This window comes from Pseudomonas oryzihabitans (genome assembly GCF_032027545.1).
Classification (GTDB): Bacteria; Pseudomonadota; Gammaproteobacteria; order Pseudomonadales; family Pseudomonadaceae; genus Chryseomonas; species Chryseomonas oryzihabitans_F.
The window spans coordinates 341238-398021 of record NZ_JAVSJB010000003.1 but is presented as its reverse complement, the minus strand read 5'-3'; the positions used below and the strand labels follow the sequence as shown (position 1 = coordinate 398021).

The window sequence follows — 56784 nt, the reverse complement described above, 5'->3', positions numbered from 1 at the left end:
TCTGTCCACCGGTGACGTGCGCCAGTCCAACCTGGTGCGCCAGACCGATGGCAGCCTGGCCTATATCATCGACTTCGAAGGTCCGAACCTCGATGACCTGCCCGAGGATTCCCAGGTCGGCTCCCAGGTCAGCCTGGATGCCAACGGTGAACTGGTCGAGAACTCTGTGCGCTACAACCCGGTTACCAAGGGCTATCGCCTGACCTTGAGACTCAAGGTCAAGGATCAGACCAAACCGGTGGAAATGCGCGCCAACCTCGCCCAGGGTGACAAGCCGCTCAGCGAAACCTGGACCTACCAGCTACCTGCCAATGAATAACAGCACCCGCGATACCTCGGTCGCCACCTCCGGCGACTACCTCGAACACCTGCCACTGCCCCCCGGGCAGCGGCAGGCGCTGGACGCGACGGCCGACGTCGAGACGCTGCATCGACAACTGGCCGGTACCCGTGGCGAGGGCGCCCAGGGCGCTGATGCGGTGATTGCCTCCACCGAGGCGCGCCTCGCCGCCGGCTGGGGCGAGACCCTGGAAGACGGCGAGTTGCTGGGCAGCGATGCCCAGGGGCGGGTCTTCATCAAGGCCACCCCGCCCATGACCCGTTCCATGATGGTGCCCGATCCCTGGCGCACCAATCCCGTGGCGCGGAGCTGGAAGCGTCTGCTCGGCCGCAAGGACCACAGCCGCTGGCAACCCGATCCCGAGGCCGATGCCCATGCGCACTGGCGCAAGGTCGGTTCCTTCCGGCGCTTCATCTTGCTGATCCTGATGCTGGTGCAGACCGGCATCGCCACCTGGTACATGAAGGCCGTGCTGCCCTATCAGGGCTGGGCGCTGGTCGATCTCAGCGAGGTCTACAGTCAGGGTTGGGGCGAGTCCATCCGTCAGGTATTGCCCTACGTGGTGCAGACCAGCATCCTGTTGCTCTTCGCTCTGCTGTTCTGCTGGGTCTCCGCTGGCTTCTGGACCGCCCTGATGGGCTTCTGGCAACTGCTCAGCGGCCGCGACAAGTACAGCATCTCGGCCAGCTCCACCGGGACCGAGCCGATCGATCCCCAGTCGCGCACCGCCCTGGTGATGCCCATCGCCAACGAAGACGTTCCGCGCGTCTTCGCCGGTCTGAGAGCCACCTACGAGTCGGTACGGGCCAGCGGCGAGCTGGAACACTTCGATTTCTTCATCCTCAGCGACAGCAACGATCCGGACAAGTGCGTGGCCGAAGAGAAGGCCTGGCTGGAGCTGTGCCGCGAGGTCGGCGGCTTCGGGCATATTTTCTATCGCCGTCGCCGCCGTCGGGTGAAGCGCAAGAGCGGCAACATCGACGACTTCTGCCGTCGCTGGGGCAGCCAGTACAAGTACATGGTGGTACTCGACGCCGACAGCGTGATGAGCGGCGAATGCCTGGCCAGCCTGGTCCGGCTGATGGAAGCCAATCCCCGTGCCGGCATCATCCAGACCGCGCCCAAGGCGTCGGGCATGGATACCCTCTATGCACGCCTGCAGCAGTTCGCTACCCGGGTGTACGGACCGCTGTTCACCGCGGGCCTGCACTTCTGGCAGCTGGGTGAATCCCACTACTGGGGTCACAACGCCATCATCCGGGTCAAGCCGTTCATCGACCACTGCGCCCTGGCTCCCCTGCCGGGTACCGGTTCCTTCGCGGGCGCCATCCTCTCCCACGACTTCGTCGAAGCCGCGCTGATGCGCCGCTCCGGCTGGGGCGTGTGGATCGCCTACGACCTGCCGGGCAGTTACGAAGAACTGCCGCCGAACCTGCTGGACGAACTCAAGCGTGACCGTCGCTGGTGCCACGGCAACCTGATGAACTTCCGATTGTTCCTGGTCAAGGGCATGCACCCGGTGCACCGCGCGGTATTCCTCACCGGGGTGATGTCCTACCTGTCGGCGCCGCTGTGGTTCCTCTTCCTGGTACTGTCCACCGCGCTGCTGGCGATCCACAAGTTGCTGGAGCCCCAGTACTTCTTCCAGCCCCGGCAGCTGTTCCCGGTCTGGCCCCAGTGGCATCCGGAGCAGGCCATCGCGCTGTTCTCCACCACCCTGGTGCTGCTGTTCCTGCCCAAGCTGCTCAGCGTGGTGCTGATCATCGCCAAGGGCGCGAAGGAATTCGGCGGTGGGCTGCGGCTGTTCCTCTCCATGATGCTGGAGATGCTCTTCTCGGTGCTGCTGGCACCGGTGCGGATGCTGTTCCACACGGTGTTCGTGACTGCCGCCTTCCTCGGCTGGTCGGTGCAGTGGAATTCGCCCCAGCGTGACGACAACGACACGCCCTGGAGCGAGGCCTTTCGCCGTCATGGTTCGCAGATGCTGCTCGGCCTGATCTGGACCGCCGGCGTCGCCTGGCTGGACCCGCGTTTCCTCTGGTGGTTATCGCCCATCGTGGTGTCGCTGATCCTGTCGGCGCCGGTGTCGGTGATTTCCAGCCGGACCAACCTGGGCCTGGGCAGTCGCCGCCATCACCTGTTCCTGATTCCGGAAGAGTACGCGCCGCCGCGGGAATTGGTCGCGACCGACGAGTACCTGCACCTGAACAACCGCAATGCCCTGACCAAGGGTTTCCTGCGCGCCACCGTCGATCCGGTGCTCAACGCCCTGGCCATCGCCATGGCCCGCGGGCGCCACGGCAAGGTGGTGGAGCCGGCACGACGCCTGCGCGAAGAGCGGGTGGCACGGGTACTGGCCGCCGGTCCGGACAAGACCAAGGGTGACGACCAGTGGCGTCTGCTCAGCGATCCTGATGGCATGGCGCAACTGCACCTACAGGTCTGGAAAGCCGAAGAGCATCGCAACTGGCGTGAAGCCTATGCGACCCTGCGGCCGCGCTCCCACAGCGATTCGGCCGCGGATACCCTGGCCAATCCGACCAACCTGAGCCCGCGGCCCGCCTCCTGAGGCGGTATTCCGCGCCATGAAAAAGCCCGGTGTCGCGAGACACCGGGCTTTTTCATTTCATAAGTTTCGGCCTAGAACAGCCGAGCGAGCAGGGCCGGGACGGCATTCTCCACTCGCAGGATGCGCTCACCGAGCTGCACGGGCGCAAGGCCCGCTTCCTGCAGCTTTTCCACCTCATAGGGAATCCAGCCCCCTTCCGGGCCGATCGCCAGCGTCACGGGCTCGCTGAGGGCGCGTGGGCAGGTCGGATAGTTACCCGGGTGGCCAACCAGGCCACGGGTGCCGGCTGCCAGAGTGGGAAGGCGGTCTTCGACGAAGGGCTTGAAGCGCTTTTCGATGAACACCTCCGGCAGCACCGTGTCTCGCGCCTGTTCCAGGCCCAGGCGCAACTGCTCCTCAATGGCGGTCGGTTCGAGGAAGGGGGTCTGCCAGAAACTCTTTTCCACCCGGTAGCTGTTGAGCAGCACCAGCCGCTCGACGCCCATGGCAGAGACGGTCTGCAGCACGCGGCGCAGCATCTTGGGCCGCGGCAGGGCCAGCAGCAGGGTGAGCGGCAGCTTGGCCGGTGGCGCCTGGTCGAGGGTGACGCTCAGACAGGCCTGGCCGGCATCGAGTGACTCGATGTGGCCGGAACCCATCAGGCCATTCAGCAGGCCCACGCGCATCCGGTCTCCGGCGGCCGCCTGGTGCACTTCGCGCAGATGGGCGAGACGCCGCGGATCGCGCAGCACGACCCGGTCACTGGCCGTGAAATCGGCCGCGTCGAGCAGGATCAGGTTCACGGGCGCTCTGCGGGCGGCTGGGCTTCGGTGCCGGTCTCTTCATCGTCGATGGGGCGTTCGCGTTTCTGTACGAAGCGACCGAACAGCAGGCCGATCTCGAACAGCAGCCACATGGGCACGGCCAGCATGGTCTGGGAGAAGACATCCGGCGGCGTCAGGATCATGCCGACCACGAAGCAGCCGATGATGACGTAGGGTCGGATCTTCTTCAGGTAGTCCACGTCGACCACGCCGATCCAGATCAGTAGCACCGTAGCCACTGGAATCTCGAAGGCTACGCCGAAGGCGAAGAACAGCGTCAGGATGAAATCCAGATAGGCGTTCAGGTCCGGCATCATCATGGCGCCTTCCGGCGTGATGCTGCTGAAGAAGTGGAAGATGATCGGGAACACCAGGAAGTAGGCGAAGGCCATGCCGGCATAGAACAGCAGGATGCTGGAGATCAGCAGCGGGATGGCGACCTTCTTCTCGTGACGATAGAGCCCAGGCGCGATGAACCCCCAGACCTGATGCAGGATCACCGGCATGGCGATGAACAACGACACCACCAGGGTGAGCTTGAAGGGTGCGAGAAAGGGCGAGGTGACGTCCGTGGAGATCATGGTCGCGCCTTCGGGCAGCACGCGGCGGATCGGCTCGGAAGCGAAGGCATAGATCTTCTGGGCGAAGTAGAACAGCCCGAGGAAGATCAGGAAGGTCGCCAGCACGCATCTCAGGATGCGCGTACGCAATTCGGTCAGGTGCGAGACCAGAGGCATTTCCTGGTCGTCGTGTTCGGGAGGCTTGTCGCTCATGGTGCTCTTGGCGGCGTCTGGGGCGGATCCTGCGGGCGTTCGGCAACCACGTCCTGGGGCATGGGCGGCGCAGCGGCGGCAGGGGGCGTCTGGGCCTCAGGGGTGGACGCCCCGGGCTTGGGCCGATTGTCGCGCTGCTCCAGGGACAGGATATGCTCGTTGCGCAGCTGCTGGCGAATTTCGTCGGCGCCGATCTCCCGCTCGACTTCCTGGCGGATGCTATTGAAGCTCCGCCGCAGGCGGCCGATCCACAGGCCTGCGGTGCGCGCTGCACCGGGCAGGCGCTCCGGACCCAGCACCAGCAGGGCGACGAATCCCACCAGCATCATCTCGGGAAAGCTGATTCCGAACATGGCGGGGCCTTAGTCCTTGCGCACCACCGGCTCTTCGACCTTGCGATGCTCGGCCTCGAAGGTCTGGGGGCGATTCAGGGGCGCATTGGGGTTGGCTGTGGTGGTAGCCGGCGGTTGCTCGGCTTTCTCGTCTTCGTCGGTGTGCATGGCCTTGCGGAAGCCCTTGATGGCTTCGCCTACGTCCGAGCCGAGATTCTTCAGGCGTTTGGTGCCGAAGACGATCACCACGACGAGCAGGATGACGATCCAGTGTTTCCAGTCGAAGATACCCATGGTCTTTCCTCGTTGCGAAGCTTGGGGTCAGGATTGAGTGCGGGCCGCCTTTTCGGCATGCCCGGAGAGGCCGAAACGGCGGTCCAGTTCGTCCAGTACGGCCTGGGGATGCTGGCCCAGGGCCGAAAGCATGATCAGGCTGTGGAACCAGAGGTCGGCGGTCTCGTAGATGACGTCGTCGTACTGACCGCTGGTAGCCGCGTCCTTGGCGGCGAGAATGGTCTCGACGCTTTCCTCGCCGACCTTTTCCAGGATCTTGTTCAGACCCTTGTGATAGAGGCTGGCCACGTAGGAGGAATCCGGGGCGGCTTGCTTGCGTTCTTCCAGCACCTGCGCCAGGCGCGTGAGGGTGTCAGTCATGGCCGTGGCCTCCGGCATAGATGGCGCTGGGATCCTTGAGTACCGGGTCGACGGTCTGCCACTGGCCATCGCATAGGACGCGATAGAAGCAGCTCTCGCGGCCGGTATGGCAAGCGATGCCGCCCAGCTGCTCCACCTGCAGCACGACGACGTCGGCGTCGCAGTCCAGGCGCAGCTCCAGGACCCGTTGCACATGGCCGGATTCCTCGCCCTTGCGCCACAGGCGATTACGCGAGCGCGACCAGTAGACCGCACGGCCTTCGGCGGCGGTCAGGGCCAGGGACTCGCGGTTCATCCAGGCCATCATCAGGATGCGTCCCGTGGCGGGGTCCTGGGCGATGGCCGGCACCAGGCCATCGTCGTTCCAGTGGATCTCGTCTAACCAGTCGCTCATCGGTCTGTTCAGTACTACGAATTAGGGTACCAGCCTCGCACAAGACGCGGCTCGAATACAGCGGCAGGGCACCAATGGCTGAGGGCGTGTATTGCGCCCGATGAAAGTGACAGGATCGTGACAGCTTAAGGAGTTCAGCGGCGGATCACCAGAACCAGGCCACCGACCAGCATGGCCCAGGCCGGCCAGGCCTGGGCATGGGGTTCGAGACCCAGCTGAGTGGCGCCGACCAGCAGTACCGCGCCGATCACTCGGACGATCCAGTCGTCGTTGCGGCCGCCCCATGGATTGGGCGGGTCCTTGCGGTGCGGCTGGGTGATGCGCTCCAAGGTATCGCGCGCCATCTGCGCCAGGTGCGGGATCTGTTCCAGTTGCTGCTGGATATTGCGGGCGACCTGCGGCGGACTCAGCCGCTTGCGCATCCACTTTTCCAGATAGGGCTTGGCGGTGGACCAGAGGTCCAGGTCCGGATAGAGCTGGCGTCCCAAGCCCTCGATGTTCAGCAGGGTCTTCTGCAGCAGCACCAGCTGCGGCTGGATCTCCATGTTGAAGCGGCGCGCCACCTGGAACAGGCGCAACAACAACTGGCCGAAGGAGATGTCCTTGAGCGGCTTCTCGAAGATGGGTTCGCAGACGGTACGGATGGCCGCTTCCAGCTCGTTGACCTGGGTGTTGGCGGGGACCCAGCCGGAGTCGATGTGCAACTGGGCGACCTTGCGGTAGTCGCGCTGGAAGAAGGCCCAGAGGTTGCGTGCCAGGTAGTCCTGGTCCTCGGGCGTCAGGCTGCCGATGATGCCGCAGTCCACCGCGATGTAGAGCGGGTCCCAGGGCTTGGCAGTGCTGACGAAGATGTTGCCGGGATGCATGTCGGCATGGAAGAAGCTATCGCGGAACACCTGGGTGAAGAAGATCTCCACGCCGCGTTCGGCCAGCAGCTTGAAGTCGGTGCCCTGGTCGCGTAGTGCGGCCAGGTCGGTCACCGGGATGCCGTAGATGCGTTCCATGACCAGCACCCGCTCGCGGCACCAGTCCCAATAGACCTGGGGCACGTAGAGTCGCTCGGAGCCTTCGAAATTGCGCCGCAGCTGGCTGGAGTTGGCTGCCTCGCGCAGCAGGTCCAGTTCGTCGTAGATGGTCTTCTCGTAATCGCTGACCACGTCCACCGGGTGGAGGCGGCGTGCCTCGGCGGAGAGGCGCTCGGCGGTGCGCGCCAGCAGGAACAGCCAGGCGATGTCCTGGCTGATGATGCCTTTCAGGCCGGGCCGTACCACCTTGACCACCACCTCTTCGCCGGTGCGCAGCTGGGCGGCGTGGACCTGGGCCACCGAGGCCGAGGCCAGCGGCTGGTGGTCAAAGCGGGCGAAGGCCTGCTTGATGGGCACCCCGAGTTGCGACTCGATGAGTGCCACGGCCTTTTCCGGCGGGAAGGGCGGGACCTTGTCCTGCAGGAACATCAGCTCGTCGGCGATATCCTCGGGCATGAGGTCCCGGCGGGTGGAGAGGATCTGGCCGAACTTGACGAACACCGGGCCCAGGCCTTCCAGGGCCAGGCGCAGGCGCGCACCGCGCGGCAGGGTCTTGCTCGGGCGCGGCAGCCAGCGCCAGGGCATGAAGTAGCGCGTGGTCCGCAGGTACCAGGGCAGCGGCAGGGCGTAGACGATGTCGTCCAGCCGATAGCGGATGACGACGAAGAAGATCCGCAACAGGCGGTTGAGGGCAGCGAACAGCTTCATTCGTCGGGGTTGTCCCTGGCGGAGCGGGCGGCGCCCAGGCGGGCGAGGCGAGCGTCGAGGCGATCCACGTCCAGGCGCAGGGCGTCGATTTCGGCGAAGCGCGCTTCGCCTTCGAGACGACCCACCAGGTGGCGGCTTTCCTCGTTCAGCCAGTTGGACAGCGTCAGGCGCAGGCTGTCCCGGCTCTGCTCACCGAAGGCTTGGCCGCGACGGGCGAGATCACCGAGCAACGCTGCGGGTAGTGGCCCGAGCCAGCGACTCACCTCGTGCTGCCAGTCCAGCTCCAGCTTCTGCAGGATATCGGCCAGTTCGATCAGCAGGGTGCTGTCGCCTTCGAGACGCACGTCGGGCTGGTGCAGGACCTTTTGCTTGTCGCGGGCCAATGCCAGTTCGGCCAGGCGCGTCGCCGGCGCGCTCAGGGTGCAGTCGACGTCACCCTCGTGGTGGGCAGCGAAGTGCAGGCCGTCGCCGGCCGGCAGGATGTAGAGGCGCAGGGCGGGTTGCCGAGCCTGGACGGCGATGACGCGGCCAGTCAGGCCCGCCAGGCGCGGCAAGGCCACGGGGTCGAGCGCCAGCAGCGGATTCAGGCCGCGCTCCAGTGCGGCCAGCAACGCCTGGGTGACGAGGGCCATCAGGGCTTGATGCCGCGATGCAGGGCGACCACGCCGCTGGTCATGTTGTGGAAGGTGACCCGGGCGAAGCCGGTCTCTTCCATCATGGCCTTGAGGGTTTGCTGGTCGGGGTGCATGCGGATGGATTCCGCCAGGTAGCGGTAGCTCTCGGCATCGCCGGCCACCAGCTTGCCCATCAGCGGCAGCAGGCCGAAGGAGTAGGCGTCATAGGCCTTGGAGACCAGCGGATTGGTGGGCTTGGAGAATTCCAGCACCAGCAGCCGGCCACCGGGCTTGAGCACGCGCAGCATGGATGCCAGGGCCTGGTCCTTGTGGGTCACGTTGCGCAGGCCGAAGGCAATGGTGATGCAGTCGAAGTGATTGTCGGGGAAGGGCAGCTTCTCGGCGTCGGCCTGGACGAAGCGCACGTTGCTCGCCACGCCTTCGTCGAGCAGGCGGTCGCGACCGACCTTGAGCATGGAGTCGTTGATGTCGGCCAGCACCACTTCGCCGGTCGGGCCGACCAGGCGGGCGAACTGCTTGGTCAGGTCGCCGGTGCCGCCGGCGATGTCCAGCACGCGGTTGCCGCGGCGCACGCCGGAGAGCTCGATGGTGAATCTCTTCCACAGCCGGTGGATGCCCGCCGACATCAGGTCGTTCATCACATCGTACTTGGCCGCCACCGAGTGGAAGACTTCCGCGACCTTGTAAGCCTTCTGGCTCTCCGGAACGCTCTGGTAGCCGAAGTGGGTCTGGGATTCGGCCTCGGGGCCTTTGCGCGGATCGCTCATGGGGCTACACCTGGGACAGGGACAAGAGGGCATTCTAGCAGGCCGGTCGCCCGGCATGCCCGGCTAAAACGGGGGCTGACCGCTCGGTTCTCGCGATTGGCGACGTAGCGGGCCCTCGCTATAGTCAGGGCCCCTTATCCGGAGTTCCCCGATGTCCCAGATCACCATCGAACGCAGTCATTCGCTCGGCCTGGAAAGCGCGCGGCAAAAGGCTGACCAACTGGCCGAGAAACTCACGCGCGACTATGGGGTGGCCTGCGCCTGGGAGGGCGACACCCTGACGTTCGCCCGTAGTGGCGTGGACGGCCGGATCGAGGTGGCGGAAGACCGTGTGCGGGTGCTGGCGACCCTGGGGATGATGTTCTCGATGCTCAGTGGCCAGATCGAAAAGGAAATCGAGCGCAAGCTGGACAAGGCCCTGGCGAACTGAGCCGGGGCACTCGATGAAGGTCAGGCTCGCCGATCAAGCGTCTTCAGCGGGCGCTGTCGCTCAGCAGCCGCCCGCCAAGCAGTCCCAACAGGGCACCCATGCAGCGGTCGATCTTGCCTTTTGCGCGTAGGTAGAGGGTCTGTGGACGCTGTGCGGAAAAAGCCAGGGCGACGATGGCGTACCATCCGGCTTCCAGTGCCATGACCAAGGGCGGCAGTGCCAGCAAGACCCAACTGGGCGTCGAGGGTGGTACCAGCGATGCGAAGACGCTGACGTAGACGACCGCTGTCTTGGGGTTGCTCAGTTGGGTGAACAGGCCCAGCAGGAAGGCGCGCCTTGGCTGAGTGGCGGTTGGGATAGCCGTACCTGCGGCGCCCAGGGGCCTGCTCGCTCCTCGCCAGATCCGCCAACCCAGGTACAGAAGATAGAGACCACCGGCGATACGCAGCAGCCGGTAAAGCCATTCGACACTCAGGATAATGGCGGTCAAGCCCAGGAGTGCCAGGGAGGCGAAGAGTGCCGCCCCCAGCCCCATGCCCAGGGCTCCTGCCAACGCGCTACGGCGTGACGACTCCAGGGCAATCCGCGATATGAGTACGAAGCTGGGGCCCGGACTCATGGCGCCGACGAGCAGCGTGCCTAGTACCGCAGCGAGAATCAGGGCCGATGACATGGGGGCGCTCTACCAAGCGGGTTAGCGGGAGGCTAATGCAGGCAGGCATGGACGGCAAGGGGTAGCCTCAGAGCATCAGCTTGACCGCGCTGACGTGGGGATCCCGCGTCTTGCCGGCGCGGGCGAGCTTTTCCAGGTAATCGGCCCAGAGCTGGTCGCGGCGACTGCCCAATTCATAGAGATAGTCCCAGCTGAACAGGCCGCTGTCGTGGCCGTCGTCGAAGGTCAGCTTGATGGCGTAGCGCCCCGCCGGCTCCACGGCGGTGATGCCGACGTGCTGTTTGCCGAATTGCAGTACCGGATTGCCATGCCCTTGGACCTCGGCCGAGGGTGAGTGTACCCGCAGGAATTCGGCAGGCAGGTCGAAGATTTCCGCGCCGTAGCTGACGCTGAGGGTCTTGGAAGCCTTGTGGAGCTGGATGGCGGTGGGGGTGCGCATGCTGGGTTCTCTTGGCGGCGTTTTAGCCCTTGCTTCGAGCTATCGCGGCCATGGGCCGCTCCTACAGGGGGATGCTTCTTGTAGGAGCGGCCCATGGCCGCGATCAATCAGGCACAAGGCCTAACGTCACAGTATATAGCGCGACAGGTCTTCGTCCTGGGCCAGTTCGCCCAGGTGGCCGTTCACATAGGCCGCATCGATGACGATGGGCTCGCCATTCTGCTGGCCGGCGAGATCGGCGGCGCTGAAGGACACCTCTTCCAGCAGGCGTTCCAGCAGGGTGTGCAGGCGACGGGCACCGATGTTCTCGGTCTTCTCGTTGACCTGCCAGGCGATCTCGGCGATGCGGGTGATGCCTTCGGCGGCGAACTCCACGTGCAGCCCTTCGGTCTTGAGCAGTTCACGATACTGCTCGGTGAGGGACGCATGGGGCTCGGTGAGGATGCGCTCGAAGTCCTGCGGGGTCAGCGCCTTGAGTTCGACGCGGATCGGCAGGCGACCCTGCAGCTCCGGCACCAGGTCGCTGGGTTTGGACAGGTGGAAGGCACCCGAGGCGATGAACAGGATGTGGTCGGTCTTGACCATGCCCAGCTTGGTATTGACGGTGCAGCCTTCGATCAACGGCAGCAGGTCACGCTGTACGCCCTCGCGGGAGACATCGGCGCCGCTGGTATTGCCGCGCTTGGCGACCTTGTCGATCTCGTCGATGAAGACGATGCCGTGCTGCTCGACGGCCTCCAGGGCACGGCCCTTGAGTTCTTCCTCGTTGACCAGGCGCGCGGCTTCTTCATCGCGCACCAGCTTGAGGGCTTCCTTGACCTTGAGCTTGCGCTGCTTGGTCTTGCCCTTCTGCATGCCGGCGAAGAGATTCTGCAGCTGGCTGGTCATCTCCTCCATGCCAGGCGGGGTCATGATCTCGACGCCGGCCGGGGTGTCGGCCACCTCGATGTCGATTTCCTTGTCGTCCAACTGGCCTTCGCGCAGGCGCTTGCGGAACAGCTGACGGGTGTTGCTATCGGTGGCGGCCGGCTGCGGCTCGTTGCTGAAGCCTACCGAGGGGCGTGCCGGTGGCAGCAGGGCGTCGAGGATGCGCTCTTCGGCAGCGTCTTCGGCGCGGTGGCGGTTACGCACCATTTCCTGTTCGCGCAGCATCTTCACGGCGGCATCGGCCAGGTCACGGATGATGGACTCGACGTCGCGGCCGACATAGCCGACCTCGGTGAACTTGGTGGCTTCCACCTTGAGGAAGGGCGCGTTGGCCAGTTTGGCCAGGCGCCGGGCTATCTCGGTCTTGCCCACACCCGTGGGGCCTATCATCAGGATGTTCTTCGGCGTGACCTCGGGGCGCAGCTCGGCGGGCAGCTGCATGCGCCGCCAGCGGTTGCGCAGGGCGATGGCCACGGCGCGCTTGGCGTCGTCCTGGCCGATGATGTGGCGATTGAGTTCGTGGACGATCTCGCGGGGGGTCATGGACATGGGCAGTCTCTAAACCGGATCACGCCTGGGGCGCGTCCAGCTCCTCGATGGTCAGGTTGCGGTTGGTGAACACGCAGATGTCACCGGCGATGTTGAGCGCGGTCTCGGCGATCTCGCGGGCACTGAGGTCGGTGTGCATCAGCAGCGCGCGAGCGGCGGCCTGGGCATAGGCGCCACCGGAACCCATGGCGATGAGGCCTTCTTCGGGTTCCACCACGTCGCCGTTGCCGGTGATGATCAGGGAGGCGTCCTTGTTGGCCACCGCCAGCATGGCTTCCAGGCGGCGCAGGGCGCGGTCGGTACGCCAATCCTTGGCCAGTTCGACGGCGGCACGGACCAGGTGGCCCTGGTGCTTCTCGAGTTGCGCCTCGAAGCGCTCGAAGAGGGTGAAGGCATCGGCGGTACCGCCAGCGAAACCGGCCAGCACCTCGCCTCGGTACAGCCGCCGGACTTTCTTGGCATTGCCTTTCATGACGGTGTTGCCCAGGGAAACCTGGCCGTCGCCGCCGATCACGACCTTGCCGTTGCGGCGTACAGAAACGATGGTGGTCAAGGGAATCTCTCCGCGTTGCTTGGGGCAGTCAGCCCCGGTTACGCGGAGATATGGGGATGGCCGCGGCGCCCTTCAAGCATCGCGGGAGGGATTCGCCTAATCAGTGACCGCGGCGCTGCTGCAGCAATAGATTCTTGAACCCACTGCCGGCGAGTTGCTTCTGCGCCTGGGTCAGCTGGTCGCGATCACTGTAGGGCCCGACCAGCACCCGGTACCAGGTGTCGTCCTTGACCTTGCCCGACTCCACCCGCACGTCCTGGCCGAGCATGATGATCTGGGCGCGCACCCGGTCGGCATCGGCCTGGGTGCGGAAGGAGCCGGCCTGGAGGAAGAACAGGGTCACCGGCGGCTGGGGCTTGGTGGTGGCTTCCTTGGGCGGCGTGGTGGCGGTCTGGCCAGGCGTGGTGCCCGGGGCGGTCGACGTGGTGCCGGCAGCGGGCTGGCCGGCTTGGCCAGGCGTCGCGGTCGCGTCCGGTTTGGCCGGTGTGGTCGGCTTGGCCGCCGGGTTGCGCGGCACGGCATCCGGCGGCACGATCACTTCGGATTCGGGCAACAGGGTGTAGAAGTCGTACTTGGGCTTGATCGGTGTCGGAGGAGTGGCCTCGTTCTTGGCCGCCGCGGCCGGCGCCTTGCCATTGCCCGCCGCGGCCGCCGGTCGACCCTCGTCCGGCTTGGTACGCTGCACCGCCTTGTTGCCCGGTTCGAGCTTCATCAGGAAGACCACGAAGGCGCCAATGGCCAGTCCCGACGCGAGCCAGACCCAGCCGGGCAAGGGCTGCTTCTTGGGAGCCGAGGTGTTGCGACTGGCGCCGCGCTTGGGTGGGGCTTTCTTGGTGGCCATCAGGCGGGGATCCGTCTCTTACATGCGTTCCAGGGTATGCAGGCCGAGCAGTTCCAGGCCCTGCTTGAGGGTACGCCCGGTAAGCGCGGCCAGGCGCAGGCGGCTCTGACGCAGCTCGGGATCCTCGGCAGTCAGGATCGGGCAATTCTCGTAGAAGCTGGAGAACAGGCCGGCCAGGTCGTAGAGATAGCTGCACAGCAGGTGTGGCGTGCCCTTGTCGGCGACGCTGCCGAGGATCTCGCCTAATTGCGCCAGGCGGCCGCCCAGGTCCTGCTCCTGGGGGGCGTCCAGTTGGATGCTGCCGGTGGGCTCGGTCTGCCCGGCCTTGCGCAGGACACTGGCGACCCGGGTGTAGGCATACAGCAGATAGGGCGCGGTATTGCCCTCGAAGCTGAGCATCTGCTCGAAGTTGAAGCTGTAGTCGCTGGTACGGTGCTTGGACAGGTCGGCGTACTTCACCGAGGCGATGCCCACCACGCGGCCGATATGGCGCAGTTCGTCTTCGCTGAAGGGCGTCTCGCCGCGCTCGGCGCGTCCGGCATTGCGCTCCTTGACCAGTTGGTAGGCGCGTTCCTCGGCTTCGTCGAGCAGGTCGACCAGCTTCACGGTACCGCCGTCGCGGGTCTTGAAGGGGCGGCCGTCGGCGCCGTTCATGGTGCCGAAGCCCATGTGCTCCAGTTGCATGGCTGGATCGACGAAGCCTGCGCGGCGCGCGACCTCGAAGGCCATCTGGAAGTGCAGGGCCTGGCGTTGGTCGACGAAGTAAAGAGCGCGGTCGGCGTGCAGCTGACGGCTGCGATAGCGCATGGCGGCCAGGTCGGTGGTGGAATAGAGATAGCCGCCACCGGCCTTCTGCACGATCACCGGCAGGGGATTGCCCTCGGCATTCTTGAATTCGTCGAGGAAGACGCAGCGGGCGCCGTCACTCTCGGTGAGCAGGCCGGCGGCGTCGAGATCGGCCACCACCTGGGCCAGGTCGTCGTTGTAGGCGCTCTCGCCCTTGACGTCGGCCGGGGTCAGCTTGACGTTGAGGCGGTCGTAGACCTCCTGGCAGTGGGACAGGGAGACGGCATTGAAGCGCTCCCAGAGACGCAGGCAATGGGCATCGCCCGCCTGCAGCGCCACCACCAGTTCGCGGGCGCGGGCAGCGAATTCCGGCGAGGCATCGAAGCGGCCCTTGGCGGCGCGGTAGAACATCTCCAGGTCGGCCAGCTCGCCCTCGGCGGCCTGGGGCTGCTCTTCCATGTAGGCCAGCAGCATGCCGAACTGGGTGCCCCAGTCACCGACGTGGTTCTGGCGGATCACCTCGTCGCCGAGGAATTCCAGCACCCGCGCCACGGCGTCACCGATGATGGTGGAGCGCAGATGGCCGACGTGCATCTCCTTGGCCAGGTTCGGCGAAGACAGGTCCACCACCACGCGTTGACGCGGATCGTGCTTGGGTACGCCCAGGTGTGGATCGGCGAAGGCGGCATCCAGCCGCGCGGCCAGTTGCGCGTGATTCTGGAAGAAGTTGAGGAAGCCGGGGCCGGCGATCTCCACCTTGCTCACCGACGGATCGGCGGGCAGGGCAGCCAGCAGCTTCTCGGCCAGGTCGCGCGGTTTGGCGCGAGCTGGCTTGGCCAGCAACAGGGCGACGTTGCTGGCGAAGTCGCCGTGGCTCTTGTCCTTGGTGTTTTCCACCTGGATGGCCGGGGCGACGTCGGCCGGCAGGGTGCCGTCGGCGATCAGGCGGTCGAGGGCGTGCTGGATGAGCTGGCGGATGCTGTCTTTCATGATCTTGGGCCTTCGGCGTGCGCCGGGCGCGCACTGCGATGAAAACCCGGCATTATCCGTGGCTGGCCCGGCCTTGCCAATGGTAAGCCTGTGCCACTAGAAGAGATCGATGGGATCGACGTCCAGCGACCAGCGCACCTGGCGGGCCTCCGGCAGGCTCTCGAGCTGGGCGACCCAGATCGCCAGCAGCCGGTGCAAGGGCGCGCGGCTGCTGCTTTGCAGCAGCAACTGGGCGCGATGACGGCCGGCACGGCGCTCCATTGGCGCCGGTACCGGACCGAGCAACTCCACTTGGGGCAGGGCCAGATTGACCGCCAGTCCTTCGGCGACGTGATAGGCCGCTTCAAGGAAGTTCTCCACCTGATCCTGGCGGTGCGCATCGGCGCGCAGCAGCGCCAGATAGGCGAAGGGTGGCAGTCCGGCGGATCGCCTTTCCTGCAGCGCCTGGCGAGCAAAGGCCGGATAACCTTCCTCGGCCAGCTGGACCATCAGTGGATGATCGGCCAGGTGGGTCTGGATCAGTACCTGACCAGGCTCTTCGGCACGGCCGGCGCGACCGGCGACCTGGACGATTTGTTGCGCCATGCGCTCGCTGGCACGGAAGTCGGCGGAAAACAGCCCGCTGTCGGCGTCCAGCACGGCGACCAGGGTCACCTTGGGGAAGTGGTGTCCCTTGGCGAGCATCTGGGTGCCGACCAGGATGCAGGGCGTGCCGCTGTGAATGGTGCGCAACAGCTTGCCCAGGGCATCCTTGCGTGCCGTGGTGTCGCGGTCGATGCGCAGCACCGGCACGTCCGGGAACAGCAACTGCAGCCGTTCCTCGGCGCGTTCGGTACCGGCGCCTACCGGGCGCAGATCCAGCTTGCCACAGGACGGACAGTGACGCGGTGGTACCTGGCGATGATCGCAATGGTGGCAGCGCAGCTCGCCAGAGCCACGGTGATAGGTCATGCGTGCATCGCAGCGGGGGCACTGGGCCAGCCAGCCGCAGTCGTGGCAGAGCAGGGTGGGGGCGAAGCCGCGGCGGTTGAGGAACACCAGTACCTGCTGGCCGCGTTCGAGGGTGGCCCCCATGGCCTTGAGCAATGGTTGCGACAGGCCGCTGTCCAGCGGTCGACTGCGCACGTCCAGGCGCTCGAAGCGCGGCGGCTGGGCTCCACCGGCGCGCAGCGACAGGCGCAGATGGGCGTAGCGCCCCTGGTCGGCGTTGTGCAGGCTTTCCAATGACGGCGTGGCCGAACCCAGCACCACCGGCAGATTCTCGAAGCGAGCGCGGACCACCGCCAGGTCGCGGGCGTGATACCTCAGCCCCTCCTGCTGTTTATAGGAGGCGTCGTGTTCTTCGTCGACGATGAGCAGTCCGAGATGCTTGAGCGGAGTGAACAGCGCCGAGCGGGTGCCCACCACGATGTCCACCTCGCCATCGCGGGCGGCCAGCCAGATATCCATGCGCTCGCGATCGGTCAGCGCCGAATGCAGCAGGGCGATGCGGGCATTGAAGCGCTGCTCGAAGCGCCCCAGGGTCTGGGGCCCCAGGTTGATCTCCGGGATCAGCAGCAGCGCCTGGCGTCCCGCTTCCAAGGTGGCCCGGATCAGTTGCAGATAGACCTCGGTCTTGCCGCTGCCGGTTACTCCCTCCAATAGATAGCAGTGGAAACCACTGCCGGCGCGAACCGCCTCATAGGCCAGCCGCTGTTCGCTGTTGAGCGGCAATTCGGCCTGGGCGAGCCAGGAGCCCTGGTGCCGGGTCGGCTGGTGATAGCGGGTCTCCACCTTGACCAGGCCCTTGGCCTGCAGGAGATCGAGACTGTCCTTGACCAGGCCGAGCTGGCCGAGCAATTCGTGCAGCACGCCATGGGGGTGCTGGCGTAGGGTCTTGAGCGCCTCGCGCTGCCGCGGTGCCCGGGCCAGGCGCGGATCTTCCGGACGGGCGTCGGGCTGGGCGATCCAGAAGCGTTGCAGCCGACGCTCCGCTGGCTCTCCCTGACGCAAAAGGGCAGGAAGTGCCCAGCTCAAGGTATCGCCGAGGCTGTGCTGGTAGTACTGGGCGGACCACTGGCAGAGTTCGAACAGGGCGCTCGGCAATGGTGGGCGTTCGTCGAGCAGTTGCAGGGCCTGGCGCAGCTTGTCCGCGGGGACCTCGCTTTCCTGGGCGATCTCGATCAGTACCCCGACCACCTCGCGGCGACCGAAGGGGACTCGCAGGCGCACCCCCGGGCGCAATTGCTCCGCTGCCGCGCCCTTGGGCGGCAGGTAGTCGAACAGGCGACGCAGCGGGGAAGGCAGGGCCAGGCGCAGGATCGGAGGCACGGCGGGGCTCGCAGGCGTAAAGCCCGATGGTAGCAGACGGGCGGTGTGAGGGCTGCTTGCACGGCCTACCCGCTCTGGTATGATTCGCAGCCCAAATCTGTGCGGTATCCGGCAATGGCGTCGGGTGGCGGCACAGCTAGACCCCGAGGATAGTTCCATGAAAGCTGATATCCATCCGCAGTACGATGCCATCGAAGCCACCTGCAGCTGTGGCAACGTCATCAAGACCCGCTCCACGCTGAGCAAGAACATTCACCTGGACGTCTGCTCCGAATGCCACCCGTTCTACACCGGCAAGCAGAAAGTCCTGGACGCTGGCGGCCGTATCGACCGTTTCAAGCAGCGCTTCGGCGTGTTCGGCAGCAGCAAGTAATGGGCTGTCGTCGACCATCTCCGTATGGCTCGACACTGAACAAGGCGTCCCTCTGGGGCGCCTTTTTCGTTTGGGCCCTGGTTGCGGCGCCGCAGGCCCTGGCCGTGGCGTGCCCCCTGCTGCCGAATGGGCAGGAGGTGACGGTCCAGCAGGTGGTGGACGGCGACACCCTGCGCCTGGTCGACGGTCGCTCCGTACGCCTGATCGGCGTCAATGCTCCCGAGCTGGGCAAGTCGGGCGGTACGGCCCAGCCTTACGCCGAAGCCGCCCGGCGACGTCTGCAGGCGCTGGTCGAGGCCAGCGACGAGCGCCTCACGCTGGTCCAGGGTGTCGAGGAAGCCGACCGCTTCGGCCGTACCCTGGCGCACCTCTATGACCGCCAGGGCCGCAATCTCGAGGCGCAGCTGATCGCCGAAGGCCTCGGCTACGCGGTGGCCATCGCGCCCAATACCCGGCTGGCCGCCTGCCAGGCGGCGGCGGAAAGCACAGCGCGCCAGGCACGCCTCGGCGTATGGAAGCAGGATCCGACCATAGCCGCCACCCGTATCGCCGAAGGCGGTTTCGCCGTGGTGCAGGGCCGCCTGCAGGACGTCGAACGCAATCGCGGTGGCCTCTGGCTGCAGTTCGAAGGCGACCTGGTGGTCAATGTCCCCAATCGTTTCGTCGACGCCTTCGACGGTGTACCGCTGCGGCAGTGGATCGGCCGCAACCTCGAAGCGCGTGGCTGGATTTCCGATCGCAGTCGGCGCAAGGAGCCGGGGCGAGCGCGTTGGCAGATGACCTTGAGCGACCCGCACATGCTGGGTCTGCGGGTTGAATCGTTTTAGCCGAAAGTCGTATTGCGATTGATTTCAGGCATGTGGCCGATTGCTTGTGGCACCTTGAGTCTTTGCGTATTCTCGCCCGACCCAAGACCCACACCACGCGGATATACCAATAATGTCTGATCTCAAAACCGCCGCCCTCGAATACCATGCCCAGCCGCGCCCCGGCAAACTCAGCGTCGAGTTGACCAAGCCCACCGCGACTGCCCGTGACCTTTCCCTGGCCTACAGCCCCGGCGTCGCTGAACCGGTCCGCGAGATCGGCCGCGATCCCGAGCTGGCCTACCGCTACACCGGCAAGGGCAACCTGGTCGCCGTGATCTCCGACGGCACCGCCATCCTCGGCCTGGGCAACCTCGGCCCGCTGGCCTCCAAGCCGGTGATGGAAGGCAAGGGCGTGCTGTTCAAACGCTTCGCCGGTGTGGACGTCTTCGACATCGAGGTCGACGCCGAGAGCCCCCAGGCCTTCATCGATACCGTCAAGCGCATCTCAATCACCTTCGGCGGCATCAACCTGGAAGACATCAAGGCACCCGAGTGCTTCGAGATCGAGCGCGCCCTGATCGAGCAGTGCGACATCCCGGTCTTCCACGATGACCAACACGGCACCGCCATCGTCACCGCCGCCGGCATGCTCAACGCCCTGGAAATCGCCGGCAAGCGCCTGGAAGACGCCAAGATCGTCTGCCTGGGTGCCGGTGCCGCCGCCATCTCCTGCATGCGCCTGTTGGCCAGCATGGGTGCCAAGGTCGAGAACATCTACATGGTCGACCGTCAGGGCGTGGTCCACAGCGGCCGCAACGACCTGAACCAGTACAAGGCGACCTTCGCCACCGAGACCGATAAGCGCACCCTGGACGACGCCCTCGAGGGGGCCGATGTCTTCGTCGGTCTGTCCGGCCCGAACCTGCTGTCGGCCGAAGGCCTCAAGCGCATGGCGGCCAACCCCATCGTCTTCGCCTGCTCCAACCCGGATCCGGAAATCACCCCCGAGCTGGCCCACGCCACCCGCGATGACGTGATCATGGCCACCGGTCGTTCGGACTACCCGAACCAGGTCAACAACGTCCTGGGCTTCCCCTTCATCTTCCGTGGTGCCCTGGACGTCCGTGCCCGGGTCATCAACGAAGAGATGAAGATCGCCGCCGCCCTGGCGCTGCGTGACCTGGCCAAGCTGCCGGTGCCCAAGGAAGTCTGCGCGGCCTACCAGGTCGACAGCCTGAGCTTCGGTCGCGAGTACATCATTCCCAAGCCGATGGACGCGCGCCTGATCACCCTGGTATCCGATGCCGTGGCCAAGGCCGCCATCGAGACCGGCGTGGCCACGCTGCCCTATCCGTCGAACTATCCGCTGAAGTCGGTGGACGACGTCTTCGCCAAGTAAGTCTCGGTGCAATAAAAAACCCGCCTCGGCGGGGTTTTTTATTGGCCTGGGATCAGAAGATGTCCATGGGCACGGTTTCGCTGGAGGGCAGCGGCGTGCCGGGCGCGACCCCAGGGGGCAGTTCGTCCAGGCTGGGCGGGGTGTCCTCGCTCTTGAACAGCTCGAAGTAGGCGTTTGGCGTGCCAGGCGGTGCCGCGCGGCCAGTGGTCGGGTCGACCCGGATCGAGACGATGCCATCCGGTTCCTTGAGCTGGTGTTCGGGCTTGTCCTTGAGCGCGGCTCCCATGTAGCTCATCCAGATCGGCAGGGCGACGGTACCCCCGAATTCCTGGCGGCCCAAGGTGTCGGGCTGGTCGAAGCCCGCCCATACCGTGGTCACGTAGTCACCGTTGTAGCCGGAGAACCAGGTGTCCTTGGATTCGTTGGTGGTCCCGGTCTTGCCGGCCAGGTCGTTGCGTCCCAGCTCCAGCGCCTTGCGGCCGGTGCCGCGCTTGATCACGTCCTGCAGCATGCTGTTCATGATGTAGGCATTGCGCGGATCGATCACCTGGGGGGCGAACACTTGGGCCGGGTTGGCGGGGTCTGCCGTGGCGGTATCCGTCGCTGGCGTGACCTGGACGCCCGCTGCCGCCTGCGCCTGGGGCTGCTGGGGGACGCGCGGCGGCGCGGCACGATAGACCACCTTGCCGTCGCGGTCGGTCACATGGTCGACCACATAGGGCGTCACCTTGTAGCCCTCGTTGGCGAACACCGACCAGCCGGTGGCGACCTCCAACGGGGTCAGGCCCGGGGTGCCCAGGGCGAGGGACAGGTTGCGTGGCAACTGGTCGCGCTCGAAGCCGAAGCGGCTGACGTAGTCCAGTGCGTAATCGATGCCGATGGCCTGCAGTACCCGGATGGATACCAGGTTGCGCGAGCGATACAGCGCCTCGCGCAGCCGGATCGGACCCAAGAAGGTATTGTTGTCGTTCTTGGGGCGCCAGACTTCGTCGGGGTTCTCGTCCATGAAGACGATGGGGGCATCGTTGACCAGGCTGGCCGCGGTGAAGCCCTTTTCCAGCGCCGCGCTGTAGATGAACGGCTTGAAGCTGGAGCCAGGCTGGCGCCGCGCCTGGGTCGCCCGGTTGTAGTTGCTCTGCTCGAAGGAGAAGCCACCGATCAGCGCACGAATGGCGCCATCCTGCGGGTCGAGGGACACCAGGGCGCTCTGCGCCTTGGGAATCTGCGAGAACTTCAGACTGCCGTCATCCTGGCGCTGCACGCGAACCAGGTCGCCGACCTTGACCACATCGGCGGGCCCATTCGGGCGTGGGCCCAGGCTGTTGGCGCTGAGATAGGGGCGGGCCCACTTCATGGACTCCCAGGATACGGCCTCTTCCTTGCCCTCGCGGGTCATGACCAGGATGCCACTCTTCTCGACCTGGGTAACCACGGCCGGGTCCTGGCCGCCGACGATGCGCTGCTTCTGGATCAGGGCGGCCCACTCGGCGCGACTCTGGTTCGGCCACTGGGCCTCGGGGCCGCGATAGCCATGGCGGCGGTCGTAGTCGGTCAGGCCGTCGCGCACGGCCTCGAAGGCGGAGGTCTGCAGCCGGCTGTCGATGGTGGTATAGACCTGATAGCCGTCGGTGTAGGCGTCGCCGCCGTAGCGCCCGACCATTTCCGCCCGCGCCATCTCGGCGATGTAGGGGGCGTTGAGTTCCGGTACGGCGACGTGGTGATAGGCCTCGAGCGGCTCGGCGATGCCGGCCTGGTAGGCCGCCTGGTCGATGTAGCCGAGCTTGAACATGCGTTCGAGAATCCAGTTGCGTCTTTCCAGGCTACGCTCAGGGTTGGCGACCGGGTTGTAGCGCGACGGCGCCTTGGGCAGGCCGGCGATCATCGCCATCTGGGCGACGGTCAGGTCCTTGATGGACTTGCCGTAGTAGACCTGGGCGGCGGCCTCGATGCCGTAGGCACGGTTACCCAGGTAGATCTTGTTGACGTAGAGCTCGAGGATCTCGTCCTTGGTCAGTTGGCGCTCGATTTGCAGGGCCAACAAAATCTCGGTGAATTTGCGCGAGAAGCTACGCTCGCTGGTAAGGAAGTAGTTCTTGGCGACCTGCATGGTAATGGTGCTGCCGCCGGTCTGGATGTGTCCCGTCTTGACCAGCTGGCTCACCGCGCGCATCAGGCTTTTCACATCGACGCCATAATGATTGGCGAAGTTGTCGTCTTCGGCGGAGAGCAGGGCATGGATGAAATCGGGCGGAATTTCGCTGAAGCGCAGCGGCGAGCGGCGCATCTCACCGAATTCGGCGATGAGTTTGCCATCGGCGCTGTACACCCGCAGCGGGATCTGCAGCTGGACGTTACGCAGGGCGTCGATGGAGGGCAGGCTGGGGCTGAGGTAGAGGAAGGCGCCGCTCAGGCCCAGCAACAGGCTGCAGACCAGGGCGACCAGCGACCACCAGAAAAACTTCAGAACACGCATCAAGAGACTTTTCGAATGGAAAGAGGGAAAGGGCGACAGGCGACGGTCAGCCTACACGGCGTCGCCATTATAGGCGCGTTTGGCGGTTGGCCGCTATTTGCTCGGGTGTCAAGTCTGTTATCTAATGCGCGTCCGCGGAACACCACCGTCGCTCATAGGGAACTGATGTGCTAGGGCTATTCAGAAAGAAGGCGAATACGCTGCTGGGTATCGACGTCAGTTCGACATCCGTGAAACTCATCGAGTTGAGCCGTTCGGGCGGGCGCTATCGCGTCGAGGCCTATGCGGTGGAACCCTTGCCAGCCAATGCCGTGGTCGAGAAGAACATCGCCGAGCTGGAAGGCGTCGGCCTGGCCATCGGGCGGTTGCTGGTGAAGGCACGCACCTCCGCCCGCAGCGCGGCGGTGGCCGTCTCGGGATCGGCGGTGATCGCCAAGACCATCGAGATGGATGCCGGCCTGTCCGACGACGAGCTGGAAAACCAGATCAAGCTCGAAGCCGACCAGTACATCCCCTACCCGCTGGACGAGGTCGCCATCGACTTCGAGGTGCAGGGGCCGTCGCCGCGTAACGCCGAGCGCGTCGAGGTGCTGCTCGCTGCCTGCCGGAAGGAAAACGTCGAGGTCCGGGAGGCGGCGCTGGCGCTGGCTGGCGTCTCGGCCAAGGTGGTCGACGTCGAGGCCTATGCCATGGAGCGGGCCTACCAGTTGCTCGCCAACCAGCTGGGTGGCCACGTCGATGACCTGACCGTGGCGGTCGTCGACATCGGCGCCACCATGACCACCCTGAGCGTGCTGCACAACGGCAAGACCATCTATACCCGCGAGCAGCTGTTCGGCGGTCGTCAGCTGACCGAGGAAATCCAGCGGCGCTATGGCCTGTCGGTGGAAGAGGCCGGCCTGGCCAAGAAACAGGGCGGGCTGCCGGACGATTACCAGAGCGAGGTCCTGACCCCCTTCCGCGAGGCGGTGGTGCAGCAGGTGGCGCGCTCGCTGCAGTTCTTCTTCGCCGCCGGGCAATACAATGATGTGGACTACATCTTGCTTGCGGGAGGAACAGCGTCAATTTCCGGACTCGACCGCTTGATCCAGCAGAAAATCGGCACCCCGACCGTCCTCGCCAACCCCTTTGCCGACATGACCGTCAGCAACAAGGTCAACGCGGCGGCCCTGACAGGGGATGCCCCGGCGCTGATGATCGCCTGTGGCCTGGCCATGAGGAGTTTCGACTAGATGGCCCGCATCAACCTCTTGCCCTGGCGGGAACAGCTGCGCGAAGAAAGGCGCAAGCAGTTCCTGGTGATCCTGGGCGGCATCTTCGTGCTCTCGTGCGGCGCCGTGTTCCTCGCCGATCAGTACCTGTCCGGGGAAATCGCCCGGCAGGAGGCGCGCAATGCCTTCATCCAGCAGAACATCGCCCAGCTGGACGTCCGCATCAAGGAGATCAGCGAGCTCAAGACCCGGCGCCAGCAGTTGCTGGCGCGGATGAAGATCATCCAGGACCTGCAGGGCAACCGCCCGGTCATCGGCCATGTGTTCGATCAACTGGTGCGGACGCTGCCGGACGGCGTGTTCTTCCGCGAGCTGAAGATGCAGGGCGACACCCTGTCGATCAGTGGCGAGGCGGAATCCAATAACCGGGTCTCCAACCTGATGCGTAATCTGGATGCCTCGGACTGGTTCGCCTCGCCTACGCTGATCGAGGTGAAGGCGACCACCGCGGGTGCGGTGGACCAGGCCAACACCTTCCAGCTCACCGTCAAGCAGACCCAGCCCGGTGGTCCTGCGCCCACGCCGGCACCGCTCGCCAAGGGAGGCAAACCATGAGTCTCGCCGATTCCCTGGCCAGTCTGCGCAAGATCGACATCAATGACCTGGACTTCGAGAACCTCGGTTCCTGGCCCAAGCCGATCAAGGTCATCGCCTGCCTGCTGATCGTGCTGGTGGTGCTGCTGCTCGGCTACCAGTTCCACCTCAGCGACATGGAAGCGCAGCTGGACAGCCAGAGGTCCCAGGAAGAAGCCCTCAAGCAGCAATACGCCAGCAAGGCCTTCCAGGCCGCCAATCTCGACGCCTACAAGCAACAGATGGTGGAGATGGAGGAGTCCTTCGGCGCCCTGCTGCGTCAATTGCCGGGCGACACCGAGGTGCCAGCGCTGCTGGAAGACATCACCCGTACCGGCCTTGGCAGTGGTCTCGAGTTCGAGCAGATCAAGCTGCTGCCGGAGGTGACACAGCAGTTCTATGTCGAATTGCCGATCCAGATCACCGTCGTCGGTAGCTATCATGACCTGGCGACCTTCGTCAGCAGCGTGTCCAGCCTGCCGCGCATCGTCACCCTGCATGACTTCGATCTCAAACCGGTGGATGACAAGAATGCCAATGGCGGTTCCGTTTCCGGCGGCGGTGGCAAGTTGCGCATGAACGTCCTGGCCAAGACCTATCGCTATAACGACAAGGGGCTCGGCAAATGAGAACGCCCCTGTTGCTCTGCCTGCTGACCACCGTACTGGTCGGTTGCGGTTCCAGCGATACCAGCGACCTGCAGGCGTTCATGGACGAGACCCGTGCCAAGCCGCGGGGCTCCATCGAGCCGCTGCCGCAGTTTCGCGCCTACGAGCCCTTCACCTATGCCGCAGCCGCACTGCGTAGCCCCTTCCAGGCACCGGTGCGCATCGATCCCACGGTGCGTCAGCGCGGTACCGGCAACATCAAGCCCGACGTGAATCGGCCCAAGCAGTTTCTCGAAGGCTTCAATATCGAAACCTTCAGCATGGTGGGCATCCTGGCCAACGCCAGTGGCCGCTATGCGCTGGTCAACGGTGCTGGCGGCGTGCATCGCGTCAAGGTAGGGGATTACCTGGGGCGTAACGACGGACGCATCACCAAGATTACCGACGGTGAGATCGACGTGATCGAAATCGTCCCGGATGGCGAGGGTGGCTGGCTGGAACGGCCGCGCACCATCACCTTGAAGGAAAAGACTTAAATGGGCAGGGCGAGCACTGTGAACACTACTATCGCGGGACGACTGGGACTGGGCCTGGCCCTGCTGCTGAGCAGCCTGGCCGGCCAGGTCCTGGCGGCGGATCTGCAGGCCTTGAACGTCGCCTCCCTGCCCGGGGATCGCGTCGAGCTCAAGCTGACCTTCGACCAGCCGGTCGCCGTGCCCAAGGGCTATACCATCGAGCAGCCGGCACGTATCGCCCTGGACCTGCCCGGGGTAGCCAACAAGCTGGGCACCAAGAGCCGCGACCTGGGCAACGGCAATGCCCGCAGCGTGACGGTGGTCGAGGCGGGCAACCGCACCCGGCTGATCATCAACCTCACCAATCTGGCCAGCTACGATACCCGTGTCGACGGGCGCAATCTCTTCGTCACCATCGGTGGCACGGCGGGCGGTCAGATGGCCGCCGCCCAGAGTGGCCTGACGCCCAATCTGCCGCGCGCTGCCGCGCCTGCCACCGTGACGGCCCCGACGACGGGCGGCGTGGCCCGGACGGTCTCGCCAGCCACGCCAGCCACTTCCAGCGTGGCGGCCATGACCGCTGCCCGGCCGCAACTGCGTGGCAAGGCGATCCGCCATATCGATTTCCAGCGGGGTCCCCAGGGTGAGGGCAACGTGGTCATCGACCTGAGCGAGACCGGCATCAATCCGGACATCCAGGAGCAAGGCGGCAAGATCCGCCTGGCCTTCGCCGGTACCCAGCTGCCCGAGGAATTGCGCGTGCGGCTGGACGTCAAGGATTTCGCCACCCCGGTGCAGTTCGTCAATGCCTCGGCTGACAGCAGCGGCGCTTCCATCGTCATCGAGCCGACCGGCACCTACGACTACCTGGCCTACCAGACCAACAATCGCCTGACCCTGAGCGTCAAGCCGCTCACCACCGAGGAGAAGGAAAAGCGCGCCGCCGATCGCTTCACCTACACCGGCGAGAAGCTGTCGCTCAACTTCCAGGATATCGACGTGCGCTCGGTGCTGCAGTTGATCGCTGACTTCACCAACCTCAACCTGGTGGCGAGCGACACCGTGCAGGGCAATATCACCCTGCGCCTGCAGAACGTGCCTTGGGACCAGGCCCTGGACCTGATCCTCAAGACCAAGGGTCTGGACAAGCGCCAGATCGGCAACGTACTGCTGGTGGCCCCGGCCGACGAGATCGCGGCCCGCGAGCGCCAGGAGCTGGAGTCCCAGAAGCAGATCCAGCAACTGGCCCCCTTGCGCCGTGATCTCATCCAGGTCAACTACGCCAAGGCTGCCGACATCGCCAAGCTGTTCCAGTCGGTCACCAGTGCCGACAAGACCGCGGACGAGCGTGGCTCCATCTCGGTGGACGAGCGTACCAACAGCATCATCGCCTACCAGACCCAGAACCGCCTGGACGAGCTGCGGCGGATCGTCTCCCAGCTGGACATCCCGGTGCGCCAGGTGATGATCGAGGCGCGGCTGGTGGAAGCCAATGTGGACTACAGCAAGCAGCTGGGGGTACGTTGGGGCGGCGCTGCAACGTCAGGTAACTTCGCTGTCTACGGCAAGGATGGTGCCACCACGGTCGACCAGACGACAGGCCAAGTCTACTTGCCGGGTACGACCACCATCGGTAATTACACCGCGACCAGCGGGGTGGCGCCGACGCCCTTCGTCGACATGGGCGTCAGCGGCAGTACCTCGGGTATCGGTATCGGCTTCATGGTCGGCGGCAAGATGCTCGACCTGCAACTGTCCGCCCTGCAGGCGAGCGGTAATGGCGAGATCATCTCCCAGCCCAAGGTGGTCACCTCCGACAAGGAGACGGCCAAGATCCTGCGCGGTACCGAGATTCCCTACCAGGAGGCCAGTTCCAGCGGTGCCACCAGCACCAGCTTCAAGCAGGCCGCCCTGTCGCTGGAGGTGACGCCGCAGATCACGCCGGACAATCGCATTATCATGGAGGTCAAGGTCAACAAGGACGCGCCGGACTACCAGAATGCCCTGAATGGCGTGCCACCGATCAGCAAGAACGAAGTCAATGCCAAGGTGCTGGTCGCGGATGGCGAGACCATCGTCCTGGGGGGGGTCTTCTCCAATACCCAGACCCGGTCCACCATCAAGGTGCCCATGCTGGGCGACATTCCCTATGTGGGCCGCCTGTTCCGCCGGGATGCGGTCACCGATAGCAAAGTGGAGCTGCTGATCTTCCTCACGCCGCGTATCATGAACAACCAGGCGATAGCGGTTGGTCGATGACATAAGTGCGTAATCTGTTTCTGGTAGGACCGATGGGCTCGGGCAAGAGCACCATCGGTCGGCTCCTGGCGAAGGAATTGCGGTTGCCGTTCAAGGATTCCGACAAGGTAATCGAAGAACGCACCGGTGCCGACATTCCCTGGATCTTCGACGTGGAAGGCGAGCAGGGCTTTCGCGAGCGCGAAAGAGCCGCAATCGCCGACCTGTGTGCCGAAAACGGCCTGGTCATGGCGACCGGAGGCGGAGCGGTGCTGCGTGAGGACAATCGCCAGGCGCTCAAGCGCGGTGGCCGGGTGATCTATCTGCATGCCTCCATTGAGCAGCAGATCGAGCGCACCGCGCGGGATCGCAACCGACCGTTATTGCAGACGGCCGATCCGGCGGCGGTACTGCGCAATCTCATGGCCATGCGCGATCCGCTCTATCGCGAGATCGCCGACATCGTCATCGAAACCGACGAGCGGCCGCCACGGCTGGTGGTCCTGCAGATACTCGACCGTCTGAAAGCCCTGGCGCCACATTAAAGCCTGCGGCGTTCTGCGCTATGCTAGGCGCCCTTCGAATCAAGGTGACGGCATGCGGACTCTTCACGTCGAGCTCGGTGAGCGCAGCTACCCGATCTACATCGGCCAGGGCCTTCTGGATCGGCCGGAATGCTTCCTGTCCCATCTCGCCGGGCGCAAGGTGGCCATCGTCACCAACGACACCATCGCACCGCTCTATCTGGAGCGTCTGATACAGACACTGGGCGACCGGCCGATCAGTTCGATCGTGCTGCCCGATGGCGAGGCGCACAAGAATTGGGAAACCCTGCAGCTGATCTTCGACGGCCTGCTGCAGGACCGTCACGACCGCAAGACCACCCTCATCGCCCTGGGTGGCGGGGTGATCGGCGACATGGGTGGGTTCGCCGCCGCCTGCTACCAGCGCGGCGTGGACTTCATCCAGGTGCCGACCACCCTGCTGTCCCAGGTGGACTCCTCGGTAGGCGGCAAGACCGGCATCAACCACCCGCTGGGTAAGAACATGATCGGTGCCTTCTACCAGCCCAAGGCGGTGGTCATCGATACCGACAGCCTGTCCACCCTGCCGGCGCGCGAGTTGTCGGCGGGTCTGGCCGAAGTCATCAAGTACGGCCTGATCTGCGACGAGCCCTTCCTTGGCTGGCTCGAAGAGCACGTCGAGGCGCTGCTGTCCCTCGACCAAGCGGCGCTCACCGAGGCCATCGAGCGCTCCTGTGCGGCCAAGGCCGCGGTGGTGGGCAGCGATGAGCGGGAGTCGGGCTTGCGGGCGATCCTCAACTTCGGCCACACCTTCGGTCATGCCATCGAGACCCAGCAGGGCTATGGCGTCTGGCTGCATGGCGAAGCCGTCTCGGCCGGAATGGTGATGGCGTTGCAGATGTCCCTGCTGCTGGGCTGGTTGAGCACCGAGCAGCGCGACCGCGCCATTCGCCTGCTGGTGCGGGCAGGGCTTCCCGTGGTGCCGCCGGCGGACATGCAGCCGGCCGATTTCGAACGCCTCATGGCGGTGGACAAGAAGGTCCTGGATGGACAACTTCGGCTGGTGCTGCTCAGTGACCTGGGCCAGGCCGTGGTGACCGCCGACTTCGCCCGCGACATTCTCGAGCAGACGCTGCGTACCGATTACCAAGCGCTGACCGCCCAGTAAGGAGAACAAGAGAGTCCCATGTCCAATCTGCACGCCGACGAAGCCTTCCTCGGTCACTATCAGTTCACTCACGATCCCTTTGCCGCTCGGGTGCCGGGCTTCAAGTTCTTCCCGGCGCAACGCAAGCCAGTGCTGGGGCAACTGCACCACCTGGCGCGTTACAGCCAGCTGCTGCTGGTGGTCAGCGGTCCGCAGGGCAGTGGCAAGACGCTGTTGCGCCAGGCGCTGGTGGCCAGCACCAAGAAGGAGGCCGTGCATTGCGTGGTGATCTCCGCGCAGAACGGTGGCGATGCCCGTACCGTGCTGGGCCAGGTCGCCAAGGGCGTCGGGGCGAGCAGCCAGACCCCCGCGGCCATCCTCGAACAGGCAGCGGAAGTACGCCTGGCGGGACAGGAGGTCTACATCCTGGTGGATGACGCCGAGGCGCTGGCCACCCCAGCGCTGGAGGTCCTGCTGGAGCTGGCCGGCGGTGCCGAGCGGGAGCGCCTGCACGTCTTCCTGTTCGGCGAGGCGGAAGTGGTGATGCGCCTGGAAGACATCGCCCAAGGTGAAGAGCGCTATCACGCCATCGAGTTGCTGCCCTACAGCGAGAGCGAGGCCGAAGAATATCTGGCCCAACGCCTGGAAGGTGCCGGCCAGGGGCTGGAGATCTTCACCGACGAGCAACTTGCAACTATCCACGAACGTTCCGGCGGTTGGCCGGGACGGCTCAACGAAGAGGCGCGGGATGTGCTGGTGGCTGGCATGAGCGCCCGCCGCAAAAAGGCCGCGGCGCCGGCCAAGGGTTCGCGCAACCTGCTGGCGGCCCTGCCGCGCAAGCATCTGGTCATCCTGGGTGTCGTGGTGCTGGCGGTGGGTGCTGCGGCGCTGTCCCTCAAGGGCGGCAAGAATGAGGCGCCGACCACCGTCGCGAGCGGCCAGGCGCTGCCGCTGGGTGGTCAGGGCTCGGCCTCGGTCAGCAAGGACGCCCAGGGCGCCCCTATCCAGTTCGATGGTTCTTCCAAGCCGTTGCCCCTGCCGCTGGTGGGTGACTCGCAGCCGGTGATCCGCGAGCCTCTGGCGGAAGCGGCCGGTGGTCGCCAGGCCGGTACTGCCGCGGGCAATGACCTGGGCGCGGGCGGGGTGCCGCCGACCGTGACCACCGATGCGCCGCCGATCAGCGACGAGGACGAGCTGCCCAGCCGCACGCCCGTACGGACGCCGGCGCCCAGCGCCCCGGTGGTCGCTGCACCTGCGCCCAAGCACACGGCGCCCGCCCCGACGGCTCCGGCATCCGCCAAGCCGGCTCCTGCCGCGACACCGACCCGTGCCGCCGGTGGTGCCGCCGCCGGTTGGTATGGCAGTCAGTCCGGCAGCAAGTACGCCTTGCAGGTCGTGGGGACCAGCACCGAGAAGGCTGCCCAGGCGTTCATCGCGAGCCAGGCCGACAGTGGTAACTTCCGCTATTTCAAGAAGAGCTACCAGGGCAAGGCGCTCTATGTGGTGACCTACGGCAGCTTCGCCAATCGCGCGGCGGCCGAGGCAGCGGTCAAGCAACTGCCGGCCAAGGTCCAGGCCAGCAAGCCCTGGCCGCGTACCTTCGCCAGCATTCAGCAGGACATCGCGACCAGTCGTTGAATCTTGCTTGACACGAAACGTAAGCCCCGGTGCTATCACGAGAGTGACGCCGGGGCTTTCTTTTTTGCGTCATTGAATTTTCATCAGGTGTCATCGGTGTTTGTCGAAGCCATTTTTTTCGCTACACTGGACGGCCTTTGACTGTCCGAAAAAAGTTCAAATAAACGGACCGTTTTGTGATGCCTTTGCAATAACCTGATTGCCGGTGAGAGCGCTATGAAAGCAGGCCTGTTCAATCCCGATAGCTTCAAGGACAACTGCGGCTTCGGCCTGATCGCCCATATGCAGGGCGAGCCCAGCCATGACCTGCTGGAAACGGCCATCGAAGCCCTGACCTGCATGACCCACCGGGGCGGTATCAACGCCGATGGCAAGACCGGCGACGGTTGCGGTCTGCTCATGCAGAAGCCGGACGCCTTCCTGCGCGCCGTCGCTCAGGAGCAGTTCGGCGCCGAGTTGCCCGAGCAGTACGCCGCCGGCGTGGTGTTCTTCAACCAGGACGAGGCTCGCGCCGAGCAGGCCCGCGCTAACATGAACCTGGAGATCGAGGCCGCCGGCCTGACCCTGGTCGGCTGGCGCCAGGTCCCCATCGATACTTCCGTGCTGGGTGAATTGGCCCTGGCCCGCCTGCCACGCATCGAGCAGGTGTTCGTCGCCGGCCCCGGCCTCGATGACCAGCAGTTCGGGGTCAAGCTGTTCTCCGCCCGCCGCCGCTCCTCGGTGCGCAATGCCGAGGACGCCGAGCACTACATCTGCAGCCTGTCGTCCAAGGTCATCGTCTATAAAGGCCTGATGATGCCGGCGGATCTCGCCGCCTTCTATCCGGATCTGGGCGATCCGCGCCTGGCCACCGCCATCTGCGTCTTCCACCAGCGCTTCTCCACCAACACCCTGCCGAAGTGGCCGCTGGCGCAGCCCTTCCGCTATCTCGCCCACAATGGCGAGATCAACACCATTACCGGCAACCGCAACTGGGCCCAGGCGCGGCGCACCAAGTTCGTCAACGAACTGATCCCGGACCTCGATCAGCTCGGGCCGCTGGTCAACCGCGTGGGTTCCGACTCCTCGAGCATGGACAACATGCTGGAGCTGCTGGTGACCGGTGGCATGGACCTGTTCCGCGCCGTGCGCATGATCATTCCGCCGGCCTGGCAGAACGTCGAGACCATGGACGCCGATCTGCGCGCCTTCTACGAATTCAACTCCATGCACATGGAGCCCTGGGACGGTCCGGCCGGTGTGGTGCTGACCGAAGGCCGCTACGCCGTCTGCCTGCTCGACCGCAACGGCCTGCGCCCGGCGCGCTGGGTGACCACCAAGAATGGCTACATCACCCTGGCCTCGGAAGTCGGCGTCTGGAACTACCAGCCGGATGACGTCATCGCCAAGGGCCGGGTCGGTCCCGGACAGATCCTCGCCGTGGACACCGAGACCGGCGAGGTGCTGCAGACCGACGACATCGACAACCGCCTCAAGGCGCGCCATCCCTACAAGCAGTGGCTGCGCAAGAACGCCATGCGTATCCAGGCGACCCTGGACGACAACGATCACGGTTCGGCCTTCTACGACCAGGATCAGCTGCGCCAGTACATGAAGATGTTCCAGGTCACCTTCGAAGAGCGTGACCAGGTGCTGCGTCCGCTGGGTGAGCAGGGCCAGGAAGCCGTGGGCTCCATGGGCGACGACACCCCCATGGCGGTGCTGTCGCGGCGCATCCGTTCGCCCTACGACTATTTCCGCCAGCAATTCGCCCAGGTCACCAACCCGCCGATCGACCCGCTGCGCGAGTCCATCGTCATGTCCCTGGAGACCTGCCTGGGTGCCGAGCGCAACGTCTTCGAGGAAACCGCCGAGCACGCCGATCGCGCCATCCTGAGCAGCCCGGTGATCTCGCCGGCCAAGTGGCGGACCATCCTCAACATGCCCAAGCCCGGCTTCGAGCATGTGAAGATCGACCTCAACTACCCCGAGTCCATGGGCCTCGAGGCGGCGCTGCGCAACATCGTCGAGCAGGCCGAGGAGGCCGTGCGTGCCGGCAAGGTACTGCTGGTGCTGACCGACCGTCACATCGAGCCGGGCAAGCTCCCGGTGCATGCGGTGCTGGCCACTGGCGCCGTGCACCATCACCTGGTCAACCTGGGCCTGCGCACCAGTAGCAACATCCTGGTGGAGACCGCCACCGCCCGCGATCCGCACCACTTCGCCGTACTGCTGGGCTTCGGTGCCACCGCGGTCTACCCGTTCCTGGCCTACGAGGTGCTGGGCGACCTGATCCGCACCGGCGAGGTGCTGGGCGATCTCTACGAGGTGTTCAAGTACTACCGCAAGGGCATCACCAAGGGCCTGCTCAAGGTGATCTCCAAGATGGGCATCTCCACCGTCGCCTCCTACCGCGGCGCCCAGCTGTTCGAGGCCGTGGGCCTGGCGGACGAAGTCACCGACCTGTGCTTCCCCGGTGTCACCAGCCGCATCAAGGGCGCGCGCTTCGTCGACCTGGAAGCCGAGCAGAAGCTGCTGGCCGGCGAAGCCTGGAACAACCGCAAGCCGATCCAGCCGGGTGGCCTGCTCAAGTTCGTCTACGGCGGCGAGTACCACGCCTACAACCCGGACGTGGTCAACCTGCTGCAGGCCGCCGTGCAACAGGGCGACTACGCCAAGTTCCGCGAATACACCGCGCTGGTGGACCAGCGTCCGGTGGCGATGATCCGCGACCTGCTCAAGGTCAAGACCAGCGACCAGCCCCTGGCGCTGGAAGAGATCGAGCCGCTGACCAACATCTTCACCCGCTTCGACGCCGCCGGCATCTCCCTGGGCGCCCTGTCGCCGGAGGCCCACGAGGCCCTGGCCGAGGCCATGAACCGTCTGGGCGGGCGCTCCAACTCCGGTGAGGGTGGCGAGGACCCGGCGCGCTACGGCACGGTGAAGAGCTCCAAGATCAAGCAGGTGGCCACCGGCCGCTTCGGCGTCACCCCCGAGTACCTGGTCAACGCCGAGGTCTTGCAGATCAAGGTGGCCCAGGGCGCCAAGCCCGGCGAGGGCGGCCAGCTGCCCGGCGGCAAGGTCAACGGCCTGATCGCCAAGCTGCGCTATGCGGTGCCCGGCGTGACCCTGATCTCGCCGCCGCCGCACCATGACATCTACTCCATCGAGGACCTGTCCCAGCTGATCTTCGACCTCAAGCAGGTCAATCCCAAGGCGCTGGTATCGGTCAAGCTGGTCTCCGAGCCTGGCGTGGGTACCGTGGCCGCTGGCGTAGCCAAGGCCTATGCCGACCTCATCACCATCTCCGGCTACGACGGTGGTACCGGCGCTTCGCCGGTGACCTCCATCAAGTACGCCGGCTCGCCCTGGGAACTGGGCCTGGCCGAGGCGCACCAGACCCTGCGCGGCAACGACCTGCGCGGCAAGGTGCGGGTGCAGACCGACGGGGGCTTGAAGACCGGCCTGGACGTGATAAAGGCGGCCATCCTCGGCGCCGAGAGCTTCGGCTTCGGCACCGCGCCGATGATCGCCCTGGGCTGCAAGTACCTGCGCATCTGCCACCTGAACAACTGCGCCACCGGCGTGGCCACCCAGAACGACCGGCTGCGCAAGGAGCATTTCATCGGCACGGTGGAGATGGTGATGAATTTCTTCACCTTCATCGCCGAGGAAACCCGCGAGTGGCTGGCCAGGCTGGGCGTGCGCAGCCTGGGCGAACTGATCGGTCGTACCGACCTGCTGGAAATCCTGCCGGGCGAGACCGCCAAGCAGCAGCACCTGGACCTCACGCCGCTGCTGGGTAGCGAGCTCATTCCGGCCGAGAAGCCGCAGTTCTGCCAGGTGGAGAAGAACCCACCGTTCGACCAGGGCCTACTGGCCGAGGAGATGGTGCGCCTGGCGCTGCCGGGGATCGAAAAGCTCGAAGGCGGCGAATTCAGCCTGAGCATCGGCAACTGCGATCGTTCCATCGGCGCCCGTGTCTCCGGCGAGATCGCCCGGCGTCACGGCAACCAGGGCATGGTCAAGGCTCCGGTCACCTTCCGCTTCAAGGGCACCGCCGGCCAAAGCTTCGGCGTCTGGAACGCCGGCGGCCTGCATCTGTATCTGGAAGGCGATGCCAACGACTACGTGGGCAAGGGCATGACCGGCGGCAAGCTGGTCATCACCCCGCCCCAGGGCGCGGGCTACAAGAGCCAGGAATCGGCCATCATCGGCAACACCTGCCTCTATGGCGCCACCGGTGGCAAGCTGTTCGCGGCCGGTACCGCCGGTGAGCGCTTCGGAGTGCGTAACTCCGGGGCCCATACCGTGGTGGAGGGCACCGGTGACCATTGCTGCGAGTACATGACCGGCGGTTTCGTCTGCGTGCTGGGCAAGACCGGCTACAACTTCGGCTCGGGCATGACCGGCGGCTTCGCCTATGTACTGGACCTGGACAACGGCTTCTATGACCGGGTCAACCACGAACTGGTGGAAATCCAGCGCATCAACAGCGAGGCCATGGAGGCCTATCGCAGCCACCTGGAAGGGGTGCTGGCCGAATACGTGCGCGAGACCGGCAGTGCCTGGGGCAGCCATCTCCATGAGAATCTGGACGACTACCTGCGCAAGTTCTGGCTGGTGAAGCCCAAGGCCGCGAGCCTGGCGTCGCTGCTGGTCAGCACCCGCGCCCGTCCGGAATAACGACTTCGATGCCGGCTCCTCAAGGCGCCGGTTTCACCGTGCTAGCTCGTGGCGCCCAGCTGAAGGGGCGTCGCTTCAAGAGGTTTGGAAATGGCTGAACGTCTGAACAACGACTTCCAGTTCATCGAGGTCGGTCGCAAGGATCCGAAGAAGAAGCTGCTGCGCCAGCGCAAGAAGGAATTCGTCGAGATCCACGATCCCTTCAAGCCACAGCAGGCCGCCGAGCAGGCGCACCGCTGCCTGGGCTGCGGCAACCCCTATTGCGAATGGAAGTGCCCGGTGCACAACTTCATTCCCAACTGGCTCAAGTTGGTGTCCGAAGGCAACATCCTGGCGGCGGCGGAATTGTCGCACCAGACCAATACCCTGCCCGAGGTCTGTGGTCGCGTCTGCCCGCAGGATCGTCTCTGCGAGGGTGCCTGCACCCTCAACGACGGCTTCGGCGCGGTGACCATCGGTTCGGTGGAGAAATACATCACCGATACCGCCTTCGCCATGGGCTGGCGCCCGGACATGTCCAAGGTCAAGCCCACCGGCAAGCGCGTTGCCGTCATTGGCGCCGGTCCGGCCGGCCTGGGTTGTGCCGATATCCTGGTACGCAATGGCGTGACCCCGGTGGTGTTCGACAAGCACCCCGAGATCGGCGGCCTGCTGACCTTCGGCATTCCCGAGTTCAAGCTGGAGAAGACCGTGCTCAGCCGTCGCCGTGAGGTGTTCGGCGGCATGGGCGTGGAATTCCGCCTGAACACCGAGGTGGGCAAGGACGTGACCATGGAACAGCTGCTCGAGGAATTCGATGCGATCTTCCTCGGCATGGGCACCTACACCTACATGAAGGGTGGCTTCCCCGGAGAAGACCTGCCCGGCGTGCACGACGCCCTGGATTTCCTGGTGGCCAACGTCAACCGCAACCTGGGCTTCGAAAAGGATGCGGCCGACTTCGTCGACATGAAGGGCAAGCGCGTGGTGGTCCTGGGGGGCGGCGACACCGCCATGGACTGCAACCGTACCTCCATCCGCCAGGGCGCCAAGAGCGTGACCTGCGCCTACCGACGCGACGCCGCCAACATGCCGGGCTCGCGCAAGGAAGTGAAGAACGCCAAGGAAGAGGGCGTGAAGTTCCTCTTCAACCGCCAGCCTATCGCCATCATCGGTGAAGACAAGGTGGAAGGCGTCAAGGTAGTGGAGACCCGCCTGGGTGAGCCTGATGCCCGTGGTCGCCGTAGTCCTGAGCCAATTCCTGGTTCCGAGGAAGTCCTGCCGGCCGATGCAGTAGTCATCGCCTTTGGTTTCCGTCCAAGTCCCGCACCCTGGTTCGAGCAGTTCGGTATCGACCTCGACAGTCAGGGGCGCGTGGTGGCACCCGGCCTGGGCGAGTTCAAGCACCAGACCAGCAACCCGAAGATCTTCGCCGGTGGCGACATGGTGCGCGGTTCCGACCTGGTGGTGACCGCCATCTTCGAAGGACGCAACGCCGCCGAGGGCATCCTCGACTACCTGGGCGTCTAACGCTCGATGGCTGGACAGAAGCCGACCGGTGCCGAGCCGGTCGGCTTTTTTCTTGGGCGTCATCCAGGGACCGGGCTGCGTTCTGGTGCAGCGAGAGGTAGGAAGGGTGCTGCGTGGGCCGTGCCAGAGCGTTCGCCGCGCCCTGGCACAGGGTCTGCAAAGATCCCGGTTCTCTCCTCCGAGGTACTGCCATGAACAAGCCCGAAATGACCGCCGCCATTCTCGCTGCCAAGCAGCGCCTGGGCCTGAGTTGGGCCGCGATCGCCGCCAGCCTGGAAATGTCGCCGGTCTGGACCACCTCCGCCTGCCTGGGCATGAACAGCATGGCGCCCGAGGTAGCGGAGCGCCTGTGCCAGGTACTGGAATTGCCAGCCGAGGTGTCCCAGGCCCTGCAAGCCTTCCCGCACAAGCACTGGGACAAGGCCGTGCCGACCGATCCGCTGATCTATCGCTTCTACGAGATGATCAATGTCTACGGCGATACCATAAAAACCCTGATCCATGAAGAATTCGGCGACGGCATCATGAGCGCCATCGACTTCAGCATGGACATCTCGCGGGTGGCCGATCCCAAGGGCGACCGGGTGCAGATCGTGCTCAACGGTAAGTTCCTGCCCTACAAGAGCTGGTAAGCCGATCACCGCGATAGACAAAAGGCACGCCCCGGCGCCGTGCCTTTTGCCAGCCGCTTTGCGACAATGCCGGCACTTTTGCTGCCGGATGTCCTCATGACCGCCCTGAAGAACGACCGTTTCCTGCGTGCCCTGCTCAAGCAGCCGGTGGATGTCACCCCGGTGTGGATGATGCGCCAGGCCGGGCGTTACCTGCCTGAGTACCGCGCCAGCCGGGCCCGTGCCGGTGACTTCATGAGCCTGTGCAAGAACCCGCAGTTCGCCTGCGAGGTGACCCTGCAGCCGCTGGAACGCTACCCGCTGGACGCGGCCATCCTCTTCTCCGACATCCTCACCATCCCCGACGCCATGGGCCAGGGCCTGTACTTCGAAACCGGCGAAGGCCCGCGCTTTCGCAAGGTGATCGATACCCCGGCCGACATCGAGGCGCTGCCGATCCCCAATGCCGAAGCCGACCTGGGCTACGTGATGGACGCCGTTCGCACCATCCGTGCCGCTCTGGACGGCCGGGTACCGCTGATCGGCTTCTCCGGCAGCCCCTGGACCCTGGCGACTTACATGATCGAAGGCGGCTCCAGCAAGGACTTCCGCAAGGCCAAGGCCATGCTCTACGACACCCCCGCGGCCCTGCACCTGTTGCTGGACAAGCTGGCCCAGGCGGTCACCGCCTACCTGAATGGCCAGATCCGCGCTGGCGCCCAGGCAGTGCAGATCTTCGATACCTGGGGTGGCAACCTGTCCGCCGCGGCCTACCAGGAATTTTCCCTGGCCTATATGCGCAAGATCGTCGCCGGGCTGATCCGCGAGCACGAAGGACGCCGGGTGCCGGTGATCCTCTTCACCAAGAATGGGGGGCTTTGGCTGGAAAGCCTGGCCGACAGCGGCGCTGAGGCCCTGGGCCTGGACTGGACCTGCGATATCGGCGAAGCCCGCCGCCGCGTGGGTGGCAAGGTCGCCCTGCAGGGCAACATGGACCCCAGCGTGCTCTACGCCAAGCCGGCGGCCATTCGGGCCGAGGTGGGACGCATCCTGGAGAGCTATGGCCAGGGCAGCGGCCACGTCTTCAACCTCGGCCACGGTATCACCCCCGAGGTGGACCCGGCCCATGCCGGTGCCTTCATCGAAGCCGTACACGAGTTGTCTGGGCGCTACCACCAGGGCTGACTGTGCCGGGATCGGCCCAGCCGATCCCAAGTCGAGCGAGCGGGCTGCTGCCGGTTGCGGCATAGTCGGGGTTTTCCCGATGGAGCGCCGCCATGGCCCAGATGACCCCGGAAGACTTGCAGCAACTGGCCGAGGACGTACTCCAGGCCCATGGCTTCAGCCCGGCGCAGGGCGCTGCCATTGCTACCATGATGGTGGCCGGCCAGCGCGACGACTGCGCCTCCCACGGCATCTATCGGCTGCTGGGCATCGTCAAGACGCTCAAGGCCGGCAAGGTGGTGCCCGATGCCGAGCCAAGGGTAGAGGACCTGGCCCCGGCCATCGTCCGCGTCGATGCCGGTGGCGGCTTCTCCCCGTTGGCCTTCGCGGCGGGTCTGCCCCTGCTGGAGGCCAAGGCGCGGGCCTGCGGCCTAGCGGCCCTGGCGATCAACCGCTGCGTGCACTTTTCGGCGCTCTGGGTGGAAATGGAGGCCCTCACGGCCCGTGGCCTGGTCGCCCTGGCCTGCAATCCGACCCAGGCCTACGTCGCTCCGGCCGGAGGTCGTCGCCCCCTGTTCGGCACCAATCCCATCGCCTTCGGCTGGCCGCGACCGGAAGGTGTGCCCTTCGTCTTCGACTTCGCCACCAGCGCCGTGGCCCGTGGCGAGATCGAGCTGCATCGCCGTGCCGGCAAGGCCCTGCCGGAGGGCTGGGGCGTTGACGCCGAGGGCGCGCCAAGCAGCGATGCCCATACCGTGCTGGAGGAGGGCGCCATGCTCACCTTCGGCGGTCATAAGGGCTCGGCCTTGTCGGCCATGATCGAGTTGCTGGCCGGGCCGTTGATCGGTGATCTCACCAGCCCGGAGTCCTCCGACTTCGATGCGGGAGCCGGCGGGCTGCCCTATCACGGCGAACTCATCCTGGCCTTCGACCCCCAGCGCTTTCTCGGCGCTGCACTAGCCGACTATCAACAGCGCGCCGAGGCGCTATTCGCCGGTATCGAGGCCCAGGGTGCCCGGCTGCCGTCGCAGCGTCGCTACCAAGCGCGGGAACGCAATACCGCCCGCGGCTGGCTGGAGGTGCCGGACGAGTTGCTCGCCGAGGTCCGGACGCTGCTGCCGGACTGATCCGCCGCGCGATATGCATCACCTGTAGAGGACTGCGACAACGCGCCTCCTGAACCCCGTCGCAGGCTCAAGGTCCACGGCTGGCTACTATCGTGCCAGCCTGGATCTTCATGTACGCCGACGACACCGCCCGTCCCCATCACCGAGGCCTGCTCCTGTTGAGCATCACCCTCATGGTGCTGGTGTACTTCCTCGACAACCTCTCCATCGCCCTGGCCAATCGCTATGTCTACGGCGGCCTGGGTATCGACCAGCGCAGCTATAGCCTGGCCACCGCCTGCTACAGCGCGGCGGTCATCCTCACCAGCGCGCCGCACCAGTGGTTCGCCCAGCGCCTGGGCTATCGCAACCTGATCTTCGCGGCCGTCGGCATCCACCTGGTCGGCCAGGTGTTCTGCCTGATCGCCACCGACCTGCCGACCTTCATCGCCGGTCGTGTCCTGATGGGGGCTGGCGCCGCCACTTTCTTCGCCGGGGCGCGGGTGCTGGTGCAGATGTACTTCTCCGGGCCGCAGCTGCCGACCGGCATCCGCGCCTTCGCCTCGGGCGTACCCCTGGGCGGCGCCCTGGCCTCCTTCACCACCGCCGAATTGCTGGAAGGCCATCAGTGGCGCGCAATCTTCATGGTGCCGGCACTGGCCTGCCTGCTGGTGGCGGTGTGCGTCTGGCTGTCGCTGCCCCGCCGCTCCCATCCGCTGGAGAACTCCGGCGCGCCCTCGTTGCTGTCCATGGTGCTGCTGGCCGGTGGCAGCCTGTTGCTCACCATCACCACCCAGCGGCTGGCCTTCGACTTCTTCAGCGATGGGCCGCGGCTGGCCCTGGAGCTGCTGGCTGGGGTAGCCATCCTCGGGCTCTACATCTATTACGAGCGGGGCCTGGCGCGGCCGACCCTGGACTTCAGGCACGCCATCACGCCGGGCTTCCTCGCCGGCATGCTGTTCATGATGCTCAACTACTTCCTGCTTGGCGCCTACAACTTCATCATCCCCCAGTACGTGGTCAATGCCCTGCAGGTGCCGGTCTATACCGCGGGCGGGGTCATGGCGCTCGGCTGGCTGTGCGGCCTGGCGCCGCTGCTGATGATCACCTCGGTGCGGCTGCGCGAGCGCTTTCCCTGGGGTGGTTTTCGCAAGTACCTCGTGGCCGGCTATCTGCTGCTGGCCGGCTACGGCTTCTGGATGGTGCGCCAGCATGCCGATGTGCCCCTTTATCAGCAATTGGTACCGGGCCTGATGATGCACGGCACCTACCTGATCGGCACCTTCGCGGTGATCATCATGTACACCTTCATGCGCGTCGAACCGGCCTATTTCAGTCAGGCCTACCAGATCAAGAACATGACCCAGCAACTGGTCATGCCCCTGGGCATCGTGCTGTCCAATGTCTTCCTGCAGTGGCGCGATGCCTTCCATGCCACGGTGCTCGGCGCCGCGGTCACGCCCTATGCCCAGACCTACCAGGCCTATGGCGAGCGCTATCGGCAGGCCATCGGTGCGGACAACGTCCTGGCCCAGATCTCCAGCCTGGTCACCCGCCAGAGCCAGGTGCTGGGTTATCTCGACTACTTTTGGCTGGTCGGTTGGATCGGCTTGGCGCTGGCCGTCTACATGGCCCTGCAACGACATTTCCGCTAGCGGCCGCTGATCGTCAGGCCTTAAGCCGACGTTCAGCGAGCGGCCACCATACTGCTGACCCCTGCCGGTAGTGCCAGTCGCCGGCAGACGGCGCCGGTCGGCCGCGCCCCAGTCGGTCCGGAGCTTGCATTGCTGGGCTGTCGGGCTTTGTGGAACAATGCGGGCAACGACATTTTTCAAGGGTGGCAGCCGTGATCGATGCTGATGGTTTTCGCCCCAATGTCGGCATCATTCTCGCCAATGATGCCGGCCAAGTACTGTGGGCCCGCCGGATCAACCAGGATGCCTGGCAGTTCCCCCAGGGTGGGATCGATGACCGGGAGACGCCCGAAGAGGCGCTGTACCGGGAGCTGAACGAAGAGGTAGGGCTGAGCCCTGACGACGTCCGTATCCTGGCCTGTACCCGGGGCTGGCTGCGCTATCGTCTGCCGCAGCGCATGGTGCGCACGCACAGCCGGCCGCTGTGCATCGGTCAGAAGCAGAAGTGGTTCCTGCTGCGGCTGACGGCGGAAGAGCAGCGCGTGCGGATGGACGTGACGGGCAAGCCGGAATTCGATGGCTGGCGCTGGGTGAGCTACTGGTACCCCTTGGGCCAGGTGGTGACCTTCAAGCGAGAGGTCTATCGGCGGGCGCTCAAGGAGTTGGCACCCCGCTTGCTGGCCTGATTACCGGCTTGGCCGGTGCGAAAGAGGTGAGGAGAAGCTGTGGTCATGCAGGATGAACGACACGTGATGCACGCCGGCGGGCTCGCCGGGCGTCGACTGCGGAGGCGCTAGATGCTTGCAGTTCTGCGCAAGATCGTCCAGGAGGTAAATGCCGCCAAGGATCTGGGGTCGGCACTGTCCATCATCGTGCAGCGCGTCCGCGCAGCCATGCAGTCCCAGGTCTGCTCCGTCTATCTGCTGGACCCGGACACCAACCGTTTCGTGCTCATGGCCACCGAAGGCCTGAACAAGAAGTCCATCGGCCGGGTCAGCATGGCCCCCAACGAAGGCCTGGTCGGCCTGGTTGGCACCCGCGAAGAGCCGCTCAATCTCGAAGACGCCGCCAGCCATCCCCGTTTCCGCTATTTCGCCGAGACCGGTGAGGAACGCTATGCGTCTTTCCTCGGTGCCCCGATCATCCACCATCGACGCGTCATGGGCGTGCTGGTGGTGCAGCAGAAGGAACGCCGTCAGTTCGACGAGGGCGAGGAAGCCTTCCTGGTCACCATGAGCGCCCAGCTCGCCGGGGTGATCGCCCACGCCGAGGCCACCGGGACCATCCGTGGCCTGGATCGGCAGGGCAAGGGCATCCAGGAAGCCCGTTTCGTCGGCATTCCCGGTTCGCCCGGCGTTGGCGTCGGCAAGGCCGTGGTGGTCTTGCCACCTGCCGATCTGGAAGTGGTGCCCGACAAGACCGTCACCGACATCGAGGCGGAGCTGCAGCTGTTCCGCTCCGCCCTCGAGGGCGTGCGGGCGGATATGAAGGCGCTGTCGAAGCGGCTGTCCACCCAGTTGCGCAAGGAAGAGCGGGCGCTGTTCGACGTCTACCTGATGATGCTCGACGACGCCGCCCTCGGTAACGAGGTGACCACCATCATCAAGGGCGGCCAGTGGGCCCAGGGCGCCCTGCGCCAGGTGGTGATGGAGCACGTCCAGCGCTTCGAGCTGATGGACGACGCCTACCTGCGCGAACGGGCCGCCGACGTGCGCGACCTGGGGCGCCGGCTGCTTGCCTATCTGCAACAGGCCCACCAGGCCTGCCTGATCTATCCGGAAAACACCATCCTGGTCAGCGAGGAGCTCTCGCCGACCATGCTCGGCGAGGTGCCCGAAGGGCGTCTGGTCGGTCTCATCTCGGTATTGGGGTCGGGCAACTCCCACGTCGCCATCCTCGCTCGCGCCATGGGTATCCCCACGGTGATGGGCGCGGTGGACCTGCCGTACTCCAAGGTCGATGGCATCGACCTCATCGTCGACGGCTACCACGGCGAGATCTTCACCAACCCCTCGCCGACGCTGATCAAGCAGTACGGCGATGTGGTGGAAGAGGAGCGCCAGTTGACCCAGGGCCTCGACGCCCTGCGCAGCCTGCCCTGCGAGACCCTCGACGGTCACCGCATGCCGCTGTGGGTCAACACCGGCCTGATGGCCGACGTGGCTCGCGCCCAGCAGCGGGGCGCCGAAGGGGTGGGGCTGTATCGCACCGAAGTCCCCTTCATGGTCAACGAGCGCTTCCCCAGCGAGAAGGAGCAGCTCTCGATCTATCGCGAGCAGCTGGCGGCCTTCCATCCGGCGCCGGTGACCATGCGCACCCTGGACATCGGCGGTGACAAGGCGCTGTCCTATTTCCCGATCAAGGAAGACAACCCCTTCCTGGGCTGGCGCGGTATCCGCGTCACCCTGGATCATCCGGAGATCTTCCTGGTGCAGACCCGCGCCATGCTCAAGGCCAGCGAGGGGCTGAACAACCTGCGCATCATGCTGCCGATGATCTCCGGCGTGCACGAGGTGGAGGAATCCCAGCACCTGTTGCACCGCGCCTGGTGCGAGGTGCGTGACGAAGGCGTCGACATTCCCATGCCGCCCGTGGGTGTCATGGTCGAGGTGCCTTCGGCGGTCTACCAGGCTCGTGATCTGGCGCGCCAGGTGGACTTCATCTCGGTGGGCTCCAACGACCTGACCCAGTACCTGCTGGCGGTGGATCGCAACAACCCGCGGGTGGCCGACCTCTACGACTACTTCCACCCAGCGGTGCTGCAGGCGCTGCAACAGGTGGTGGATGGGGCCCATGCCGAAGGGGTACCGGTGAGCATCTGCGGCGAGATGGCCGGTGATCCGGCGGCGGCGGTGCTGCTCATGGGCATGGGCTTCGACACCCTGTCGATGAACGCCACCAACCTGCCCAAGGTGAAGTGGCTGCTGCGCCAGGTCACCCTGGAAAAGGCCCAGGAGCTGGTGCAGCAGATGCGCCAGATCGACAACCCCCAGGTGATCCACAGTGCCCTGCACCTGGCCCTGCGTAACCTCGGCCTGGGTCGGGTGATCAATCCGGCCGCCAGCGTCCAGAGCTGAGCGTGCCGGGCGGGGCCTTCGCTTCCCGCCCGGCAGGTAGCGGCGTACCATGCCGCTTCTTGCGCCCGAGGTGATGATGGATCTCTTGCTCTTCCTAGTTCTCGGCGCTTGCGCCGGGGTACTGGCCGGACTGTTCGGGGTCGGCGGCGGCCTGATCATCGTGCCGGTGCTGGTCTACAGCTTCACCGCCAAGGGGCTCGATCCGGACATCCTTACCCACCTGGCGGTGGGCACCTCGCTGGCTACCATCGTCTTCACCTCGCTCAACTCGGTCTGGGCCCACCATCGCCTGGGCGCAGTCCGCTGGCGGCTGTTCGCCTGGATGACGCTGGGCATCGTCGGCGGCAGTGCGCTGGGCGCCGTCACGGCGGCTGCCATCCATGGTCAGCTGCTACAGAAGATCATCGGCACCTTCGCCATCCTGATCGCCATCCTGATCGCCATCCAGCTGGCCCTGGACCTGCGGCCCAAGGCCCAGGCCGGTGAGCCGGGCAAGCCGGCGCTGACGGTAGCGGGCGTGGTGATCGGCTGGGCCTCGGCCATCTTCGGCATCGGCGGCGGCTCGCTCACCGTGCCCTTCCTGGTCTGGCGCAGCCTGACGATGCAGCAGGCGGTGGCCACCTCGGCGGCCTGTGGCCTGCCCATTGCCCTGTCCGGAGCGCTTTCCTTCATCCTCGTCGGTTGGCAGGAGCCGGGCCTGCCCGCCTGGAGCCTGGGCTACGTCTATCTGCCGGCGTTGCTGGGTATCGCCCTGACCAGCATGTTCTTCGCCCGCTTCGGTGCCCGGCTGGCCCATCGCCTGTCACCGCGGCTGCTCAAGCGGCTGTTCGCCCTGCTGCTGTTCGGCGTCGGGCTCAACTTCTTACTCTGATCCCCCATCAAGGAGGCACCATGCTGCCGTATCCGCAAATAGACCCGGTGGCCCTGTCACTGGGCCCGCTGAAGATCCACTGGTACGGCCTCATGTACCTCGTGGGGATCGGCGGCGCCTGGTGGTTGGCCAAGCGCCGGCTGAATCGCTTCGATCCGCGCTGGACCAGCGAGACCCTGTCCGACCTGGTGTTCTGGGTGGCGCTGGGGGTCATCGCCGGCGGGCGCTTGGGCTATGTGCTGTTCTACAACCTGGCGGAATACATCGCCAATCCGACGCTGATCTTCGAGGTCTGGAAGGGCGGCATGTCCTTCCACGGTGGTCTGCTCGGAGTGATCCTGGCGGTCTGGTGGTTCGGCAAGCGCCACAACAAGGGCTTCTTCGAGCTGATGGACTTCATCGCCCCGCTGGTGCCCATCGGCCTCGGCGCCGGCCGCATCGGCAACTTCATCAACGCCGAACTCTGGGGCAAGCCCACCGACGTGCCCTGGGCGATGATCTTCCCGCCCTACAGCGATCCGGCCCAGCTGCCGCGCCACCCGTCGCAGCTCTACCAGTTCGCCCTGGAAGGCGTAGCGCTGTTCGTCATCCTCTGGCTCTACTCGCGCAAGCCGCGGCCGACCATGGCCGTCTCCGGCCTGTTCGTGCTCTGCTATGGCATCTTCCGCTTCATCGTCGAATTCGTCCGGGTGCCGGATGCGCAACTCGGCTATCTGGCTTGGGGCTGGCTGACCATGGGCCAGGTGCTCTGCGTGCCCATGGTGCTGGGCGGTGTGGCCTTGATGGTCTATGCCTATCGCCGGGCGCCGCAGCCGGTCGTCCGCGCCGAATGACGTCTGGGGCCCGCCCGCATGACAAGTGCGGGCGGCCTGTTATAGTTCAGGAACCACCAATCTTCTTCGCGCAAGGGATCAGCCGTATGAATCCGTTCCGTAGCCTGGCTGCCGTGCTGGCCTTGGCCCTGACCTTCCAGGCCTTGCCGGTGCAGGCGCAACAGGCTCAGGGTGAAATCACCGAGTACCAGACCGCGGACCAGGCCTTCGGTGAAGCCCAGGCGCCCGAGGCCTTCTCGATGATCGGCGATCTGCTGATCGCGCGGCCACTGCTGATCGCCGCCACCGTGATCGGGGCCGGTGCGTTCGTGATCAGCCTGCCGTTCACCGCCGCAGGCGGCAATGTCGGCAAGGCCGGCAAGGCGCTGGTGGTCGAACCAGGCAAGGCAGCCTTCGTCCGCTGCCTGGGTTGCACCCAGAGCGGCTACGGCCGTACGGAATAGCGGTGCTAGCGGTCGGACTCAGGCCTGGCCGCTGATCTTCAGGTACTTCTCGTGCAATTGCTCCTTTGTCTCGACGTGGTTCTCGTCGAGGGGGATGCAGTCCACCGGGCAGACCTGCTGGCACTGGGGTTCGTCGTAGTGGCCCACGCACTCGGTGCACAGGTTCGGATCGATCACGTAGATCTCCGCACCCTGGGAGATGGCGCCGTTCGGGCACTCGGGCTCGCACACGTCGCAGTTGATGCAATCGTCGGTAATGATGAGGGACATCGTCGGCTCCTCGCCACACGGCTGCGCGGCGATCCAAAAGTCAGGCGCGCATTTTGCCCCATCCGCGCGCCGGCTGCACCCGACAGTCCTTGGGGTTAATCAGCCTGCCGACGGAAAACGCTCCAGCAGCGCCTGGTGCACGGTGGGGTGGACGAACTTGGTCACGTCGCCGCCGAGGGCCGCGATCTCCCGCACCAGGGTGGAGGAGAGGTAGGAGTAGTGCTCCGAGGGGGTGAGGAACATGCTCTCCGCCTGGGGCGCCAGAACGCGATTCATGTTGGCCAGCTGGAATTCGAATTCGAAATCCGACACCGCGCGCAGGCCGCGCAGGATGATGGTCGCCTTCTGCTGCTCCACCAGCTTGGCCAGCAGGCAGCTGAAGCCGATCACCTCGACGTTGGGCAGGTGCGCCGTCACCGCCTTGGCCAGCTCCACGCGCCGCTCCAGGGGAAACAGCGGATTCTTCTTGGGGCTGGCGGCTACCGCCACCACGACTTCATCGAACAGCCGCGAGGCGCGCTCCACCAGATCGCCATGGCCCTTGGTGATGGGGTCGAAGGTGCCGGGGTATAGCACTCGGTTCATGACGCTGTCCTTGGGGGCGAAGCTGTTGGGGCTTGGATGGTAGCTCAGGGGCGGGGTGGGGCCAAGGCGAGGAGGGGCGGGATGGCGGCGCCGTGGGCGTTTATCGGCCGGATGGCGATGCCAGCTGGCTGACCAGCCAGTCGGGGATGCGCCTTTCCAGATAGTAGTCGGGCTGGCGAAAGGAACCGCCGACGAAGCCCACATGGCCACCATGGGGCAGGCGCTCGAAGAGGGTGCCCGGTGCCAGTTCGGCCCGCGCCGGGAGGGCGTCGGTGCCGATGAAGGGGTCGTCCTCGGCCTGGATCAACAGGGTGGGGATGCGAATGCCGCCCAGGTAGTAGCGACTGGAGGCCTGGCGATAGTAGTCCCGGGCGTCGTGGAAGCCGTGCAGCGGCGCGGTGTATCTGTCGTCGAAATCCCAGAAGGTCTTCAGCCCCTCGGGCGGACCCAGGCGGGCGAGGGTCTCGTGCTGCTCGGGATGGCGTTCGCGATCGAACAGTGCCTGTTTTTCGCGTACGTAGCGGGCCAGTTCGCGGATGAAGTGTCGCTGGTAGATGCGCGAGAAGCCGATGCCGATGCGGTCGGCGCAGAGATCCAGACGAAAGGGCACCGAGACCGCGGCAGCGGCGCGCAGGCCGCTGTCTTCGCCGCGCTCGCCCAGGTACTTGAGCAGCACGTTGCCGCCCAGAGAGAAGCCGACGGCGAACAGCGGGGCGTCCGGGCGACTGGCCCTTAGATGGCGGACCACCGCGGCCAGGTCGTCGCTGACGCCGGAGTGATAGCCGCGCGGCAGGCGATTGGGTTCGCCGGAGCAGCCGCGCCAGTTGAGGCCGACACTGGCCCAGCCGCGGGCGGCGAGGGCGAATTGCAGGCCGAGCACATAGTGGGAGCCTGAGCTGCCGGTGAGGCCATGGGCGATCAGTACCAGCGGCGCGCGCGGATCTTCGGCGTGGTACCAGTCCAGGTCGAGGAAATCGCCATCCTCCAGCCACAGCCGTTCCCGCGGCCGGGTGATGGGCGGCAGGCGGCGCCACAGCGAGCCCCAGAGGGTCTGCAGGTGCGGGCCGGGCAACCAGCGCGCCGGGCGAAAGGGAGCACTGTTCACGCTTGGCGATGCCAGAGGGCGTAGTGGACGTTGCCGGTCTTCTTCTCGCGGTGCAGCTGCCAGGTCGCGGGCAGGGTCAGGCGCGAGGGCTGGGTCTCGCTCTCGGTGTAGATCCAGGTGTCCGCGGCCAGCCAGCCCTGGGTTTCCAGGGCCGCGCAGGCCGGCTCCAGCAGGTCCTTGCCAAAGGGCGGATCGAGAAACACCAGGTCGAAGGGCGTCTCCGCCGGCCTGGACAGGGCTTGCAGGGCGTCGGTCTGGAGCACCTCGGCATGGGTGCAGCCAAGGGTCTGCAGGTGGCCGCGCAGGGCATTGGCCGCCTGGGCGTTGAGGTCGAAGGCCAGCGCCTGGCTGGCGCCGCGGGACAGGGCTTCCAGCAGCAAGGCGCCGCTGCCGGCGAAGGGGTCGAGCACCCGGGCGCCCGGGGTCACGGCGGCCAGCCAGTTGAACAGCGTCTCGCGGACCCGGTCCGGCGTGGGCCTCAGGCCCAGGGCGTCGGGAAAGACGAAGCGCCGGCTGCGCCAGTCGCCACCGATGATGCGCAGTTGGTTGGCGGTCTTCTGGGCCATGTCAGTGCTCCGGGACGCCGCTGGGCGGCAGTGAGGTGAGGGGACGTGGTGGCGGCAGGGGCTGCTGGGCGACGTTGGGGCCGGCGGTGACCACGACGAACTTCGCCGGGTCCAGGTGCCGCTGCAGGGCATCACGCACCTGCTCGACGGTGAGGGCGCGGACCTGCTGGAGGAAGTCGTCGAGGTAGCTGCTGGGCAGGTCGTAGAAGCCGATGTTGCCCAGTTGGGCGACGATGGCGCCGTTGCTGGCGTTGGCCAGCGGGAAACTGCCTTCGATCTGGCGCTTGGCGCGATCCAGCTCGGCCTGGGTGGGACCCTGGGCCCGGTAATCACGCAGCAGGTCGAGGACCAGGGCGAGGGTGGCAGCGCCCAGTTCGGCGCGGGTCTGCAGGCCGAGGGTGAAGGGGCCTGGCTGGCGCATGGGGGTGAAGCCCGAGCTGACCCCATAGGTGAGACCGCGACGTTCGCGCAGCTCGGTCATCAGGCGGCTGCCGAAGCCACCGCCACCGAGGATTTGGTTGCCGACGAACAGGGCGGCGTAGTCGGGATCGCTCCGGGTGATGCCGAGTTGACCGAGCAGCAGGCGCGTCTGCTGGGCGGGAATCTCTAGGTGCACGACCGCCGGCGCGGCGGGACGCGGAGCGGGTAGTGGCGGCAGGGCAGGGCCTGGGGGCAGGGCGCGGGACAGCTGGGCGGCGATGCGCTCGGCGCGGGCTCGATCCAGGTCGCCGGTGATGGCGATCACCGCATTGCCGGCGGCATAGGCACGGGTATGGAAAGCCCGCAGGGCGGTCGCGTCGAGGTGCGCCAGGCCCGCTGCGGTGCCACGGGGCGAATGGGCATAGGGGTGGGTGCCGTAGAGCCGTTCCTGCAGGGCTTCGCCGGCCAGGCTGGCCGGTTCACGGCGGCTGGCGGCGATCAGGGTCAGCAACTGGTCGCGGATGCGCTGGATGGCCTCGGCGGGGAAGGTCGGGTGGCCGACCACCTCGGCGAGCAGCGCCAGGGCCGGTTCGCTATGGGCGGGATCGGCGAGGGTGCGCAGCCCGGCCACCGCCTGGTCACGATAGGCGCCGTTGCTGAAGTCGGCGCCCAGGCGCTCGAAGCCATCGGCGATGGCACCGGCATCGCGTCCCGGCGTGCCTTCGTTGAGCAGGCCGTTGGTCAGCATGGCCAGGCCCGGGGTGGCGCCGTCCTGGCTGCTGCCGGCAGCGAAGATCAGGCGCACGTCGAACATCGGCAATTCCGGCGCCGGCACGAACAGTACCTGGGCGCCCTCGGCGGTGCGCCAGCGCTGGATGTCCAGCTGGCGGCCGAGAGGCGGGGCGTCCTTGAGCGTCTTCAGGCTGTCCACGGTGGGATAGGCGCGGGCCAGGTCGCCGACCGGTGATGGGGTCTGGCAACCGGCGAGCAAGCACAGCGAGAGGCAGAGCAGGCGTTTCATCGTTGGGTCTCCGCGGCGGCGGGGCGCAACTGGGCAAGGGTCAGCCGCTCGCGGGTGAAATAGGTGCGGGCCACGCGACGGAGGTCGTCGGGAGTGACCTTGCTCAGTTCGTCTAGCAGGAGCTCACCCTGGCGCCAACCGAGGCCGACGCTTTCCAGCTGGCCGATGCTGCTGGCCTGGGCGGTGATGGAGTCGCGGCCGTAGACCAGGCCAGCCACCAGCAGGGCGCGGACCCGGGCCAGCTCTTCCGTGCTGGGCGGCTCGCGCTTGAGCAGGTCCAACTGCTCCCAGAAGGCCGCTTCCAGCTGTTCGAGGGTCTTGCCACGCGGGGTGTTGGGGGTGCCGCTGAGCAGGAAGAGGCTATCGCCACGGGTGTAGGAGCCATAGGCCGCGCGCACGCTGCTGGCCACTTCCTGGCCGCGCTCGAGACGACTGGGCAGGCGCGCGCCCGAGCCGCCGCTGAGCAGGGCGGCCAGCAACTGCAGGGCATAGGAGTCACGTGGCTGGGCCGCAGTGGCCAGGCTCGGCACGTTGAACCCCATCAACAGGCTGGGTACCTCGCGGGCCTGCAAGGCCAGGCGACGCTCACCCGGCGCTGGCAATTCCAGCGGTCGCCGAGGCGCGGGCAGGTCGCTGCGGGGAATGCCGCCGAACCAGCGCTGTACCTCGGCGCGGATCGCCTGGGGCTCGACATCGCCGACCACCACCAGGGTGGCGTTGTTGGGGGCGTACCAGGTCTGGTACCAGCGGCGGAGATCGTCCACGCTCAGGCGTTGCAGATCCTGGGGCCAGCCGATGGTGGGATTGCGATAGCCACTGGCCGGATAGGCCGCCGCCTTGAATCTTTCGAAGGACAGCGCCTCAGGGCGGTCATCGGTGCGCAGCCGGCGTTCTTCCTTGATGACTTCCAGTTCGCGAGTGACCTCGTCCGGCGCCAGGCGCAGGTGCTGCATGCGATCGGCTTCCAGCTCCAGGGCGATCGGCAAGCGGTCGCGCGCCAGCAACTGGTAGTAGACGGTGTAGTCGTCGGTGGTGAAGGCGTTTTCCTCGGCGCCCAGGTCGCGCAGGAGGTGCGAGGCCTCGCCGGCACCAAGCTTGCGGCTGCCCTTGAACATCAGGTGTTCCAGCGCGTGGGACAGCCCGGTCGCGCCGGGCGCCTCCAGGCTCGAGCCCACGCGGTACCAGAGTTGCACCACGGCCACCGGCGCCCGGTGATCTTCGCGGACCACCAGTTTCAGGCCGTTGTCGAGGGTGAATTCCTGGGTGTTCTGCCGGCCGGCGTCGGCCGGGGCGACAGTGGGAAGCAGGCAGAGCAGGCCGATCAGGGTGGCGCGCAGGGAGCGGTAGGCGGGCATCGCGAGAGCAGGCCTTGGGACGCGGTGGGAAACGAAGCGCGGGCGTCCTGGGGACGGCCGCGCGTTTTTCGCCGACGGGGAGGTCTTCCGCCCGGCAGGCTGCTAGGATACGCATCCCTTTTCCCGACGGCCATGGCTGACGGTCGAGCGCCGCCTGGCGGAGCTCCCGCAGCCTGGTCGTCCGTTCGACACAGAGCCGCGCATGTTTGGATCCGACGACAAGAAGTCTCCCCCCGCGGAGAAGAAAGGCCTGTTCGGCTGGTTCCGCAAGAAGACCGCCGAACCCGAAGAGACGCCTGCGGCAGCGCCGGCGGGCACCGCTGAGGAGCGCGCGCCCGAGCCGCCGACCAGCGCGCCGATAGCGCACCTGGGGCCGGTGCCCGAACCGCCCGAGGCCACCCCCTCGTTGGCGCCTGTCCCTGTGGTCGAGGAGCAAGCCCCGCCGCCGGTCGCCCTCTCGGCGCTGGTCGAGCCGCTGGTCACCGATCCCATCGTGCCGCCGGTCGAGGTCGAGCCCGTGGTGGAGCCTGCTCCCGAGCCCGAGCCCGAGCCCGAGCCCGAGCCTGTCGCCGCGCCGGTCTTACCTGTTGTGCCCATCGCCTCGGCCCGTCCAGAGCCGGCCGTTAAGCCTGAACCTGAGCCCGGGCCCGCTCAGCCAGCCGTCGCCGCTACCCTGGCCGAACCCGCCAAGCTGGGCTTCTTTGCTCGCCTGCGCCAGGGTCTGTCCAAGACCAGCGCCAGCCTCGGTGAAGGCATGGCCAGCCTGTTCCTCGGCCAGAAGGCCATCGACGATGACCTGCTCGAAGAGCTGGAAACCCGCCTGCTGACCGCCGACGTCGGCGTCGAGGCCACCGGCGTCATCATGCGCAACCTGACCCAGAAGGTGGCGCGCAAGCAGCTGGCCGACAGCGAGGCGCTCTATCAGGCGCTGCAGCAGGAGCTCACCGAGATGCTGCTGCCGGTGGAGCAGCCGCTGCTGATCGATACCAGTCACAAGCCCTATGTCATCCTGGTGGTCGGCGTGAACGGTGCCGGCAAGACCACCACCATCGGCAAGCTGGCCAAGCGCCTGCAGAACGAGGGCAAGAAGGTCATGCTGGCCGCCGGCGACACCTTCCGCGCCGCCGCCGTGGAGCAGTTGCAAGTATGGGGCGAGCGCAACCGCATCCCGGTGATCGCCCAGCACACCGGGGCCGATTCCGCCTCGGTGATCTTCGACGCCGTCCAGGCGGCCAAGGCCCGCGGCATCGATGTCCTGATCGCCGATACCGCCGGCCGGCTGCACACCAAGGACAACCTCATGGAAGAACTGCGCAAGGTCCGTCGGGTGATCGGCAAGCTGGACGAGGCGGCACCCCACGAGACCCTGCTGGTGCTGGATGCCGGTACCGGCCAGAACGCCCTCAACCAGGCCAAGCAATTCCACAATGCGGTGCCCCTGACCGGTCTGGCCCTGACCAAGCTCGATGGCACCGCCAAGGGCGGGGTGATCTTCGCCCTGGCCAAGCAGAGCGCCCTGCCGATCCGCTACGTCGGCGTCGGCGAAAGCATCGACGACCTGCGGCCCTTCGAGGCGCGGCCCTTCGTCCAGGCCCTGTTCGCGGAGCGTGGCGTCTCATGATCCAGTTCGACCGCGTCTCCAAGCGCTATCCCAACGGTCACGTCGGCCTGCAGGAACTGAGCTTCCGTGCCGAACGCGGCGAGATCCTCTTCGTCACCGGTCACTCCGGCGCCGGCAAGAGCACCCTGATGCGGCTGATCCTGGCGATGGAAAGGCCCACCGGTGGCAAGCTGACCCTGGCCGGCCAGGACATCTCGCGCATCACCAATGCGCAGATCCCCTTCCTACGCCGGCAGATCGGTGTGGTCTTCCAGAATCACCAACTGCTCTACGACCGCACCGTGTTCGACAACGTCGCCCTGCCGCTGCAGATCCTCGGCCTGTCCAAGCCCGAAATCGCCAAGCGCGTGGCCGCGGCGCTGGAACGGGTCAGCCTCAAGGACAAGCTCGACGACTATCCGGCCGAGCTGTCCACCGGCCAGCAGCAGCGGGTCGGCATCGCCCGCGCCGTGGTCCATCGCCCGGCCCTGCTGCTCGCCGACGAGCCTACCGGTAACCTCGATCCGCGCCTGGCCTCGGAAATCATGGGCGTCTTCGAGGACATCAACAGCCTCGGCACCACGGTGCTGATCGCCAGCCACGACCACGCCCTCATCGCCCGGCTGCGCCACCGCATGCTCACCCTGCAGCGCGGCCGCCTGATCGGCGATGAAGAGGAGAGCCAGCCATGAGCACCACCGAACTGCCCCGTGGCCAGGAGCAGGGCGGCAAGCCCCAGCGTCCGCAACGCCAGGCACCCAAACCGCCCAAGAGCGACTGGCGCGGCCCGCTGCATGCCTATCTCGAAGCCCACCGCACCGGCCTGAGGGACAGCCTCAGACGCATGGTGCAGCAACCCATAGGCACCTTCCTCACCTGCCTGGTGATGGGCATCGCCCTGGCACTGCCCATGGGCGTGTCCCTGCTGCTGAAGAACGTCGAGCGCCTCGGCGGTTCCTGGCAGCGGGCCGCCCAGATATCGGTGTTCCTCGACCTGCGCACCGGCCAGGATCAGGCCGAGGTGCTGATGAGCCAGATCAAGGTCTTGCCCGACGTTGCCGAGGCGCGCTGGATCAGTCCGGACGATGCCCTGAAGGAATTGCAGCAGGACGCCGGCCTGGGTGAGGCGCTGCGCGAATTGCCGCAGAATCCTCTGCCCGGTGTCATCGCCGTGACCCCCAAGGAAATCGACAAGAGCCGCCTCGACATGCTGCGCAGTCAGCTGGCCGAGCTGAGCGGCGTACAGCAGGTACAGCTGGACATGCAGTGGGTCGAGCGCCTCACCGCCATCCTCAAGCTGGGCGAGCGCTTCGTCTTCGGCCTGACCGTGGTGCTGGTGATCGCCCTGCTACTGGTGATAGGCAACACCATTCGCCTGGCCATCGAGAATCGTCGCACCGAGATCGAGGTGGTCAAGCTGGTGGGCGGCACTGACGGCTACGTCCGCCGGCCCTTCCTTTACATGGGCGCCTTGTTCGGCCTGGGCGCCGGCATCGCCGCCTGGGCGCTGCTGGTCTTCGGCCTGAACTGGCTCAACGCCGCGGTGATGGAGCTGGCCGGGCTCTATGGCAGCGACTTCGCCCTGGGCAGCGTTGCCGTGGAAGATGGCCTGCAACTGCTGATCGGTGCCGTGCTGCTGGGCTACATCGGCGCCTGGCTGGCCGTCGCTCGCCACCTGCGCGAGCTTGCCCCGCGCTGACGAACGGCCGGTTCCGTAACCTGCGGAAACGGTCCAAATCTCTGCAGAACCGAGCTTTTCACGGCCATTTTCAGCTGAGGTTAAGGGAACCCGGGTTAGTCTGGCGCTGTCCAAAAAATCAGTGTTAGACTGCCCAGTGCTTAGTGAATCGGAGGATTCGCATGACCACTTCGTTGCAACCTGTTCCTACATTGGTTCCCGGCGCCAGCCTGGAAGCCTATGTGCATTCGGTGAACAGCATTCCGCTGCTCACCCCGGAGCGGGAGCGTGAACTGGCCGAGCGCCTCTTCTATAAGGAAGACGTCGAGGCCGCTCGGCAGTTGGTGCTCGCGCACCTGCGTTTCGTAGTGCATATCGCCAAGAGCTATTCCGGCTATGGATTGGCCCAGGCCGACCTGATCCAGGAAGGCAACGTCGGCTTGATGAAGGCCGTGAAGCGCTTCAATCCCGAGATGGGCGTACGCCTGGTGTCCTTTGCCGTGCACTGGATCAAGGCCGAGATCCACGAGTTCATCCTGCGCAACTGGCGCATCGTCAAGGTGGCCACCACCAAGGCCCAGCGCAAGCTGTTCTTCAACCTGCGCAGCCAGAAGAAGCGGCTGGCCTGGTTGAACAACGACGAGGTCCATCGCGTAGCGGAAACCCTTGGCGTCGAGCCGCGGGAGGTTCGCGAGATGGAGAGCCGCCTGACCGGTCAGGACATGGCCTTCGATCCGGCCAGCGATGCCGACGACGATGCCGCCTACCAGTCGCCCGCGCAGTACCTGGAAGACAGCCGCTATGATCCGGCGCGCCAGCTTGAGGAAGCCGACTGGAGCGACAGCTCCACGGCCAATCTGCACGAGGCTCTGGAACGCCTGGACGACCGCAGCCGCGACATCCTCTACCAGCGCTGGCTGGCCGAGGAGAAGGCGACGCTGCATGAGCTGGCGGCCAAGTACAACGTCTCGGCGGAGCGTATCCGTCAGCTGGAAAAGAACGCGATGAACAAGCTCAAGGGCAATATCGCCGCCTGATCCGGTGGCTGACCAAAGACCGCACCTCAGGGTGCGGTTTTTTTATGTCCGCAAATCCGTACCCTGTTATGGACGGTATCCGGCATATCGTGGCCATGGGCGGCTCTTACGGGCTCCGCCGCAACCGTAGGAGCGGCCCATGGCCGCGATGGAACATCAAGGCACGGC

Annotated in this window: 52 protein-coding genes (1 of these 52 cut by a window edge); 29 read left to right on the top strand and 23 right to left on the bottom strand. The window is 65.8% G+C overall.

The features are described 5' to 3' along the window. Both RND78_RS06765 and mdoH read left to right on the top strand, forming a co-directional pair. On the top strand, positions 1-319 hold the end of the coding sequence (locus RND78_RS06765) for a glucan biosynthesis protein G (RefSeq protein ID WP_312727062.1). The gene continues 1247 nt to the left of window position 1, outside the view; only the last 319 of its 1566 coding nucleotides appear in the window; its start codon lies beyond the left edge, outside the window; its stop codon occupies positions 317-319. Next, entirely contained in the window at positions 312-2909 is a 2598-nt protein-coding gene (gene mdoH / locus RND78_RS06760; RefSeq protein WP_312727061.1) for a glucans biosynthesis glucosyltransferase MdoH, read from the top strand. The genes RND78_RS06765 and mdoH overlap by 8 nt, the downstream gene beginning before the upstream one ends. A 71-nt stretch (positions 2910-2980) precedes the next feature. Here the strand turns inward: mdoH and RND78_RS06755 are convergent, their stop codons facing one another. The 9 genes from RND78_RS06755 to ubiE form a co-directional block, all read right to left on the bottom strand. Continuing rightward, positions 2981-3691, bottom strand: a complete 711-nt coding sequence (locus RND78_RS06755) for a 16S rRNA (uracil(1498)-N(3))-methyltransferase (protein ID WP_312727059.1) — start codon at positions 3689-3691, stop codon at positions 2981-2983. Further along, entirely contained in the window at positions 3688-4485 is a 798-nt protein-coding gene (gene tatC / locus RND78_RS06750; protein ID WP_312727056.1) for a twin-arginine translocase subunit TatC, read from the bottom strand. Before tatC ends, RND78_RS06755 begins: the two co-directional genes overlap by 4 nt. Further along, positions 4482-4838, bottom strand: coding sequence for a Sec-independent protein translocase protein TatB (gene tatB / locus RND78_RS06745; RefSeq protein WP_312727053.1), 357 nt, complete (start codon positions 4836-4838; stop codon positions 4482-4484). Before tatB ends, tatC begins: the two co-directional genes overlap by 4 nt. Positions 4839-4847: 9 nt before the next feature. Beyond that, entirely contained in the window at positions 4848-5111 is a 264-nt protein-coding gene (locus RND78_RS06740; RefSeq protein ID WP_312727051.1) for a twin-arginine translocase TatA/TatE family subunit, read from the bottom strand. Positions 5112-5138: 27 nt separating this feature from the next. Further along, positions 5139-5471, bottom strand: a complete 333-nt coding sequence (locus tag RND78_RS06735; RefSeq protein ID WP_295467425.1) for a phosphoribosyl-ATP diphosphatase — start codon at positions 5469-5471, stop codon at positions 5139-5141. Continuing rightward, positions 5464-5865 carry a phosphoribosyl-AMP cyclohydrolase gene (gene hisI / locus RND78_RS06730; protein ID WP_312727045.1) on the bottom strand — a complete coding sequence of 134 codons (402 nt, stop codon included), beginning with the start codon at positions 5863-5865 and terminating at the stop codon, positions 5464-5466. Before hisI ends, RND78_RS06735 begins: the two co-directional genes overlap by 8 nt. 134 nt (positions 5866-5999) lie before the next feature. After that, positions 6000-7598, bottom strand: coding sequence for a ubiquinone biosynthesis regulatory protein kinase UbiB (gene ubiB, locus RND78_RS06725; RefSeq protein WP_312727043.1), 1599 nt, complete (start codon positions 7596-7598; stop codon positions 6000-6002). Further along, positions 7595-8230, bottom strand: a complete 636-nt coding sequence (locus RND78_RS06720) for an SCP2 sterol-binding domain-containing protein (protein ID WP_312727040.1) — start codon at positions 8228-8230, stop codon at positions 7595-7597. Before RND78_RS06720 ends, ubiB begins: the two co-directional genes overlap by 4 nt. After that, complete coding sequence (gene ubiE / locus RND78_RS06715) at positions 8230-9000, bottom strand: bifunctional demethylmenaquinone methyltransferase/2-methoxy-6-polyprenyl-1,4-benzoquinol methylase UbiE (RefSeq protein WP_312727039.1); 771 nt, start codon at positions 8998-9000, stop codon at positions 8230-8232. The genes RND78_RS06720 and ubiE overlap by 1 nt, the downstream gene beginning before the upstream one ends. A gap of 151 nt (positions 9001-9151) precedes the next feature. Between ubiE and RND78_RS06710 the strand changes: the two genes are divergently transcribed. Next, on the top strand, positions 9152-9430 hold the full coding sequence (locus RND78_RS06710; RefSeq protein ID WP_312727037.1) for a polyhydroxyalkanoic acid system family protein: 279 nt from the start codon (positions 9152-9154) through the stop codon (positions 9428-9430). Between the two features lie 43 nt (positions 9431-9473). On the opposite strand, the gene RND78_RS06705 is transcribed toward RND78_RS06710, so the two are convergent. The 7 genes from RND78_RS06705 to RND78_RS06675 all read right to left on the bottom strand — a co-directional run bounded on the left by RND78_RS06705 (position 9474) and on the right by RND78_RS06675 (position 17498). Continuing rightward, complete coding sequence (locus tag RND78_RS06705) at positions 9474-10103, bottom strand: LysE family translocator (protein ID WP_312727034.1); 630 nt, start codon at positions 10101-10103, stop codon at positions 9474-9476. A 67-nt stretch (positions 10104-10170) separates the two neighbouring features. After that, positions 10171-10542, bottom strand: a complete 372-nt coding sequence (locus RND78_RS06700) for a DUF971 domain-containing protein (RefSeq protein WP_312727032.1) — start codon at positions 10540-10542, stop codon at positions 10171-10173. 126 nt (positions 10543-10668) lie between these two features. Beyond that, a complete protein-coding gene (gene hslU, locus RND78_RS06695; RefSeq protein ID WP_312727029.1) occupies positions 10669-12018 on the bottom strand; it encodes an ATP-dependent protease ATPase subunit HslU in 1350 nt (449 codons plus the stop codon). Between the two features lie 19 nt (positions 12019-12037). Next, positions 12038-12571, bottom strand: a complete 534-nt coding sequence (gene hslV / locus RND78_RS06690) for an ATP-dependent protease subunit HslV (RefSeq protein ID WP_058764934.1) — start codon at positions 12569-12571, stop codon at positions 12038-12040. A gap of 100 nt (positions 12572-12671) precedes the next feature. After that, positions 12672-13412, bottom strand: a complete 741-nt coding sequence (locus RND78_RS06685) for an SPOR domain-containing protein (protein WP_312727027.1) — start codon at positions 13410-13412, stop codon at positions 12672-12674. 18 nt (positions 13413-13430) lie between these two features. Beyond that, the gene (gene argS / locus RND78_RS06680) at positions 13431-15188 is read right to left on the bottom strand and encodes an arginine--tRNA ligase (protein WP_312727025.1); all 1758 of its coding nucleotides are present in this window, start codon (positions 15186-15188) and stop codon (positions 13431-13433) included. 96 nt (positions 15189-15284) lie between these two features. Continuing rightward, positions 15285-17498 (bottom strand): primosomal protein N', encoded by a 2214-nt coding sequence (locus RND78_RS06675; RefSeq protein ID WP_312727024.1) that lies wholly within the window; start codon positions 17496-17498, stop codon positions 15285-15287. 157 nt (positions 17499-17655) lie between these two features. Between RND78_RS06675 and rpmE the strand changes: the two genes are divergently transcribed. The 3 genes from rpmE to RND78_RS06660 all read left to right on the top strand — a co-directional run bounded on the left by rpmE (position 17656) and on the right by RND78_RS06660 (position 20079). After that, positions 17656-17871, top strand: a complete 216-nt coding sequence (rpmE, locus tag RND78_RS06670) for a 50S ribosomal protein L31 (RefSeq protein WP_007161618.1) — start codon at positions 17656-17658, stop codon at positions 17869-17871. After that, on the top strand, positions 17871-18698 hold the full coding sequence (locus RND78_RS06665) for a thermonuclease family protein (RefSeq protein ID WP_312727022.1): 828 nt from the start codon (positions 17871-17873) through the stop codon (positions 18696-18698). Before rpmE ends, RND78_RS06665 begins: the two co-directional genes overlap by 1 nt. Before the next feature lie 112 nt (positions 18699-18810). Next, complete coding sequence (locus RND78_RS06660; RefSeq protein WP_312727019.1) at positions 18811-20079, top strand: malic enzyme-like NAD(P)-binding protein; 1269 nt, start codon at positions 18811-18813, stop codon at positions 20077-20079. Between the two features lie 52 nt (positions 20080-20131). On the opposite strand, the gene RND78_RS06655 is transcribed toward RND78_RS06660, so the two are convergent. Then, positions 20132-22552: a penicillin-binding protein 1A gene (locus tag RND78_RS06655; protein WP_312727014.1), complete on the bottom strand. Its 2421-nt coding sequence runs from the start codon at positions 22550-22552 to the stop codon at positions 20132-20134. Positions 22553-22719: 167 nt separating this feature from the next. On the opposite strand from RND78_RS06655, the gene RND78_RS06650 reads away from it, so the two are divergent. The 19 genes from RND78_RS06650 (at position 22720) to RND78_RS06560 (ending at position 46979) form a co-directional block, all read left to right on the top strand. Next, entirely contained in the window at positions 22720-23784 is a 1065-nt protein-coding gene (locus tag RND78_RS06650) for a pilus assembly protein PilM (RefSeq protein ID WP_312727011.1), read from the top strand. Beyond that, the gene (locus RND78_RS06645) at positions 23785-24378 is read left to right on the top strand and encodes a PilN domain-containing protein (RefSeq protein ID WP_059230885.1); all 594 of its coding nucleotides are present in this window, start codon (positions 23785-23787) and stop codon (positions 24376-24378) included. Continuing rightward, a complete protein-coding gene (pilO, locus tag RND78_RS06640; RefSeq protein ID WP_312727007.1) occupies positions 24375-25025 on the top strand; it encodes a type 4a pilus biogenesis protein PilO in 651 nt (216 codons plus the stop codon). Before RND78_RS06645 ends, pilO begins: the two co-directional genes overlap by 4 nt. Further along, positions 25022-25540, top strand: a complete 519-nt coding sequence (locus RND78_RS06635; RefSeq protein ID WP_153014273.1) for a pilus assembly protein PilP — start codon at positions 25022-25024, stop codon at positions 25538-25540. Before pilO ends, RND78_RS06635 begins: the two co-directional genes overlap by 4 nt. Continuing rightward, complete coding sequence (gene pilQ / locus RND78_RS06630) at positions 25541-27778, top strand: type IV pilus secretin PilQ (protein WP_312727003.1); 2238 nt, start codon at positions 25541-25543, stop codon at positions 27776-27778. 5 nt (positions 27779-27783) lie between these two features. Continuing rightward, complete coding sequence (gene aroK / locus RND78_RS06625; RefSeq protein ID WP_295467463.1) at positions 27784-28302, top strand: shikimate kinase AroK; 519 nt, start codon at positions 27784-27786, stop codon at positions 28300-28302. 52 nt (positions 28303-28354) lie between these two features. Beyond that, positions 28355-29449, top strand: coding sequence for a 3-dehydroquinate synthase (gene aroB / locus RND78_RS06620; protein WP_312726998.1), 1095 nt, complete (start codon positions 28355-28357; stop codon positions 29447-29449). A gap of 18 nt (positions 29450-29467) precedes the next feature. Continuing rightward, positions 29468-31066: an AAA family ATPase gene (locus tag RND78_RS06615; protein ID WP_312726996.1), complete on the top strand. Its 1599-nt coding sequence runs from the start codon at positions 29468-29470 to the stop codon at positions 31064-31066. Between the two features lie 216 nt (positions 31067-31282). Further along, entirely contained in the window at positions 31283-35731 is a 4449-nt protein-coding gene (gene gltB, locus RND78_RS06610; protein ID WP_312726994.1) for a glutamate synthase large subunit, read from the top strand. Between the two features lie 90 nt (positions 35732-35821). Further along, positions 35822-37240 (top strand): FAD-dependent oxidoreductase, encoded by a 1419-nt coding sequence (locus RND78_RS06605; RefSeq protein ID WP_312726993.1) that lies wholly within the window; start codon positions 35822-35824, stop codon positions 37238-37240. A 191-nt stretch (positions 37241-37431) separates the two neighbouring features. Further along, the gene (gene cynS, locus RND78_RS06600) at positions 37432-37872 is read left to right on the top strand and encodes a cyanase (protein ID WP_058773824.1); all 441 of its coding nucleotides are present in this window, start codon (positions 37432-37434) and stop codon (positions 37870-37872) included. Positions 37873-37968: 96 nt separating this feature from the next. After that, a complete protein-coding gene (gene hemE, locus RND78_RS06595) occupies positions 37969-39036 on the top strand; it encodes a uroporphyrinogen decarboxylase (RefSeq protein WP_312726987.1) in 1068 nt (355 codons plus the stop codon). Between the two features lie 92 nt (positions 39037-39128). After that, entirely contained in the window at positions 39129-40142 is a 1014-nt protein-coding gene (locus RND78_RS06590; RefSeq protein ID WP_312726985.1) for an Ldh family oxidoreductase, read from the top strand. Between the two features lie 110 nt (positions 40143-40252). Next, the gene (locus RND78_RS06585) at positions 40253-41776 is read left to right on the top strand and encodes an MFS transporter (protein ID WP_312726984.1); all 1524 of its coding nucleotides are present in this window, start codon (positions 40253-40255) and stop codon (positions 41774-41776) included. 191 nt (positions 41777-41967) lie between these two features. After that, entirely contained in the window at positions 41968-42441 is a 474-nt protein-coding gene (locus RND78_RS06580; protein WP_007161635.1) for an RNA pyrophosphohydrolase, read from the top strand. Positions 42442-42552: 111 nt separating this feature from the next. Then, positions 42553-44832: a phosphoenolpyruvate--protein phosphotransferase gene (ptsP, locus tag RND78_RS06575; RefSeq protein ID WP_312726981.1), complete on the top strand. Its 2280-nt coding sequence runs from the start codon at positions 42553-42555 to the stop codon at positions 44830-44832. Positions 44833-44908: 76 nt separating this feature from the next. After that, a complete protein-coding gene (locus RND78_RS06570) occupies positions 44909-45703 on the top strand; it encodes a sulfite exporter TauE/SafE family protein (RefSeq protein WP_312727285.1) in 795 nt (264 codons plus the stop codon). Positions 45704-45723: 20 nt separating this feature from the next. Then, positions 45724-46536: a prolipoprotein diacylglyceryl transferase gene (gene lgt / locus RND78_RS06565; protein ID WP_280308684.1), complete on the top strand. Its 813-nt coding sequence runs from the start codon at positions 45724-45726 to the stop codon at positions 46534-46536. A gap of 86 nt (positions 46537-46622) precedes the next feature. After that, entirely contained in the window at positions 46623-46979 is a 357-nt protein-coding gene (locus RND78_RS06560) for a multidrug transporter (protein ID WP_312726976.1), read from the top strand. A gap of 18 nt (positions 46980-46997) precedes the next feature. Here the strand turns inward: RND78_RS06560 and RND78_RS06555 are convergent, their stop codons facing one another. The 6 genes from RND78_RS06555 to RND78_RS06530 form a co-directional block, all read right to left on the bottom strand. Next, positions 46998-47249 (bottom strand): YfhL family 4Fe-4S dicluster ferredoxin, encoded by a 252-nt coding sequence (locus RND78_RS06555; RefSeq protein WP_058762937.1) that lies wholly within the window; start codon positions 47247-47249, stop codon positions 46998-47000. A 99-nt stretch (positions 47250-47348) separates the two neighbouring features. Then, a complete protein-coding gene (gene coaD / locus RND78_RS06550; protein ID WP_312726971.1) occupies positions 47349-47834 on the bottom strand; it encodes a pantetheine-phosphate adenylyltransferase in 486 nt (161 codons plus the stop codon). Between the two features lie 100 nt (positions 47835-47934). Beyond that, positions 47935-48939, bottom strand: a complete 1005-nt coding sequence (locus tag RND78_RS06545; RefSeq protein ID WP_312726969.1) for a hydrolase — start codon at positions 48937-48939, stop codon at positions 47935-47937. After that, positions 48936-49505, bottom strand: a complete 570-nt coding sequence (gene rsmD, locus RND78_RS06540; protein ID WP_312726966.1) for a 16S rRNA (guanine(966)-N(2))-methyltransferase RsmD — start codon at positions 49503-49505, stop codon at positions 48936-48938. Before rsmD ends, RND78_RS06545 begins: the two co-directional genes overlap by 4 nt. Before the next feature lies 1 nt (position 49506). Next, positions 49507-50946, bottom strand: a complete 1440-nt coding sequence (locus RND78_RS06535; protein ID WP_312726965.1) for a pitrilysin family protein — start codon at positions 50944-50946, stop codon at positions 49507-49509. Continuing rightward, the gene (locus tag RND78_RS06530; RefSeq protein ID WP_312726963.1) at positions 50943-52301 is read right to left on the bottom strand and encodes a pitrilysin family protein; all 1359 of its coding nucleotides are present in this window, start codon (positions 52299-52301) and stop codon (positions 50943-50945) included. The genes RND78_RS06535 and RND78_RS06530 overlap by 4 nt, the downstream gene beginning before the upstream one ends. 202 nt (positions 52302-52503) lie before the next feature. Here RND78_RS06530 and ftsY point away from each other — a divergent pair, with 202 nt between their 5' ends. The 4 genes from ftsY to rpoH all read left to right on the top strand — a co-directional run bounded on the left by ftsY (position 52504) and on the right by rpoH (position 56616). Then, positions 52504-53922, top strand: coding sequence for a signal recognition particle-docking protein FtsY (gene ftsY, locus RND78_RS06525; RefSeq protein ID WP_312726961.1), 1419 nt, complete (start codon positions 52504-52506; stop codon positions 53920-53922). Then, entirely contained in the window at positions 53919-54593 is a 675-nt protein-coding gene (ftsE, locus tag RND78_RS06520) for a cell division ATP-binding protein FtsE (RefSeq protein ID WP_058762944.1), read from the top strand. The genes ftsY and ftsE overlap by 4 nt, the downstream gene beginning before the upstream one ends. Continuing rightward, a complete protein-coding gene (ftsX, locus tag RND78_RS06515; RefSeq protein ID WP_312726955.1) occupies positions 54590-55600 on the top strand; it encodes a permease-like cell division protein FtsX in 1011 nt (336 codons plus the stop codon). The genes ftsE and ftsX overlap by 4 nt, the downstream gene beginning before the upstream one ends. Before the next feature lie 161 nt (positions 55601-55761). Continuing rightward, on the top strand, positions 55762-56616 hold the full coding sequence (gene rpoH / locus RND78_RS06510) for an RNA polymerase sigma factor RpoH (protein WP_295467502.1): 855 nt from the start codon (positions 55762-55764) through the stop codon (positions 56614-56616). Positions 56617-56784: the final 168 nt, after the last annotated feature.

Excerpts from the sequence above, each read along its gene's own strand:
- ubiE (WP_312727039.1), bottom strand. The coding sequence starts at position 9,000 with ATGAGCGATCCGCGCAAAGGCCCCGAGGCCGAATCCCAGACCCACTTC.
- RND78_RS06705 (WP_312727034.1), bottom strand. The coding sequence starts at position 10,103 with ATGTCATCGGCCCTGATTCTCGCTGCGGTACTAGGCACGCTGCTCGTC.
- hisI (WP_312727045.1), bottom strand. The coding sequence starts at position 5,865 with ATGAGCGACTGGTTAGACGAGATCCACTGGAACGACGATGGCCTGGTG.
- mdoH (WP_312727061.1), top strand. The coding sequence starts at position 312 with ATGAATAACAGCACCCGCGATACCTCGGTCGCCACCTCCGGCGACTAC.
- RND78_RS06720 (WP_312727040.1), bottom strand. The coding sequence starts at position 8,230 with ATGGCCCTCGTCACCCAGGCGTTGCTGGCCGCACTGGAGCGCGGCCTG.
- RND78_RS06665 (WP_312727022.1), top strand. The coding sequence starts at position 17,871 with ATGGGCTGTCGTCGACCATCTCCGTATGGCTCGACACTGAACAAGGCG.
- pilO (WP_312727007.1), top strand. The coding sequence starts at position 24,375 with ATGAGTCTCGCCGATTCCCTGGCCAGTCTGCGCAAGATCGACATCAAT.
- RND78_RS06585 (WP_312726984.1), top strand. The coding sequence starts at position 40,253 with ATGTACGCCGACGACACCGCCCGTCCCCATCACCGAGGCCTGCTCCTG.
- tatC (WP_312727056.1), bottom strand. The coding sequence starts at position 4,485 with ATGAGCGACAAGCCTCCCGAACACGACGACCAGGAAATGCCTCTGGTC.
- tatB (WP_312727053.1), bottom strand. The coding sequence starts at position 4,838 with ATGTTCGGAATCAGCTTTCCCGAGATGATGCTGGTGGGATTCGTCGCC.
- gltB (WP_312726994.1), top strand. The coding sequence starts at position 31,283 with ATGAAAGCAGGCCTGTTCAATCCCGATAGCTTCAAGGACAACTGCGGC.
- RND78_RS06660 (WP_312727019.1), top strand. The coding sequence starts at position 18,811 with ATGTCTGATCTCAAAACCGCCGCCCTCGAATACCATGCCCAGCCGCGC.
- RND78_RS06645 (WP_059230885.1), top strand. The coding sequence starts at position 23,785 with ATGGCCCGCATCAACCTCTTGCCCTGGCGGGAACAGCTGCGCGAAGAA.
- rpmE (WP_007161618.1), top strand. The coding sequence starts at position 17,656 with ATGAAAGCTGATATCCATCCGCAGTACGATGCCATCGAAGCCACCTGC.
- rsmD (WP_312726966.1), bottom strand. The coding sequence starts at position 49,505 with ATGGCCCAGAAGACCGCCAACCAACTGCGCATCATCGGTGGCGACTGG.
- hslU (WP_312727029.1), bottom strand. The coding sequence starts at position 12,018 with ATGTCCATGACCCCCCGCGAGATCGTCCACGAACTCAATCGCCACATC.
- RND78_RS06555 (WP_058762937.1), bottom strand. The coding sequence starts at position 47,249 with ATGTCCCTCATCATTACCGACGATTGCATCAACTGCGACGTGTGCGAG.
- pilQ (WP_312727003.1), top strand. The coding sequence starts at position 25,541 with ATGGGCAGGGCGAGCACTGTGAACACTACTATCGCGGGACGACTGGGA.
- ftsY (WP_312726961.1), top strand. The coding sequence starts at position 52,504 with ATGTTTGGATCCGACGACAAGAAGTCTCCCCCCGCGGAGAAGAAAGGC.
- RND78_RS06535 (WP_312726965.1), bottom strand. The coding sequence starts at position 50,946 with ATGAAACGCCTGCTCTGCCTCTCGCTGTGCTTGCTCGCCGGTTGCCAG.
- argS (WP_312727025.1), bottom strand. The coding sequence starts at position 15,188 with ATGAAAGACAGCATCCGCCAGCTCATCCAGCACGCCCTCGACCGCCTG.
- cynS (WP_058773824.1), top strand. The coding sequence starts at position 37,432 with ATGAACAAGCCCGAAATGACCGCCGCCATTCTCGCTGCCAAGCAGCGC.
- RND78_RS06740 (WP_312727051.1), bottom strand. The coding sequence starts at position 5,111 with ATGGGTATCTTCGACTGGAAACACTGGATCGTCATCCTGCTCGTCGTG.
- hemE (WP_312726987.1), top strand. The coding sequence starts at position 37,969 with ATGACCGCCCTGAAGAACGACCGTTTCCTGCGTGCCCTGCTCAAGCAG.
- RND78_RS06635 (WP_153014273.1), top strand. The coding sequence starts at position 25,022 with ATGAGAACGCCCCTGTTGCTCTGCCTGCTGACCACCGTACTGGTCGGT.
- lgt (WP_280308684.1), top strand. The coding sequence starts at position 45,724 with ATGCTGCCGTATCCGCAAATAGACCCGGTGGCCCTGTCACTGGGCCCG.
- aroB (WP_312726998.1), top strand. The coding sequence starts at position 28,355 with ATGCGGACTCTTCACGTCGAGCTCGGTGAGCGCAGCTACCCGATCTAC.
- RND78_RS06735 (WP_295467425.1), bottom strand. The coding sequence starts at position 5,471 with ATGACTGACACCCTCACGCGCCTGGCGCAGGTGCTGGAAGAACGCAAG.
- coaD (WP_312726971.1), bottom strand. The coding sequence starts at position 47,834 with ATGAACCGAGTGCTATACCCCGGCACCTTCGACCCCATCACCAAGGGC.
- RND78_RS06590 (WP_312726985.1), top strand. The coding sequence starts at position 39,129 with ATGGCCCAGATGACCCCGGAAGACTTGCAGCAACTGGCCGAGGACGTA.
- RND78_RS06655 (WP_312727014.1), bottom strand. The coding sequence starts at position 22,552 with ATGCGTGTTCTGAAGTTTTTCTGGTGGTCGCTGGTCGCCCTGGTCTGC.
- RND78_RS06615 (WP_312726996.1), top strand. The coding sequence starts at position 29,468 with ATGTCCAATCTGCACGCCGACGAAGCCTTCCTCGGTCACTATCAGTTC.
- RND78_RS06560 (WP_312726976.1), top strand. The coding sequence starts at position 46,623 with ATGAATCCGTTCCGTAGCCTGGCTGCCGTGCTGGCCTTGGCCCTGACC.
- ftsX (WP_312726955.1), top strand. The coding sequence starts at position 54,590 with ATGAGCACCACCGAACTGCCCCGTGGCCAGGAGCAGGGCGGCAAGCCC.
- ptsP (WP_312726981.1), top strand. The coding sequence starts at position 42,553 with ATGCTTGCAGTTCTGCGCAAGATCGTCCAGGAGGTAAATGCCGCCAAG.
- ubiB (WP_312727043.1), bottom strand. The coding sequence starts at position 7,598 with ATGAAGCTGTTCGCTGCCCTCAACCGCCTGTTGCGGATCTTCTTCGTC.
- RND78_RS06685 (WP_312727027.1), bottom strand. The coding sequence starts at position 13,412 with ATGGCCACCAAGAAAGCCCCACCCAAGCGCGGCGCCAGTCGCAACACC.
- RND78_RS06700 (WP_312727032.1), bottom strand. The coding sequence starts at position 10,542 with ATGCGCACCCCCACCGCCATCCAGCTCCACAAGGCTTCCAAGACCCTC.
- rpoH (WP_295467502.1), top strand. The coding sequence starts at position 55,762 with ATGACCACTTCGTTGCAACCTGTTCCTACATTGGTTCCCGGCGCCAGC.
- RND78_RS06570 (WP_312727285.1), top strand. The coding sequence starts at position 44,909 with ATGGATCTCTTGCTCTTCCTAGTTCTCGGCGCTTGCGCCGGGGTACTG.
- RND78_RS06605 (WP_312726993.1), top strand. The coding sequence starts at position 35,822 with ATGGCTGAACGTCTGAACAACGACTTCCAGTTCATCGAGGTCGGTCGC.
- RND78_RS06710 (WP_312727037.1), top strand. The coding sequence starts at position 9,152 with ATGTCCCAGATCACCATCGAACGCAGTCATTCGCTCGGCCTGGAAAGC.
- ftsE (WP_058762944.1), top strand. The coding sequence starts at position 53,919 with ATGATCCAGTTCGACCGCGTCTCCAAGCGCTATCCCAACGGTCACGTC.
- RND78_RS06530 (WP_312726963.1), bottom strand. The coding sequence starts at position 52,301 with ATGCCCGCCTACCGCTCCCTGCGCGCCACCCTGATCGGCCTGCTCTGC.